The sequence below is a fragment of the Kocuria palustris genome, assembly GCF_007666205.1.
Lineage (GTDB): Bacteria > Actinomycetota > Actinomycetes > Actinomycetales > Micrococcaceae > Kocuria > Kocuria palustris_A.
The window spans coordinates 1-57537 of the sequence record NZ_VDOR01000012.1 but is presented as its reverse complement, the minus strand read 5'-3'; the positions used below and the strand labels follow the sequence as shown (position 1 = coordinate 57537).

The following is a 57537-nucleotide window of genomic DNA, read 5'->3' as shown; positions in this document are numbered from 1 at the left end:
AGCAGCTTGCCCATGGGGCTGCGGTGCCTGATCCCCACGACGATCAGGGAGGCGTCGACCGCCTCCGCGGCGTCGAGCAGATCGCCGACGGCGTCGCGGCCGCGGGCCTCCGGGGTGCGATGCGCGACCCTGACGCCCCGGAGCTCGGAGGCGCCGGCATCGCTGTCGTCCCCGCCGAGGTGGAAGATGACGGCATCCTCGTCGCGGCGGGCGGCCTCGGCCAGTCCGGCGTCCAGGGCGGCCTGGCCCTCGGCCGTGCCGGCGCGGGCGATCATGATGGTCATGGGTCCTCCTGGGGCGGGGGGGCTTTGAGGCGCGGTCGCGCCGTGCTGCGGACTATGGTACCCATCACATTCGGGCTCGTCGGGCGGGTGTCCGGGGCACGGCGTCCTGCCGGGCGCGGCCTGCCATCGGGCCGGGGCTCAGGCGAAGAGCGAGGACACCGCCCCCAGCAGGACGAAGGCGATCGGGAGGATCCAGGCGATCAGCGCTACGCCGCGACGAGCCGGCGGGCGCGCACCGGCCGGCGCGCGCAGGGGGGAGGTGACCCAGTCTCCGTCGGAGAGCTCGCGCATCTCGAGGACCGACAGCGCGCACAGGACCAGGAGGGCGCCCACGGAGACGGGCGCCGCCGGGATGCCCTGGACCACGGGAGCCAGCGGCAGCAGCCTGGCCAGGGCGCGCAGCGCACCCAGCACGAAGAGTCCTGCGAAGAAGACGATGCCGAGCCGGGCCCGGCGCAGCAGCGGCCCGAGCACGAAGGGCAGCGAGGCCACGCCGGCGGCCAGCAGGCCCAGGGAGGTCAGCTCGGCCAGGTTGTAGGACAGCGCCTCCCCACGAGCCCAGCGGGTGGTCGCGTCGCTGCCCGTGAGGAAGACGAGCAGCGCGGCCAGCGAGATCAGGGTGACGCGCACGAGGCCCTGATCCTTCGCGGGGGCATCGCCGTCGGCCATGTCCCGGGCGTACTCGCTCGGATCGCCGAAGGCCTCCCGCGGATCCGTGCCCGTCTCGATGCAGTGCGACTCGACCTCGGCCAGGTGATCGCCGATCTGCGCGCCGGGGACATCCCGCAGGCGCAGCTCGAGGATGAAGTCGTCGCACCAGCGGCGGTGCATCCGCACGAACGGGCGCTGCCAGATGTCGTGGCTCTCGGTCCGGGGCTCGGGTGCTGTGCTCATATCGGGCCTCCTCTCTGATGGGGGTGGGGTGATCTCAGGCTCGGGCGGGCGCCCGGTCGATCTCCAGGTGGGTGCCGACGGCGCGTGCGAAGGCCGCCCAGGCGGTGCGGGCATCGGCCAGCTCGGCCCTGCCGGCGTCGGTGAGGCGGAAGTACTTGCGCCCGGGTCCGCCCTCCCCGGTGCGCCATTCGACCGTCACGAGCTCGCGGGCCTCCAGGCGGGCGAGCAGGGGGTAGAGCGTCCCGCCCTTGATCTCCCCGAGCCCGGAGTCGGCCAGTCGGGCGATGATCGCGTAGCCGTAGGCGGGGCCGTCGGCCAGGCACTGCAGCACGCACGGCTGCAGCACGCCGCGCAGCCATTCGCTGCGCCGGGTGGCTGAGGAATCTGCTGGGGGAGTCATGAGTAGATAGTCACACACACTAGTTGGCGTGTCTATCTACTGCGCCGATGGGGTGCCGGCGCCCAGGCGGGCCCGAGCGCGCGGTCCTAGACTGGCCCGGTCCGTCACCGGCCCCAGGAGATCCCCGCATGAAGTCCGCCGTCATCACCCCCGCACTGCTCGCGACCACCGCAGTGATCCAGGCGCTCGGGATGCATCAGTACCACCAGGATGCGATCACCCTGACGGGCCAGCTCTTCTTCACGCTGTTCCTGGCCGGCCTCGCCGGGTTCTACGGCCTCCGCGGCCGCGCCGAGCGCTTCTCGACCGTCCGGCTGGGGCTGCTCGTGCTCTCGGTGATCGCGCTCGTGCTCACGCTCGTGGGGTGGGGCATGGCGCTGTTCTGGTTCTACCCGTCCGTGTGGATGTTCTACGGCACGTTCCTCGTGCTGCTGATCACGGCGGTGCTGGCGGTCGCCTCGACGCCCTCGGCGCGGCAGAAGGAGCGCGAGGCGCAGCGGGAGCAGGAGACCGAGCAGGAGGACGCCGAGCAGGCGACGGGGGCCGGCACCGTCGAGGCCCGGCCGGGGAGCGACGCCGCCGAGGCGCGAGGTCTCCGGGACGCGGGTGACGAGCGCATCCGGTGAGTGCTGTCCGGATGATATCTCCGGAAACTCCTTGCGCTTTCTCCTCGCGGTCGCCCACCGGGGCCCGAAAGCATTTCGAATACATCGCCGTGCTCTAATTCGATGCGATGGTGCGCGAGGTCGCCGGGATGTCTGAATCCCCGTGTTCATGCCGAACGCAGGTATGGATCCGCATTTCCTTGACGCATATCAAGTCATTTGCGGGACGAATCCTGCAATTGCGTGCAACCTCCCGGAACGATTCTTCGGGAAAGCCGGCCGCTCGTTAGCCTCGGGCCATGAGCACGAATACGAGTTCCGGGGCGCATGCCGCGTCCGCACCGGCGGGGGTCGACGGGCCCGCCTCCCAGGCGCTGCTGAAGACGGGGCGCTTCTTCACCCGCCGGGAGCAGACCCCGGACGGCCGTGCGGAGTTCCGCGAGGGCGGCCGCGCGGGCGACGCCTTCTACCGCAACCGCTGGAGCCACGACAAGGTCGTGCGCTCGACCCACGGCGTGAACTGCACCGGCTCCTGCTCGTGGAAGGTCTACGTCAAGGACGGGATCATCACCTGGGAGGCCCAGGAGACCGACTATCCGTCCGTCGGCCCGGACAGCCCGGAGTACGAGCCCCGCGGCTGCCCCCGCGGCGCGGCCTTCTCCTGGTACACGTACTCGCCCACCCGCGTGCGCTACCCCTATGTGCGCGGCGTCCTGCTCGAGATGTACCGCGAGGCGCGCGCGGCCCACGGCGGCGATGCCGTGGCGGCCTGGGCGTCGATCGTGAACGACCCGGAGAAGCGCCGCGCCTTCCAGCGCAGCCGCGGCAAGGGCGGTCTGGTGCGGGCGTCGTGGCAGGAGGCCGTCGAGATGACCGCGGCCGCGCACGTGCACACCATCGGCGCGTACGGCCCCGACCGCTGCGTCGGCTTCTCGCCGATCCCCGCGATGTCGATGGTCTCCCACGCCGCCGGCGCCCGGTTCATCAACCTCATCGGCGGCGTGATGAACAGCTTCTACGACTGGTACGCGGACCTGCCCGTGGCCTCCCCGCAGGTCTTCGGCGATCAGACCGACGTCCCGGAGTCCGGCGACTGGTGGGATGCCACCTACCTCATGATGTGGGGCTCGAACATCCCCGTGACCCGCACCCCGGACGCCCACTGGGTCGCGGAGGTCCGCTACCGCGGCACCAAGGTCGTCTCGGTGTCCCCGGACTACGCCGACAACACGAAGTTCGCCGACGAGTGGCTGCCCGCCCAGCCCGGCTCGGACGCCGCCCTGGCCATGAGCATGGGCCACGTCATCCTCACGGAGCACTTCGTCCAGAAGCGCACCCCGTTCTTCGAGGGCTACGTCAAGCAGTTCACCGACCTCCCGTTCCTGGTCACGCTCACCCGCAGCGACGACGGGCAGCTCGTGCCCGGGAAGTTCCTCACCGCGCAGGACCTCGGCTCGCAGCAGGCGGATCCCGCCTTCAAGACCGTGATGCTCGAGCGCGGAACGAGCGAGGCGTTCATCCCCAAGGGCTCCATGGGCTTCCGCTACAACGCCCAGGACGAGGGCGACTGGAACCTGGACCTCGAGGGCCACGACCCGGCGCTGTCGATCATGGACCTCGGCGACTGGGACGGGGCGGCCGCCGAGATCTCGCTGCCGGCCTTCGTCGAGGCCTCCGGCGAGGGCACCGTGGTCCGCCGCGGCGTGCCGACCCGCACGGTCGCCGGGAAGACCGTCACCACGGTCTTCGACCTGATGCTCGCCCAGTACTCGGTCGGGCGCGACGGCCTGCCGGGGCAGTGGTCCCAGGGCTACGACGACGCCGAGACCGCCTACACCCCCGCGTGGCAGGAGGCGGTGTCCTCGGTGCCGGCCGAGGCCGCCATCCGCGTGGCGCGCGAGTTCGCGGCCAATGCCGAGCGCTCCGAGGGCCGCTCGATGATCATCCTGGGCGGCGGGCTGTGCCAGTGGTACCACGGCGACGTCACGTACCGGGCGATCCTCGCGATGATCATGCTGTGCGGCTGCCAGGGCCGCAACGGCGGCGGCTGGGCGCACTACGTGGGCCAGGAGAAGGCCCGTCCCATCACCGGCTGGGCCACGATGGCCTCGGCCGGCGACTGGAGCCGCCCGCCCCGGTTCATGATCGGCACCGCGTTCTGGTACCTGCACACCGACCAGTTCCGCCAGGACGGCCACTCCTCGGCGCACCTGCAGTCGCCGCTGGCCAAGGGCCACCTCAAGGGCATGCACACGGCCGACGTCGTGGCGCAGTCCACGCGCCTGGGATGGATGCCGTTCTACCCGCAGTTCACGCAGAACCCGCTCGACGTGGCCGATGCCGCGGTCGCGGCCGTCGAGCGCGGGGAGGCCGAGTCCGAGGCGCAGTGGATCGCGGATCAGGCCAAGGCGGAGAGGCTGCAGTTCGCCGTCGAGGATCCGGACGCCCCCGAGAACTGGGCGCGCACGCTCGTGCTGTGGCGCTCCAACCTGCTGGGCTCCTCGGCCAAGGGCGAGGAGTACTTCCTCAAGCACCTGCTGGGCACGCACCACAACGTCCTGGGCTCCGATCACGTGGACCACAAGCCGCGCGACGTGAAGTGGCACGACGAGGCGCCGGAGGGGAAGCTCGACCTGCTGGTCTCGGCGGACTTCCGCATGACGTCGTCGACGCTGCTCTCCGACGTCGTCTTCCCGGCCGCCACCTGGTACGAGAAGTTCGACCTCTCCTCCACGGACATGCACCCGTACGTCCACGCCTTCAACCCGGCGATCACCCCGCCGTGGGAGGCCAAGACGGACCACGAGCTGTTCCGGCTGCTCTCCGACGAGGTCTCGCGCCTGTCCAAGGGGCGCCTGGACACCCGCCGCGACCTCGTGGCCACCGCGATCACCCACGACACCCCGGGCCAGATCAACCAGCCCGGCGGGCACGCCCCCGAGTGGCGCGGCACGGACCTGCCGGCCGTGCCCGGGAAGAACTTCCCGAACCTCAAGATCGTCGAGCGCGACTACACGGCCATCGGCGACAAGTTCGTGGCCCTCGGGCCCCTGGCCGACAAGCTCGGGCTGACCACCAAGAACGTCACGTTCGACGTCAGCCACGAGGTCGACTCGCTGGGCCGCAAGCACGGCGTCTACGACTCCGGGGCCGCGGAGGGCCGCCCGGCCCTGGACACCGACGCCCGCATGGCCGAGGCCATCCTGGCCCTGTCCGGGACCACGAACGGCGAGCTGGCGGTCCAGGGCTTCAAGACCCTCGAGAAGCGCGTGGGCAAGCAGCTGCACGACCTCGCGCTGGGCTCGGAGGAGAAGAAGATCACCTTCGCCGACACCCAGGCCGCCCCGGTGCCGGTCATCACCTCCCCGGAGTGGTCCGGCTCGGAGACCGGCGGTCGGCGCTATGCGCCCTTCACGGTGAACATCGAGCGGCTCAAGCCGTTCCACACCCTGACCGGGCGCATGCACTTCTTCCTGGACCACGACTGGATGTCGGAGATGGGCGAGAACCTCCCGACCTACCGGCCGCCGCTGAACAACGCGGCGCTGTTCGGGGAGCCCCGGCTCGGGGAGCGGGGCGAGCTGTCGGTGGCCGTGCGCTACCTGACCCCGCACAACAAGTGGTCGATCCACTCGGAGTACCAGGACAACCTGTTCATGCTCTCGCTGTCCCGCGGCGGCACCTCGGTGTGGATGTCCGATCAGGACGCCGCGCTGATCGACGTGCGGGACAACGACTGGGTCGAGTGCGTCAACAGCAACGGCGTGTTCGTGGGCCGCGCGATCGTCACCAACCGCATGCGGGCCGGGGCGGTGTTCGTCCACCACGCGCAGGAGCGCACGATCGACGTCCCCAAGTCCGAGGCCACGGGCCGCCGCGGCGGCATCCACAACTCGGTCACCCGGATCATGCTCAAGCCCACCCACATGGTCGGCGGCTACGCCCAGCAGTCCTGGGCCTTCAACTACCACGGCCCGACCGGCAACAACCGGGACGTCACATCCGTCGTCCGCAAGCGCTCGCAGGAGGTCCAGTACTGATGCGCATCATGGCTCAGACCGCGATGGTCATGACCCTCGACAAGTGCCTCGGGTGCCACACGTGCTCCGTGACCTGCAAGCAGGCGTGGACCAACCGCGCCGGCACCGAGTACGTCTGGTTCAACAACGTGGAGACCCGCCCCGGGCAGGGCTATCCGCGCCGCTACGAGGACCAGGAGAAGTGGCGCGGCGGCTGGATGCTCAACCGCCGCGGCAACCTGCAGCTCAAGTCGGGCAACCGGCTGCAGAAGCTCTTCGGGATCTTCTCCTCGCCCGTCCAGCCCCACCTGGACGACTACTACGAGCCCTGGACGTACGACTACGAGAACCTCGTCTCGGCCCCGGCCTCCGACGACTTCCCGGTGGCCAAGCCCAAGTCGCTGATCACGGGCCAGGACACCAAGGTCGAGTGGTCCGCGAACTGGGACGACTCCCTGGGCGGCGTCGAGGCCACGGAGCGCGAGGACCCCGTCCTGCAGAAGCTGCGCCGGGACTCCGAGGACCGCGTGAAGATGGACTTCGAGAAGACGTTCATGTTCCACCTGCCGCGCATCTGCGAGCACTGCCTGAACCCGTCCTGCATGGCGGCGTGCCCGTCCGGGGCGATCTACAAGCGCTCCGAGGACGGCATCGTGCTGGTGGATCAGAACCAGTGCCGCGGCTGGCGCCAGTGCATCACCGGCTGCCCGTACAAGAAGATCTACTACAACCACAAGACCGGCAAGGCCGAGAAGTGCACGTTCTGCTACCCCCGCGTGGAGGTCGGCATCCCGACGGTGTGCGCCGAGACCTGCGTGGGGCGCATGCGCTACATCGGCATCTTCCTCTACGACGCCGACCGCGTCACCGAGGCCGCCGCGACCCCCGACGAGTAGGACCTCTACGAGGCCCAGCTCGACCTCATGCTCGACCCGAACGACCCCGAGGTCCAGCGCCAGGCCCGCGCCGACGGCATCCCCGACGACTGGATGGACGCCGCCCGGAGGTCGCCGGTCTACAAGCTGGCCAAGGAGCTGCGGGTCGCGCTGCCCCTGCACCCCGAGTACCGCACCATGCCCATGGTCTGGTACGTCCCGCCGCTGTCGCCGATCGTGGACCTGCTCTCCTCGCAGGGCCACGACGGCCAGGACATCGACGTGCTCTTCGGCGCGATCGACTCGCTGCGCATCCCCGTCGAGTACCTCGCGGAGCTGTTCACGGCAGGCGACACCGGGATCATCACGGACGTGCTGCGCAAGCTCGCGGCCATGCGCTCGTACATGCGCGACATCACGCTCGGCGACCAGGCCGACGAGTCGATCGCGCGGGCCGTGGGCATGACGGGCTCGCAGATGTACGAGATGTACCGGCTCATGGCGATCGCCAAGTACTCGGAGCGCTACGTCATCCCCACCGCCCACACCGAGGACGCCCACAACCTCGAGGAGATGGGCTGCTCCCTGGACGGCGACGGCGGCCCGGGCATGGGCCAGATGGGCGGGCTGGGCGAGGCCTCCGGCAAGCCCATGCCGGTGGCCGTCGAGAACTTCGCGGCGCTCAAGGCGCGGCAGACCGCCGACGCCCCCGCCGATGCCTCCGAGATGGCCGGCCGGGTCAACCTCCTGAACTGGGACGGCAACGGCACGCCGTACGGCCTGTTCCCCGACCGCGCCGACACCCCGGCCGGCGGGTCGAAGGGAGGGGCCTCGTGAGCCTGCTGGCCAGGATCTTCGGCCTCGGCGGCAAGGGGACGGTCGAGACGAAGCCGTGGAAGGACCGCGACCCCCAGCGCTCCGCCGTGGTGCGCCAGTCGGCCGCGCTGCTGCTGGGCTACCCGGACCGCGAGCTGCTCGAGCGGATCCCCCAGATCCGCGCCGCGCTCGCGGAGGTCGGGGCGGACACCGCGCCGGTCGATCGGATCGAGCGGTGGATGCTCTCCAAGCCGCTGTCCGAGATCCAGGGCGACTGGGTGCAGGAGTACGACCTCTCCCGCCGGCACAGCTTCCACCTGACGTACTGGACCGACGGCGACACCCGCCGCCGGGGCGAGTCGCTGCTGTCGTTCAAGGCCCTCTACGCGGAGCACGGCTACCGCCTGGACGACGCGGAGCTGCCGGATCATCTGCCGGTGGTGCTCGAGTTCGCCGCCCTGGTGGCCCCCGACGACGGCGCCGAGCTGCTCCAGCGCTACCGGCCCTCGCTCGAGCTGCTGCGCCTGGCGCTGCAGGACGACGACCTGCCGCATCTGGGGATCGTCGAGCTCGTGTGCACCACGCTTCCCGGAGCCTCCCCCGAGGACCGCGACGCCGTCATGAGGATGGCCGGCTACGGGCCGCCCACCGAGACCGTCGGCCTGCAGCCCTTCGATCCGAGGCTGCTCCCGCTGTCCGACGCCTCGGCCTCCGGGATGACCGGCGGACGGGCGGGCGCCGTCCCCGTGGATCCCGCCTCACACCCCACGGCCGCGCACACCGCGGCCGGCTGTGCCCCCTCCCACCGCCGCGAGGCCGCCGCCTCCTCGACCTCCAGGGACTGACGCCGCCATGAACCTCATCGACATCCTCCTCTGGGGAGTGCTGCCCTACGTGGTGCTGCTGATCTTCATCGGCGGCACGATCTGGCGCTACAAGTACGACCAGTTCGGGTGGACCACCCGCTCGTCGTCGCTCTACGAGGGCAAGCTGCTGCGGATCGCCTCGCCGCTGTTCCACTTCGGGATCCTGGCGGTGCTGATCGGGCACATCGTCGGCCTGGTCATCCCCAAGTCCTGGACCGACGCCGCCGGCGTGACCGAGCACATGTACCACATCATGGCGCTGACGATCGGGCTGTTCGCGGGCTTCGGCACCCTCGTGGGGATCGCTCTGCTGATCTACCGCCGTCGCACCACCGGCCCGGTGTTCATGGCCACGACCGCCAACGACAAGCTCATGTACGTGCTGCTGGTCCTGGCCCTGCTGGCCGGCCTGGCCACGACCCTGATCTCGGTCTTCGACCACACGGTGGTCAACTACCGCGAGACCGTCTCCCCGTGGTTCCGCTCGATCTGGATCCTGCAGCCGGACATCGGGGCCATGGCCGCGTCGTCGCCGTCGTTCAAGGTCCACGTGCTCTTCGCCTTCGCGCTGTTCATCGCCTGGCCCTTCACCCGGCTGATCCACGCGTTCACCGCGCCCGTGCACTACCTGTTCCGCCCGTACATCGTGTACCGCTCCCGCGACCGGGGCCGCACCACGGGCCACGCGCCGGTCCGCCGCGGCTGGGACCCGATCGGCACGCAGGACCGCGCGCCCTCCGGCGCCCAGCGGCCCAAGCGGCAGCCCCGCCAGCCGAGCTCCGCCGGGCGGCGCTGACCCGGGCGCGCGGGGCAGCCCCGCGCGCCCGGGCCCTTCCCGAAGAACGCCTCACCACCATCCTCCGCCGCGGCGAGCGCGGCATGATCATCAGGAGATCACCCATGTCCTCTCCGGACACCCGGGCGTCCGTCGACGCCGAGATGAAGGCCGGCCAGACCCGCAACCTCATCATCGCCACCCTGGCCTCGGTCATGGGCTTCTGGGCCTGGACCATCATCGGGCCGCTGTCCTCGCGGTACTCCGAGGCCATGGACCTGAGCGCGGGGCAGACCTCGATCCTCGTGGCCATGCCGATCCTGGTGGGATCGGTGGCCCGCGTCCCGGTCGGCGCCCTGACCGACCGCTACGGCGGGCGCGTCATGTTCACCGCGATCCTGGGCATCACCGCCCCGCTCGTGCTGCTCACGGCGCTCGTGGGCCGGATGAACAGCTTCGGCCTGCTCGTCCTCGTCTCGTTCTTCCTGGGCATCGCGGGCACCGTCTTCGCGATCGGCATCCCGTTCTGCTCCGCCTGGTACGAGGCCAACCGCAAGGGATTCGCGACCGGCGTGTTCGGCGCCGGCATGGCCGGAACGGCCGTCTCGGCCTTCGTGACCCCGCGCATCGTCAGCGGCATGGGCTACATGGGCGCCCACGTGCTGATCGCCGTGCTCGTCGCGGCGACGGCCGCGATCTGCTGGCTGCTGCTGCGCGAGTCGCCCACGCGCCGCGGGCTCGAGCCCACGCCGATGATGCCCAAGCTCAAGGCCGCCTTCGCGCTGAAGGAGACCTGGATGCTGTGCTTCATGTACGCGATCGTCTTCGGCGCGTTCGTGGCCTTCTCCAACTACCTGCCGACCTACCTCGGCAACGTCTACGGCTACGCGGCCACCGAGGCCGGGACCCGCACCGCCGGCTTCGCGCTGGCGGCCGTGATCGCCCGCCCGATCGGCGGCACCCTGGCCGACAAGCTCGGGCCCAGGGTCGTCTCGATCACCGCCTACGTCGGCGGTGCCGTCCTTGCGACGATCATCGCCTTCCAGCCCTCGCACGAGTTCGTCTACGGCCCGCTGTTCCTGATCATGGCCGTGTTCCTGGGCCTGGGCACCGGCGGCGTGTTCGCCTGGGTCTCCCGGGCCTCGGACTCGCGGACCGTCGGCACCGTCTCGGGCGTGATCGCGGCCGCCGGCGGCCTGGGCGGCTACTTCCCGCCGCTGGTCATGGGAGCGACCTACAGCCCGGAGCACAACTCCTACTTCATCGGGCTGATGCTGCTGGCCCTGTTCTGCGTCCTGGGGCTGCTCGTGGCCCTCGTGCTGCGCAACGGCGGCCGGATCGACGAGCGCCGGGTCGCGGCCGCCTGAGCCCGGCGGCCGTCGTCCCCGGCCCCTTCCGCGGCCCCGGGACGACGGCCGCGAGCAGCCCGGACACGGAACCGGCCGGCCCGGCGGCCGATGCGACGGCAGCGCCTGCGACGAGCCCCTACGGTGGAGGCTGCCGCAGGCAGAGCAGAGGCAGGAGAGCGCACCACGCATGAGCGATGAGCAGCATCACCCGGAGGAGACCGGGCCGGCAGGGGGACTGACCCACGTGCGGGCCGATGGATCGGCGCACATGGTCGACGTCTCCGCGAAGGCCGAGACCTCGAGGGAAGCCGCCGCCGAGGCGCGGCTGAGCACGCGCCCCGATGTGATCGCCATGATCTTCGCGGCCGATCTGCCCAAGGGCGATGCGCTGCCCGTCGCGCGCGTGGCCGGCATCATGGCGGCCAAGCGCACCCCGGACCTGGTCCCGCTGTGCCACCCGCTGCCGATCTCCCAGGTCGCCGTCGACTTCGAGCGGGGCGAGACCGAGGTGCGGCTGCGGGCGAGCGTGCGGACCCGCGGCGTGACCGGAGTGGAGATGGAGGCCCTGACCGCGGTCTCCGTGGCCGTGCTGACGCTGTACGACATGATCAAGGCGGTGGACCGGCATGCCGAGATCGGCGGCATCCGCGTGACGGCCAAGTCCGGCGGCAAGTCGGGCGACTGGAGACGAGAGGAGCCGCAGCCATGAGCCCGACGTCCGAGCGCACGAGGCCCTGGGGGCAGCGGGATCCCGAGCTGCCGCCGCGCCGAGCGGTGGTCGTCGTCTCCTCGACCCGGGCGGCCGCGGGCACCTATCAGGACACCGCGGGGCCGGCCGGCGTGGAGCTGCTGCGCGCAGCCGGCCTGGACTGTCCGGACCCGATCGTGGTGGCCGACGGCGAGCCCCTGCGCCGGGAGCTGCACCGCCGGCTGCGGGAGCTGCCGGCGGACGAGCGCCCCGACCTGCTCGTGACCTCGGGCGGCACGGGGGTGATGCCCGATGACCGCACCCCCGAGATCACGGCCGAGCTGCTCGATCTGCAGCTGCCCGGGATCGTGCATGCGCTGTGGGCCGAGGGGCTGCGCAGCGTGCGCACCGCGGTGCTCTCCCGCGGTCTGGCCGGCGTCTCCGGGCGCACGCTCGTGGTGAACCTCCCGGGCTCGCGCGGCGGGGTGAAGGACGGGATGGCCGTGATCCTCCCGCTGCTCGAGCACATCCTGCATCAGCTCGAGGGCGATCGGAACGCGGGGCACTCGAAGCCCGAGGCATCCCGGGCGCCGGCCGTCCCTGCCGGCGCGCAGACGCCGGGCACGATCCCGTCGAGCGGGTCCCCGTCGGACGCGGCGGCGGTCGTCCCCGCCGACGGCGGGTTCCAGCCCTCGGGCCGGCAGGGCGATCACCCCGCCGATCTGGCGCCCTCCGCGGTCGTCGACTCCTGGGTCACGGACCAGCCCCTGGACCCCGTCGGCGTCCGCGCGCTCGCGGCGGCGCGGACCGTGGGCGCGGTCGTCGGGTTCAGCGGCATCGTGCGCGACCACGACGGCGGACGCGAGGTCGCCTCCCTCGACTACACCGCGCACCCGCAGGCCGCCGACGCGCTGCGAGCCGCCTGCCAGGAGATCGCCGACGCCCGCCCCGGCCTGCGGATCGCGGCGGCGCACCGCATCGGTCACCTGTCCGTCGGCGACTCCGCCATGGAGGTGGCCGTGGGCGCCTCGCACCGCAAGGCGGCGTTCGAGGCCTGCGACGAGCTCGTGGACCGGATCAAGGCGGCCGTCCCGATCTGGAAGGAGCAGCATCTGGGCGACGGCGGCAGCCAGTGGGTGAATCTGTGAGCGCCGAGGGCCTCCCGCCCCTGGTCGAGCCCGGCCCGGAGCTCAGTGCGGACGAGCTGCGCCGCTACGCCCGCAATCTGCGCGTGCCCCAGATCGGCGAGCTCGGGCAGCGGCGCCTGCGCGCCGCCCGGGTGCTGTGCATCGGGGCCGGCGCCCTCGGCTCCCCGGCCCTGCTCTACCTCGCGGCCGCCGGGGTGGGGACCGTGGGGATCGTGGACGACGACGCCGTCGAGCTGTCGAATCTGCAGCGCCAGGTCATCCATGCCGCGGGCGGCATAGGCAGGGCCAAGACCGCCTCGGCCGCCGCCCGGATCCGGGAGCTGAACCCCGACGTCCGCGTGATCGAGCACCGGGAGCGGATCGAGGCCGGCAGCGCTCTGGAGCTCGTGGGCGGCTGCGATGTGGTGATCGACGGGTCGGACAACTTCGCGACCCGCTACGTCGTCTCCGATGCCTGCGAGATCGCGGGCCTGCCGCACGTGTGGGGCTCGATCCTGCGCTTCGACGGGCAGGCCTCGGTGTTCTGGGCGCAGCACGGCCCCACCTACCGCGACCTGCACCCGGTGCCGCCGCAGCCCGGATCGGTGCCGAGCTGCGCGGAAGCAGGGGTGCTCGGAGCGCTGCCCGGCATGCTGGGCTCGGCCCTGGCGATGGAGACCATGAAGCTGATCATGGGGGTCGGGACGCCGCTGCTGGGCCGGGTCTCGATCTGCGACGGGCTCGACGGCACATGGACCCAGATCCCGCTGCGACGATCGCTGGATGCGGCGCCCGTGACGCGCATGTCGCCGTTCGCGGACCCCCTCCGCGACGGCTACCCCGCAGCGCCCGCCGCCCCGGGGCCGCCGCCCGTCGCTCGAGCGTCGAGCGGTGCGCCGGGTGACGAGACGGCGGAAGCCGCTGCCGCCGACCCCGACCTGGTGAGCCCCCGGCAGCTCGACGCGCTGCTGCGCGAGCGCCGGGCGGGCCGCGCGGCCTTCGAGCTCGTGGACGTGCGCGAGCCCTGGGAGCACCGGCTCGAGCGCATCGACGGCGCCCGGTCGATGCCGCTGGGGGAGTTCACTGCCGGGCAGGCCGCTGACGCGCTGGCGGGGTGCGGGGACCTCGTCCTGCACTGCCAGGCGGGGATCCGCTCCGCCGAGGCGCTGAGCCTGCTGCGCGCCGCCGACGAGTCGGCGGGCATCTCGCGCCGGATCCGGCATCTCGACGGCGGGCTGTCGTCGTGGAGCGGGGCCGGGCTGCCCACGCTCGGGGACTGACGGGGCCGCCGCCGCGGCCTCGGACACGATCGGCCGTCGGCCCGCGTCCACCCGGAATTCACCCGCCGGTGGCAGGATCGGCCCCGCGACGGCGCCCGGATCAGCGCGGCCTCCGCGCAGGCGCCGTCTCCGAGCAGCCATGGGGGAGCCAGTGCCGACCACCTCGATGTCCCGTCCCGACGATCAGCGGCCCGCGCCCGGGCAGGTGCGGGAGGTGAGGCTGGGCCGCACCGCGCTGCGCCCGGACTCCGAGCTCTTCGACCTCGACCCGGCCTCCGAGCGGCAGGCCGGGGCCGTCGAGGTCCAGCGCGCCGACGGCATCCTGCTCGACACGGGCCCCTGCCACGACCTGCCGTACGTGCGCGCGAGCGTGCGCCTCGCGCCGGGGCGCGGCGCGGAGGCCGTCTGGTCGGGGACGGCGCCGGAGGGCCGCAGCGTGTCCCTGTGGGCGCAGCAGACCGGTGACGCCGGATCCTGGCGGATGCTCGCGCGGGCCGAGGGCCGCGGCGGGCGGCGCATCGAGCTGCGCGCGCAGCTGCCCCCCGAGCTGCTCCACCGCGGGGCCGAGGGCGATCGCGGCGCCGAGCGTGCTGACGGCCCCGCCGGTGCCGCAGGCGCTGCCGGCCGCGCCGACGTCGGCCCCGGTGCTGACGGTCCCGCCGAGGTGCGGCTGCTCGTGCTCGGGGAGGACGACTTCGCTGCTCCCGTGCGCGAGGCGGAGGCGGGCTTCGCGGATCCGGAGGACTACGACTTCGCGATCGTGCACCTCACCGATACCCAGTACCTCGCCGAGGGGGCCGCGCAGACGCGCGATCCGCAGAAGCGGGAGCGCTTCCAGGCCGCCATCGACGCGATCACGGACTGGATCGAGGACAGCGCGGGGACTCGCAGGATCGTCTACCTCGCGCACACCGGCGACGTCGTGCAGAACTGGTGCTGGTGGTGGGATCGCCGCGCCGTCGCCGAGCGCGAGTTCGCCGCGGCCTCGGAGATGTTCGAGCGGTTCGAGCGGATCGGGCTGCCCTGGGGCGTGCTCCCGGGCAATCACGACAACCGCTGGGGCTCGGATGACCAGGATGGCGGCGCGGCGCCCGAGCTGAGCCTGTACAACAGGTTCTTCGGGCCGCAGCGGCTGCGCGACGCCGCCGGGACGTGGGCCCCGTCGGCGGGCGACGCCGCTGCCGGGGCGCCGCGCGTCACCGCGCAGCGCGGCCGGCCCTGGCGCCCCGAGGACGCGAGCTGCCACTACGACCTGCTCACGATCGGCAGCGTGCGCCTGCTCATGCTCCACCTGGGCTACGGGGTCGACGACGAGCAGATCGCGTGGGCCAACGACGTCCTCCAGGAGCACTCCGACCGGGACGCGATCCTGTGCACCCATCACTTCCTGGATCGGGGCACGCGCCCCGACGGCTCCGGCGCGCCCTGGGGCGGCCCCCGCAGCTTCGGGCCCGACGACGGCCTGCGGATCCAGGAGGGGATCGTGGCCCGCAACGCGAACGTGGTCCTGGTGCTCAGCGGCCACATCTCCGGCACCGGCTGGCGCGTCGAGCGCAGCGATCCCGTCCACCCCACGACGGCCGTGCTCGCCGACTACCAGTCGCACCGGCTGCCCGAGCCGGCAGAGGAGATCGAGAAGGCCGCCGACGGGCACGAGGGCGAGGTGAGCGCCGCCTCGGGTGCGGACGGCGGAGCGGAGGCCGACCCGGTCGCGGCCGCGGGGGAGCGGCGCACCGGCTTCCTGCGCCTGCTGCAGTTCCGCGCCGAGGCCGGCGAGGTGCGGATCACCACCTACTCGCCGCTGCTCGACAGCTTCGACCCCGACGCCCACGCCCCTGCCGAGCAGCTCGAGCAGCGGCGCTCCGGAGCCCGGGAGGAGCCGGAGCCCCCGGGCGGCTGGGCCGACCCGCATCAGCTCGTGCTGCCGGTGTCCCTGCGCTCCCGGACCACCTGGCTGCAGACCGACCGGCTGGGCGCCGATGCGGCGATCGCAGCCCCGGCCCCGGCGGCCGCGCCGGCGCCGGGGGAGGCCGGCGGCGGCGAGTCGGGCGCGGCCCAGAGCACCGGGCTGGGCCCCTCCGAGGACGCCCACGGCGTCGTGCGACCCGATCGCTGGGGCGCGGTGCTGACGGCCGCCGGCGCGCTGGCGGTGAGGGCGATGATGCGGGGTCTGCGACGGCGCTGAGGCCGGTCGTCGGAAGTGCGAGGACCGGGGCCGCTACCCTGGTCGCGGCCCTGCCCGGGCCGCAGTCCCCTCCAGGAGGTCCGGTTGTCTTCATCCGCCCGTTCCAGCGCCGTCGCGCCCCAGGCCGCGGACCGCGCAGCCCCCGCCCCCGCGGCGGGCCATGGCCCCGCCTGGGCCAAGGCGCTCGCCTGGATCGCCCTGGCCGCCGTGCTGGCCTGGTCCATCCGGCTCGTGATGGAGGGCTCGCTGGACCTGATGGTCTACAACATGGGCGCTCAGTGGGTCGCTCATCCCGAGACCCGCGCCCAGCCGCTCTACGACCTCGAGTTCCCCGTCCCGTGGGGCGGGCCCGACACGCTGCCCTTCACGTATCCGCCGTTCGCGGCCCTGCTGTTCGGGCTGCTGGCCTGGATCCCGTTCGACGTCACGCGCTTCCTGCTCCTGCTGCTGGACATCGTCTGCGCCGTCGTGCTCGGCCGTGCGCTGCTGGCCGTCGCCGAGCGGCGCGGCCGCCCGCTGCCGGGCAGCCGCGCGCTGGGCACCGCGGCCTCGGTCGCGCTGATCACCGCCGTGATCCTCTTCTGCGGACCGTGGATCCGCACGATCTCGCTGGGACAGGTCAACATCCTGCTCTTCGCGCTGATCTTCCTGGACCTCGTGCGCCGCACCGACGGCACCGGCTCCGGCATCGAGCGGGCCGTCGCCTTCATCCCGCGCGGCGTGCTGATCGGCATCGCGGCCGGCATCAAGCTGACGCCGCTGGCCTTCGGCCTGATCTTCCTGATGGGGCGCAACGTCCGGGCGATCGTGGCCATGGGCGTGACCTTCGCGGCCACCGTCGGACTGGGCTTCCTGATCCTGTTCCAGGACTCGATCCAGTTCTGGACCGATGCCGTGTCCTCGTCGGACCGCGTGGGCTCGATCAAGTACATCGACAACACGGCCCTGACCGGCGTGGTGATCAAGCTCGGCTTCCCCGACGAGCTCGTGGATCCCATCCGCTACCCGCTCGTGCTGATCATGCTGGTGGCCGTGGCGATCGCGCTGCCGTCGCTGCTGCGCCGCGGCATGACCCTCTCGGCGATCTCCATGAACGCGCTCGTGATGCTGTTCATGTCGCCGATCTCCTGGTCGCACCACCAGGTCTACTTCCCGGTCATCGCGGTGGCCCTGTGGACCGAGGCCTTCCCGCACGTCCTGCGCGGGCGGTTCCGACGGCCGGCGCAGATCATGGCGTGGATCTGGCTGATCGGCGCCTACATCGGGCCCATGCGCGGGCTCTGGATCGTCGACAAGTTCGGCGTCCACATGCACGCCGCCGAGACCATCTGGATCATCCCCTACCTGGTCCTGTTCATCCTGCTGCTGACCTGGGTCGCGGCGGTCAAGGTCGCCGATCGGCGGCAGCCCCTCGAACAGCAGGCCGTCGCCTCCTGACGCCCGCCCGACGGCGGCCGTCGCGCCAGCCGGGGCGGGGCCGGGGACGACGAGACCCGCGCAGCCAGGTCGGCTGCGCGGGTCTCGTGCTGCGGGCTCCGTGCGAGGGAGCGGTCGGGTCAGCCGGCGTCGAGGTCCTGCTCGATCAGGCCGGCGATCTTCTCGACGGCCTCGGCGCTGTCGGAGGAGACCTCGACCTCGGTGCCCTTCTCGGCGCCGAGCGCCATGATCAGCAGCGAGGACGAGGCATCGGCGGGCTCCTCGTCGGGATCGGCGACGAGGCCGATCAGGATCTCCTCGTCGTACTCCCCGGCGGCCTCGGAGATGATCGCAGCGGGACGGGCGTGCAGGCCGACGGCCGAGCCGACGATGACCTTCTTGCTGGGCATGCTTCCTCCTGTCGGGTGCGTCGTCGCACCGCTGGTCGTGGTGCTGTCCAGTTTAGGCGGTTCAGACCGCGGCTGTCTGTGCCGTGGGGGCATCGGCATGCTCCGCCTCGGCCTTCGCCCGGGCCATGAGCGAGCGCTGGCGCTGGGCCTTGAGCAGCGTGATGATCGCCGCGGAGACGAGGACGCCGGCCACCAGCGCGATCAGGAAGCCCAGGGGGTTCCCCACCGTGCCGAGCACGAAGAGACCGCCGTGGGGGGCGTTCTGCGTGACGCCCAGGGCTGCGATCAGGCCTCCGGTCACGGCGCCGCCGGCCATCATCGAGGGGATGACGCGCAGCGGATCGGCCGCGGCGAACGGGATCGCGCCCTCGGAGATGAAGGCCGCGCCGAGCAGCCACGCGGAGCGGCCGTTCTCGCGCTCGGCCTCGCTGTAGAGGCGGCCGCGGATGGTCGTGGACAGCGCCAGCGCCAGCGGCGGGACCATGCCGGAGGCCATGACGGCGGCCATGATCATCTGATTCGCCTCGCCGCCGGCGGAGAGGCCCGCGGTGCCGAAGAGGTAGGCCGCCTTGTTGACGGGCCCGCCCAGGTCGAAGCACATCATCAGGCCGAGGATCACGCCGAGCAGCACTGCGGAGGACCCGGACATCGACGACAGCCCGTTCTGCAGCGCGGTCATCAGCGCGGCCAGCGGAGCGCCGAGCAGCAGGTACATCAGCAGGCCCACGATCAGCGTGGTGGCCAGCGGGATGATGACGACGGGCATGAGCCCGGCCAGCCAGCGCGGGGCGCGCAGGGAGCCGATCCACATGGCGATCAGGCCGGCGATGAGGCCGGTGACGAGGCCGCCGATGAAGCCGGCGTTCAGCGCGACGGCGATCGCCCCGCCCACGAAGCCCGGGGCGATGCCGGGGCGGCCCGCCAGGGCGTAGGCGATGTAGCCCGACAGCGCCGGGACCAGGAACCCCATGGCCAGGCCGCCGACGACGTTGAGCACGGCGGCCAGGTAGAGCCACGCGCCGTCGCCGCGCAGCAGGTCGACGTCGGGGAAGTCCCCGGCGCTCGGCGGGTTCGCGAGGCTGTTCGCGGCCACGATGTCCGGGGCGATGTTCGCGATGCCCGCATCGCCCATCAGGAAGCTGATCGCGATCAGCAGACCGCCCGCCGAGACGAACGGGATCATGTAGGACACGCCGGTCATCAGCGCCTGCTGGATGCGCCGCGGCCAGCTCGTGGCCCCCTGGCCCGCGCCGGAGGACTCCGCCGCCGAGCCGCCGCCCCCGGCGATCCGGTGCCCGTTCGGGTCGTCGGCCGCTGCCAGGGCCTTGGTGATCAGGCCCTCGGGGTCGGAGACGCCGACGTTGACTCCGGCCTCGACCCCCGGCTTGCCGCCGAAGCGCTCGCGGTCGCGCACGCCCACGCCCACCGCGAAGACGACGGCGTCCGCCGCGTCGATCTGCTCCTGGGTCAGCGGCGTGCCGCCGGAGGAGCCCTGGGTCTCGACCACGAGCTCGTGGCCCATCTCGGCGGCCTTCTGCTCGAGCGCCTCGGCCGCCATGTAGGTGTGGGCGATGCCCGTGGGGCACGACGTCACGGCCACGAGGCGGCGCCCGGGGGCGCCGGATGCCCCGGCCGCGCCGTCGGCGTCCGTCCCGGCTGCCCCGCCCGAGGGCTCCGCCGCCGAGGCGGCCGTCGAGCCGCCCGGTGCGGCAGCGCCTCCGTACTGGGGGCCCGAGGGCGATGCGGCGGCCGCTGCGCCTGCGCCTGCGCCTGCGCCTGCCGCCGTTGCCCCGGCGCCCGTCGTCGGAGCGGCGTCGAGCTGATCCGTGGCCGGCTTGGGCCGCGGGGCCAGGACCTCCTCGACGATCGCCACGACCTCCTCGGCGGAGCCGGCCTCCCGCAGGGCGCTGAGGAACGACTTCCGGGCCATGGCGCGCGCCAGCTTGGACAGCAGCTTGAGGTGGGCCTGGCCCTCGCCGTCGGCCGCGGCGATCAGGAAGATGAGGTCGGCCGGGCCGTCCTTGGCCCCGAAGTCCACCGGCTCGGGCAGGCGGGCGAAGGCCAGGGAGGTGGTCTGCACGTGCGCGGAGCGGCAGTGCGGGATGCCGATGCCGCCGGGCTGCCCGGTGGCGGACTGCTCCTCGCGGGCCAGGGCGTCGGCGGCCAGCCCCTTGGCCGAGTCGGCGCGCCCGGTGGCGGCGACGATCCCGGCCAGGCGCGTGATGACCTTGGTCTTGGCGGAGCCGAGGTCCTGGTCCAGGCAGACCAGGTCGGCGGTGATCAGCGGTGGGTTCTCAGACATGTCCAGTCCTTCGGTGCGGCGGCCGACGGCCGCTCGGTGGGGCCAGCCTCCGGGGATCGGGCGCCCGGGCAGGGTCCGGAGGGGTTCTGCGCCTGCCGGGCAGGGGAGTCGAGGGGCGGGGATGCGGTGGGCGCTCAGCCGATCGCCAGCGGCGTGACGGCCGTGCGCTCCAGGTCGATCTGCTCGGGGGAGGGGACGCCGGTGCCCGGAAGAGCCGTGGCCGCCGAGCCGAAGGCCACGGCCCGGCGCAGGCGCTCGGCGGGCTCGAGTCCCTCCGCGTGCGCCAGGAGCAGCCCGGACAGCGACGAGTCGCCGGCGCCCACGGTGGACACCGGGGTGATGGGCGGGGGCGCGGCGACCCAGGCGCCCTCGGCGGTCGCGAGCACGGCGCCGGCCCCGCCGAGCGTGGCCAGGACCTCCGCCACCCCGCGGCGCACGAGCTCGCGGGCGGCCCGCGCCGCGGGCAGGAAGTCCCCGGCATCCGCGGCGGCCTCGATCGCGGGACCGTCGGCGCCCACGAGCTGGCCGAGCTCGAGGCCGTTGGGCTTGAGGATCTCGGGCGCGGCGGTCTCGAGCTGCTCGGACAGCGCGACCAGGGGGGCGTCCGAGGTGTCCACGGCGATGCGGGCCCCGCTGCCGCGCAGCTCGCGGACCAGGCGGGCGTACCAGTCGCTCGACGGGCCCGGGGGCAGCGAGCCGCACAGCGCGACCCAGTCGCCGTCGGACGCGGCATCGCGCAGCGCGGCACGGCACGCCTGCTGCGCCGCGTCGTCGAGCCGGGCGCCGGGCTCGTTGAGCTTGGTGGTCGTGCCGTCGGGCTCGCTCAGGGTGAGGTTGGTGCGCACCCGCCCCGGCAGCTCGACGGCCCGGTGCGCCACGCCCGCCTCGTCCAGGGCGGCCAGGAGGGGGTCGCCGCTCGCAGCGGGCAGCACGGCCAGGGTGGGCGCCCCGGCGAGGGTCAGGGCTCGGGAGACGTTGATCCCCTTGCCGCCCGGGCCGTCCTGGACGGAGGAGATGCGGTTGACCCCGCCGCGCTCGAGCGGGGCGCTCAGAGCGGCCGTGCGGTCGATGCTGGGGCTGGCGGTGAAGGTGACGATCATGCGATCACGACCTCGATCTCTGCTCGGTCCATGGCCTCGGCCAGGGGTGGTGGGGGGGCTGCATCGGTGATGAGGACGTCGACCCAGGCGAGCTCGGCGAACGTGCACAGGTGCTCGAGGCCGAACTTGGACGAGTCGGTCAGGGCGATCACCCGCTGGGACCGAGCGGCGATCAGGCGCTTGGCGGCGGCCTCCTCCGCATCCGGGGTGGTCAGCCCGAGGGCCGCGGAGATGCCGTTGGCGCCCAGGAACGCGACGTCCGCCGAGATGGACCCGAGCGCGGCATTGGTCTGCGCGCCCACGACGGTCTCGGTGACGCGGCGCAGGCGCCCTCCCAGCAGGAGGACGTCCGCGGCCTCGGCCTGCGAGAGCTCGACCCCGGCGGCCGGGAAGTTGGTCACGACCGTCACGGGGTCCAGGGCGTCCTCCCGCGCGGCGGCGGCCATGGCGGCCGCGAGCTGCCCGGTGGTGCTGCCGCCGTCGAGCAGGATCGAGCCGTGCGCCGGCGGCAGATGGGACATCGCGGCGCGGGCGATCGCGGTCTTGGCCTCGATCCGGGTGGCCCGGCGGTCGTCGACGGCCGCCTCCCTGCCGCTGCGCCCGATGGGCGGGATCGCTCCGCCGTGCACGCGCTGGATGCGCCCCTGGCGCTCCAGGACGTCGAGATCCCGTCGGATGGTCTCCGGGGCCACCGCGAACCGGGCGGCCAGCTCGGCGACGGAGACCCGCCCCTGGATCACGGCCTGCTGCGAGATCGCGAGGCGGCGCTCGGGCGCGAACAGCGACTGGCCGGCCTCGGGGTCGGGGCCGCCCGCCGCGCTTCCGTCCTCCGCCGAGGGAGGACGTCCTGTGACATTCGTTACGCCCATATGAGCATGATCATGCCCGGGTGAGTGGATTGTCAATCTGTGGCGCACTTCACTAGACTGCGGGCAGGCCCTGCTGTGACGCGCATCGCCATGCGTCGCAGCGACTCGATGATGAGGAGCGCTCTTCATGTCCGAAGATGCCCGTTTCGCCCCTGCTGATGTCGCAGCCTCTGCCGGCTCGGGAGATCCCGCAGCCCGGGCCGACGATCTGAAGGGCATCGGCGTCGTCGCCGGCGTCGCCGCCCGTCCGGCCATGTGGGTCCGGCCGCGCCCGGCCCTGCCCGCGGACGGCCCGGAGGTCCCGGAGGCGGACCGCGAGGCGCAGAAGGAGCGCTTCGACGTCGCGGCCGCCACCGTCGCCGGGCGGCTGGACGGCCGCGCCCAGCACGCGGAGGGCCACGCGGCAGAGGTCCTCGCCGCGACCGCCGCGCTCGTGACCGACAAGGGCTGGCGCCGCGCCGTCGGCAAGCACATCGACGGCGGCGCGTCGGCCGAGCTCGCCGCGGCGCGCGCCACCGACGCGTTCGTCGCCAAGTTCGAGAAGCTCGGCGGCGTCATGGCCGAGCGCACGACCGACCTCAAGGACATCCGCGACCGCGTGATCGCCGAGCTGCGCGACGAGCCCGAGCCCGGCGTGCCGAGCCCCGCGGAGCCCATCGTCCTGCTGGCCGACGACCTCGCTCCGGCCGACACCGCCGGGCTGGACCCCGAGCTCGTGCAGGGCATCGTGACCGAGTTGGGCGGCAAGACCAGCCACACCGCGATCATCGCCCGCCAGTTCGGCATCCCCTGCGTCGTCGGCGCCGGCTCCGGGCTGCGCGGGGTCCAGGACGGCCAGCTGATCCTGGTCGACGGCGAGTCCGGCGTGATCGAGCTCGAGCCGGAGGCCGATTCCGCTGCCGCCCGCGCCGCCGAGTCGGCCGAGACCCTGGCCAGGATCCGCACCTGGACCGGCCCGGCCGTCTCCGCCGACGGCACCCGCATCCAGCTGCTGGCCAATGTCCAGGACGGCGCCGGCGCCCGCACGGCCGTGGCCACCGGCCTGCCGGAGGGGGTCGGCCTGTTCCGCACCGAGCTGTCGTTCCTCAAGGCGCACTCCGAGCCCACGGTCGAGGACCAGGCGGCGCTCTACCGCGAGGTCTTCGACGCGTTCGAGGGCTCGAAGGTCGTCGTGCGCACCCTCGACGCCGGCTCGGACAAGCCGCTGGCCTTCGCGACCATGCCGGACGAGCCGAACCCGTCCCTCGGCGTGCGCGGCGTGCGCATCGCCTTCCAGGACGACGGCGTCCTGACCCGCCAGCTCGATGCCATCGCCCGGGCCGCGGAGGGATCGGGCGCCGAGCCCTGGGTCATGGCCCCCATGATCGCGACCGTCGACGAGGCCCGCTGGTTCGGAGACCTGTGCCGCGAGCGCGGCCTCAAGCCCGGGGTGATGATCGAGGTGCCGTCGGCGGCGCTGCTGAGCGATCAGCTGCTCGAGCACGTGGACTTCTTCTCGATCGGCACGAACGACCTCACCCAGTACGCCATGGCGGCCGACCGCATGGCCTCCGGGCTGGCCCAGCTGACGGATCCGTGGCAGCCCGCCGTGCTCAGGCTCGTGCAGATGGCCGCCCGAGCGGGGCAGCGCGTTGGCAAGCCCGTGGGGGTGTGCGGCGAGGCCGCCGCCGACCCGCTGCTGGCCTGCGTGCTGATCGGGCTCGGCATCACGTCGCTGTCGGCGGCGGCCCCGGCGCTGGCCGCCGTCGGCGTGAAGCTCGGCGAGGCCACGGACGATCAGATGAAGCGCGCCGCCGAGGCCGCCGTCCGGGCCGGCTCCCCCGAGGCCGCCCGGGATGCGGCGACGGCCGTGCTCGCGGGCGCGGCTGCCTGAGGAGCACGGGGATGAAGCCCTTCCTCCTGATCTCCACCCGCCCCGAGGACGTCATCTCGGCGGAGGAGTACGAGACCTTCCGCCGGTTCACGGGGCTCGACGAGCAGCGGCTGCGGCAGATCCGCCTCGAGCAGGGGCCGGAGGCCTCCCGCGAGCTCGCGCAGACGGATCTGGACGAGATCTCCGGGATCTTCGTCGGCGGCTCCCCGTTCACCACGTCCACGCCCGCCGACCGGAAGTCCGCGGTGCAGGTCCGCGTCGAGAAGGACCTGCGCGCACTGCTCGACCGCGTGATGCGGCACGGCACCCCGTTCTTCGGCGCGTGCTACGGGGTCGGCACCCTGGGTGTGCATCAGGGCGGCGTCGTGGACGGGACCTACGCCGAGGAGGTGGGCCCGATCCGCATCACGGTGACCGAGGAGGGGGCCCGCGACGTCCTGCTGGAGGGGATGCCCGAGCAGTTCTGGGGATACGTGGGGCATCAGGAGGCCATCCGCGATCTCCCGGAGGGCGCGGTCCTGCTGGCCACGGGAGAGGACTGCCCCGTGCAGATGTTCCGGGTGGGCGAGCGGGCCTGGGCCACGCAGTTCCATCCCGAGCTCGACGACGTCGCCCTGCTCAGCCGGATCGAGGCCTACAAGCACCACGGGTACTTCCGGCCCGAGGACGCCGCGGAGGTCCGGTCCCGGGTCATCGACGGCCCGCAGGCCGATCAGCCGAGACGGCTGCTCGCTCGGTTCGCCGAGGTCTTCGCCCGCTGAGCGGCGCGGCGGCGTCGTGCCTCCGAAAGGAGGAGGCCGCCCCGGAGCGGCCCCTCCTCGCGGGGGAGGGCGTCGTCGTCCGCGTTGGATACCGTGGAGGCCATGAGCACAGCGATCGCGGGGCGGCCCTCCCCGCCGGCCCCCGTCCCGTCGGCAGCGCCCTGGGACGTCGCCCCGCCGGACTCCCGGGGCCCTGCGGGCCCGACCGCCGGCCCGCAGCGGCGCCTCCCGCTGGGGGCCGAGGTGCGGGCCCTGCCGTATCACCGGCTCGCGCTCGCGGATCATCGGCATCGGCCGTGGAGCCCGATCGTGGAGGGCGTCCTGAGCGGGGTGCTCTACCTCGGGGCGAGCATCGTGTTCGTGCTCTTCCTGATGCTGGGGATCCTGGCGTTCGACCCCGAGGCAGCCGACTCCTTCCTCGTCGGCGATCCCAACCAGATGAACATGGCGGATCCGTGGCTGCTGGTCCTGCTGTTCGGATCGGTCGCCATCTGGCTGCCCATCGCGCTGTTCGCACGCTGGGTCATGCGTCCCCGCCCGCTGGCGCTGATCTGGTCGGTGACCGGTCGGATCCGGTGGAAGTACCTGCTGCTGACCGCGGGCGTCGCGATCGCGATCTACGCCGTCGTTCAGTTCGGCCTCGGCGCGCTGCTGGCCGTGCTGGCCCCCGCCGAGGAGACGCCCCCCTTCGAGCCGCAGCCCTGGTGGTGGCTCTCGCTGATCCTGATCCTGCTCATCGTCCCGATCCAGTGCACGGCCGAGGAGGTCGTGTTCCGCGGCTACCTGGCGCAGATGCTGGGGCGGTGGCTGCGGCACCCGCTCTTCGCGATCCTGCTGCCGGCGCCGCTGTTCATGCTCGGTCACATCTACGACATCTGGGGCCAGCTCTCGGTGGGCATGATGGCCGTCGTGGCCGGATGGGTGACCTGGCGCACCGGCGGGCTCGAGGCCGCGATCTCGCTGCACGTGGTCAACAACCTCTTCGCCACGGTGATCATGCTGTTCGTCCCCTACGACCCTGCGGCGCAGTCCGAGTCCGTGGGCTGGTTCGGCTTCACCTCGAGCGCAGTGATGCAGATCGCCTTCGCGCTGATCGCGATCCGGATCGCCAAGCGCTCCGGGCTGGCGGTGACCCGGCGCAGCCCGGTGTGGCCGAGCGGCGCGCGCCGGGACTGGGAGCGCTTCACCGGCCTGCGGGCCTCGGAGGTCCGGGAGCTGCCGGCGGCCGCCGAGATCGCGGACATGCTGGCCGCGTGGCGCTCGGGTGCAGGCAGGATGCCGCAGGGCGCCGGTCCCCGGGCCGGTCTCCCGCTCGGGCAGCAGGTCGGGCCTCCGGCTGCACCTCCGCTCGGCGCCCAGGCCGGCCCGGCACCTCGGTCCGGGGCAGACGATCTCGTCCCGCCGCAGGGACGGGGGATGTCCGGGCCGGGCGCGCGCCGCTGAGCGCCGGATCGGCTCCGGGTGCCGGAGGCCTCAGGCCGCGACCTCGGAGGCCACGCCCCAGGTGGCCCAGGCGACCAGGGGGCCGAGCGAGGCCACGACGATCGCCGAGCGCGCCGCGCCGCGGCCCTGCCCGCGCAGGAACGCGATCACTCCCAGCACCAGGCCCCCCAGGCCCAGGAGGCCGCACGCCACCTGCGAGGAGAGCAGCACCCATGCCCTGGCCCGGGCATCGGGGGACATCCCGGTCCAGGTGCCGTCGCTGAGCTGCTGCGCCTCGATCAGCACGACGCCCACGAGGGCCGCGCAGAGGGTCGACAGGACCAGCGCGACCAGGGCGATGCCCAGGGCGGCGTGGCCCAGGGCGGGGCCGCGGCGCGTCCCGGGCTCGGGGAGCTCCGGAGGCGCCGTGCCGGGCTGCGCTTCCGATGCGATGGGGGTCATGGCATGAACCTACCGCGCACGCCGATGCGAGCAGACCACATCTCGAAGTGAGGCGCCCGACGGAGGAGGCACGCCCCGTCCCTAGACTGGGTCGCATGGCTGAACCGCTGGCAGAGCTGACCCCCTCCGTCCCCGCCGATCCGGACTGGCCGCAGACGCCGGCGGGACGCACCGCCGAGGATCTCGGCCGCTGCGTCATGGCGTCGCCGAGCTCGTTCCACGCGGCGGCAGAGGGCGCTCGCAGGCTCGAGGCCGCAGGCTTCCAGCGGCTCGACGAGCGGCGCCGGTGGACGGGCGACGACGTCCGGCAGCCGTCGTACGTCCTCCGCGACGGGGCGCTCATCGCCTGGGCGGTCCCGGAGCGGCTGGACGAGCGGACGGGCTTCCGCGTCCTGGGCGCGCACACCGATTCGCCGTCGTTCAAGCTCAAGCCGCGCCCGAGCACGGGGCACTCCGGATGGCGGCAGATCGGCGTCGAGGTCTACGGGGGGCCGCTGCTGAACTCCTGGCTGGACCGCGAGCTGCGGCTGGCCGGGCGGGTCGCCGTGCAGACCGACGACGGCGTCGCCACCCGCCTGGTGGCCACGGAGCCCGTGGCCCGCATCCCGCAGCTGGCGATCCACCTGGACCGCACCGCCAACAAGGGACTCGCCCTGGACCCCCAGCAGCACATGCAGCCTGTCTGGGGCTGCGGGGACGAGCCCGGCGACATCCTCGACCTGCTGGCCCGCAGTGCGAGCGGAGCGTCGGGGACCGCGCTGAGGGGCGAGGACCTGCTGGGCTGGGACGTGGTCCTGGCGGACACGCAGCCTCCGCGGCTGTTCGGCACCGACCGGGAGCTGCTGGCCTCGGGCCGCCTCGACAACCTCACCTCGGTGCATGCGGGTCTCACCGCGCTGACCCAGCGGCTCGAGGAGCTGCGCGGGGCCGAGCACATCGCGATGCTCGCCGCCTTCGATCACGAGGAGGTCGGCTCGCGCACCCGCTCCGGCGCCGCCGGTCCGTTCCTCGAGGACGTGCTGGTGCGCGTGGGGGCCGCTCTCGGCTGGGACGAGGACCGCCGCCGTGCCGTCCTCGCGTCGTCGTCGTGCCTGTCCGCGGATGCCGGGCATCTGGTGCACCCCAATCACCCCGGCCACCACGATCCCGCGAACCGCCCCCGCCCCGGCGGCGGTCCGCTGCTGAAGATCAACGCGGACCAGCACTACACGACCGACGCCGACGGCGCCGCGCAGTGGCGGCTCGCGTGCCGGCGGGCGGGCGTGCCCACGCAGGAGTTCGTCTCCCACAACGCGGTGCCGTGCGGATCCACGATCGGGCCCATCACGGCCGGGCGGCTGGGCATGCGGACCCTCGACGTGGGCGTCGGGCTGCTCTCGATGCACTCCGCCCGCGAGATGGTGCATGTCGACGACCTGCATGCCCTGGGCCTGGCGGTGCAGGAGTGGCTGCTCGGCTGAGCTCCCGCCCTGCGGCCGCATCCCGCTGCCCCGCGAGCGGCCGCTTCCTCACCCCTCCCCACGCGAGTGGCCGATTCCTCACCCTTCCCCACGCGAGTGGCCGATTCCTCACCGTTTCAGCCGCGAAACGGTGAGGAATCGGCCGGTCGCGGTCGTTGGGGTGAGAAAACGGCCGCTCGCGTGAACGCTCCCCCGACGACGAGGGCGGGGGCTCACCCGCAGCGCGAGTGAGCCCCCGCCCGCAGCGGTGGTGCGGTCGGCGTCAGTTCGACGGCAGCGCGCTCGCGTGCGTCCAGTCCGACGGGAACGACGGCTGCTTGATGTTCGCCATCTTGGCGGCCACGCGGACCACCTGCGAGGAGTAGCCGAACTCGTTGTCGTACCAGACGTAGACCACGACGGTCTTGCGGTTCACGACGGTCGCGAGCCCGTCGACGATCGAGGCGTAGCGCGAGCCGATCAGGTCGGAGGACACGGTCTCGGGCGAATCCGTGTAGTCGATCTGGCGGCTGAGCGGCGAGTCCAGGGAGATGCCGCGCAGGAAGCCGTTCAGCTCGTCCTTGTCCGCCGGCGCGCGGTCGAGCTGCAGCGTCAGCACGGCCATGGAGACGTCGGGGACGGGGACGCGGATGGCGTTGCCGGTCAGCCGGCCCTCGAGCCGGGGCAGCGCCTTGGAGACGGCCTTGGCGGCGCCCGTCTCGGTGAGCACCATGTTGAGCCCGGCGGCGCGGCCGCGACGGGGGCCGTTGTGGTAGTTGTCCGTGAGGTTCTGGTCGTTGGTGAACGCGTGCACGGTCTCGACATGGCCCTGCTCGATGCCGTACTCGTCGTCGAGGACCTTCACCACGGGGGTGATCGCGTTGGTGGTGCAGGAGGCCGCGGAGATGATCGTGTCCTCGGGGAGGATGTCGGAGTCGTTGACGCCGCAGACGATGTTCTTCATCTCGCCCTTGCCCGGAGCGGTCAGCAGGACCTTGGCGATGCCCTTGGCCTGCAGGTGACGGGACAGGCCGTCGACGTCGCGCCAGACGCCGGTGTTGTCGATCAGGATCGCGTCGTCGATCCCGTAGGCGGTGTAGTCGACCTCGGCGGGGCTGTCGGCGTAGATCACCTGGATGTCGACGCCGTTGGCCGAGATGACGCTGCGCTGCTCGTCCACCACGATCGAGCCGTTGAACTTGCCGTGGATCGAGTCGCGGCGCAGCAGGGAGGCGCGCTTGACCAGGTCGTTGCCGGGCTTGCGGCGCACCACGACGGCGCGCAGGTTCAGGCCCGTGCCGTCGTTGCGCTCCACCAGGATGCGGGTCAGCAGACGGCCGATGCGGCCGAAGCCGTAGAGCACCACGTCCTGCGACGGGGGGATGTTCTGTCCCTTGCGGTCGATGACGGCGGCCAGCTGCTCGCGCACGAACAGCTGGACGTCCTCGCGCTGGGAGTCCTCGAGCAGGGCGGCGAGCCGGCCGAGGTCGATCCGGCAGGCGCCGAGCTCGAGGGTGTCGATGATGCCGATCAGCTGCTCGGTGACGGACGTGGACAGCTCGTGGCCCACGATGCGGCGGGCGAAGCGATGGGCCTTGAGGATCTCCAGCACGGACTTGTGGACCAGGGAGCGTCCGTGGATGCTCAGGACGACCTTGTTCTCGCGGTGGAGACGGCCGATCACGGGGATCATGGCTTCGACGCGGGCCTCGCGCTCGTTCCAGGGCTCGACAGGGTTCACGGGTGACCTGCTTCCTCGGTGCGGACGACTCTGTCCGGACCGCTGCTGCGTGCGTCGCGGCACGGCTCGCACCATCGCATCCCGCGGCGCGGGACCGGTGCTCGTGAGGACGGGGGCGGCGGGGGCTCGGGACCCCGCTCCGCGCATGATCCTAGCCGGATCCGGCCCCGGGGGCGCCATGGCCCACTGCTACTGTGGCGCCATGCTGACAGTCATCGGCGAGGCGCTCGTGGACGTGGTCTCCCGCCCGGGGGGACAGGCGGTGCGCCACCCCGGCGGGAGCCCGTTCAACGTGGCCGTCGGGCTGGCGCGCCTCGAGCACCCGGTGACATTCCTGGGCACCTGGGGGGACGACGACGACGGCCGCCTCCTCGAGCAGAGCCTCGAGGCCGAGGGCGTCGAGATCCCGCTGCCGCGGCAGGTCGATCCCACCTCGACCGCCGAAGCCGTCCTGGGGGAGGACGGCTCTGCGGACTACGACTTCTCGCTGAGCTGGGACCCCCGGCTCTCCGACGAGGACCTGCAGCGCATCGCGGGCTCCTCCGACGCCGTGCACACCGGGTCGATCGCCGCGGCCCTGGAGCCGGGCGCCGACACCGTCCTGCGGCTCGTCGAGGCCGCCCGGGGACGGGCGCTGATCTCGCTGGATCCCAACTGCCGGCCCACGATCACCCAGGACGTCGAGCGCGTCCGCGCGCGCATCGAGGAGCTCGCGGCCCGGGCCGATCTCATCAAGGCCTCGGACGAGGACCTGCTGTGGCTCTATCCGGGCTCGACCCTGCAGGAGTCGGCCCGGTCCTGGCAGCGGATGGGCGCGGGCATGGTCGTCGTGACCCGCGGCGAGCTGGGCCCGTGGGCGGTCACCGACGCCACCGGCCCCGTGGGAGCGCAGGTCCCGGCCACGAGCACGGACGTGGTCGACACCGTGGGCGCCGGCGACACCTTCATGGCCGCGCTGATCTCGCAGGCCGTCGACCTCGGCATCACGGGGCCGGGCGCCGCCCAGAAGCTCGCCGCCCTGGACGAGGCGCAGGTCTGCGCGATCCTGGCCCGCGCCTCGGATGCCGCCGCCGTGACCGTCTCGCGCGCCGGCGCGGATCTGCCCCGCCGCGCGGAGCTTGAGGACCTGGCGCGGATGCGGCCCCGGGGCGGCGCCGATCAGGACGCCCCGGGTTGCCGGGACGATGCGCGGCCCCCGGTCCAGCAGGCAGAATGAGAGGTCCCGGCGACGCCCGTCGCGGCGGGTCGTCGGCGGGGACCGGAACCGACCGCAACGACGAATCGACGGATCAGGAGGATCCCATGCTCGATCGCGACCCCTATGCAGGACTCCCCGAGCTGCCCACGTTCGAGCTGCGCTCGGAGGACGTCGTCGACGGCCAGCCGCTGGCGGCCGCCCAGGTGAGCGGCCAGGACGTCTCCCCCCAGCTGTCGTGGTCCGGAGCCCCGGAGGGCACCAGGTCCTACGTCGTCACGGCATTCGATCCGGACGCCCCCACCCCGTCGGGCTACTGGCACTGGGCCCTGTCCAACATCCCCGCCGACGTCACCTCGCTGGACTCCGGCGCCGCCGCGAATCCGCCGCAGGGCGCCACCCGCCATCAGACCGACGGCGGCTCCGATGCCTTCGAGGGAGCGGCTCCGCCCCCCGGCCACGGTCCCCACCGCTACATCTTCTGCGTCACCGCCGTGGACACCGAGAAGCTGGACGTCGAGGGCGCCACCCCTGCCGTGCTGAACTTCAACCTGTTCTCCCACGGCATCGCCCGGGCCTTCATCACGGGCACGCACGAGGAGAAGTGAGCTCGGTTGGCCTCCTGGGTCCGGACCCGCAGCGGATGGCCCGAGAGGTCCGGCTCGTCGCCAGCGACCTCGACGGCACCCTGATCGGGCCGGACTTCCGCTTCCGCCCGCGGACCCAGGAGGCCCTGACCTCCCTCGAGCAGGCCGGCATCCCGATCGTGTTCGTGACCGGCCGGCCCTCGCGCTGGCTGCACCCGCTGCGGGATCTGCATCGGCTGCGCGAGTCGGTCGCGCCGCGCGCGGGGGGCCGGGAGCAGACGCCGATCGGGGCCGTCATCTGCTCCAACGGCGCGCTCGTGTACGACCTGGCCGGCGACACCGTGCTCTCGAGCTCCACGCTCGGCGCCCCGGCGGCGCTCGAGGCGGTCGCACGGCTGCGCGCTCGCTTCCCGGGGGCGCTGTTCAGCGCGGAGACGCTGCGCGGCGTGGCCGCGGAGCCGCGGTGGCTCACCCGTGACCGCACCCGGATCCGCGATGCCCGCATCGGGCCCCTCGAGCAGATCCTCGAGCCCGACGACCGGATCGTGAAGCTGCTCTCCCGACTGGACGGCGCGGTGCCGGAGGAGTTCGTGGAGGGCGTCCGGGCGGAGGTCTCCGACCTGGTCTCGGTGACGCACTCCGTGCCCCGCGAGCCGCTGGCGGAGCTCGCGCTGCCCGGGCTGTCCAAGGCCGAGGCCCTGGCCGAGCACTGCGCGCAGCGCGGCATCTCCGCCCACGAGGTGCTGGCCTTCGGCGACATGCAGAACGACCTGCGCATGCTGCAGTGGGCCGGCTACGGCTACGCGCTGCGCTCGGGGGATCCGGCGGTGGTCGCGGCGGTCGAGCGCACGGCCCCCGGATTCGACGACGACGGCGTGGCCCAGGTCCTCGAGCAGCTCTTGGCGCAGCGCGCCGCCCTGTGACCCGGCCGCGTCGTCCGCGCCCGCCGGGCGCCTCCGCTCGCCCAGGCCCTCGGTGACTCGCGGGTAACCGAGCACGTAGCATCGCGGCCATGGATTCCCCCGCCGGAGGGCCGCATCATGCGCCGACCCTCGACACCAACCGGGACGGCTCGGTCCCGTCGATCATGGCCCACCGCGGCTTCTCGCGCGACGGCGCCGAGAACACCCTGCGCGCCTTCCGCGCGGCCTGGGACCTCGGTTGCCGGTGGCTCGAGCTCGACGTCCACACCACGCGCGACGGCATCGTCCTGGTGTTCCACGACGGCAGCCTGGACCGCGTGACGGAGGGCTCGGGGCCGGTCGGGGAGCACACGCTCGCGCAGATCATGGAGCTGAGCATCGCCGGGGCCGAGCTCCCGCTGACCTTCGCGGATCTCCTCGAGGAGCTGCCGGAGGCCCGCTTCAACGTCGACGTGAAGGACGCGGCCTCCGTCGAGCCGCTGGCCGAGCTGCTCGAGCGCTCGAGCGCGGCGGACCGGGTGCGGATCGCGTCGTTCTCGGAGCGCCGCCGTCGCGGCACCCTGCGGCAGCTCGACGCCCGCGGGCTGGCCCGGCCGTCGTCCTCCGCCGGGACGACCGGCTCGGCGCTGTTCATCGGGTGCATGCTCGCGGCGCCGCGGGCCTGGCCGCTCGTGCGCGCGGCGACCCGGCGCTGGGTGGCTCCCTTCGACGTCGTCCAGCTTCCCCTGTACGTGCGGTGGGCCGTCCCCGGGCTGCGCCGGCTGCCGTGGCTCGGCCAGCGGCTGCGGGAGGCCCGGCTGGTGACCCGCCGCCTCATCGAGCGGGCGCATGCCGCGGGCGTCCAGGTGCATGCCTGGACGGTCGACGAGCCCTCGGACATGCAGGACCTGATCGACGACGGCGTCGCCTCGATCGTGACCGATCGGGCCGATCTCGGCCTGCGCGCGGTGCGGCGGCGCACGGCCGCCGCCTGAGGCCGCCGCGCCCGTGCACCTCGGGCGGCCCGGGTCGCGGCGCGACATGCGACTGGCCGCGGGCCGGGACTGGGCCTACTGTGTGAGGTGCGACTCAGGAGGCGGCGCTCGTCGGCTCCGCGGCGAGGTGCCGCTCCCGGTGCCCGCGGTCGCGGGCATCGAGGACGCCGCAGACACCGAGGACGGAGGGCAGGACCATGACGGCAGCGACCGCACGGGACCTGCTCGCCCGCCGCCGCGGCTGGCGCTTCCACGAGCGCAGCGCCGGCAGCATCCCGTAGCTGGGGCAGCCACTGCCCTCGACCCGGTCAGGTCCCCGTGATCGTCCGGGCGCAGCACTCCCGCACCACCGGGCCGACCGTCGGATGCCTCCATGCCCTCGGACCTCGCACCTTCCCTGTCCCATCGCACTCCCCGCCGCCCCCGAGCGGCTCAGCTCACGCGCCGCGGCCTGCTCGGCGCGGCGGTCGCCGGCGGCGCCGGGCTCGCCCTGAGCGGCTGCGGCGGCACGCAGGCCGCCGTCATCGAGGCCGGCGACACGCCCGTCCGGGGCGGCTCGCTGCGCGTCGGGATCACCGGCGGCGGCGCCTCGGACACCGTCGACGCCCACGTCCCGCTGGGCACCGGCGATGCCGCGCGCATGTTCAACCTCTACGACACGCTGTTCGCCTACGACGGCGAGTACCGCGTGGTGCCCTCGCTCGCAGCGTCGGGCGAGCCGAACGAGACCGGCGACGTGTGGACGGTCCGGCTGCGCGAGGGCGTGACCTTCCACGACGGCCGTCCCCTCACCTCGGCGGACGTGCGCGCGACCTTCGAGCGGATCCTGAATCCCGAGGACCCCAAGGACGGGGCGAGCAAGCTCGGGGCCCTCGAGCGCGTCGAGGAAGTCGACGAGCTCACGGCCAGGTTCGTCCTGGGCGCCCCCGATGCCGTGCTGCCCGACGCCCTGGCGCAGTACGTCATGGGCATCGTCCCGCAGGACTACGACCCCGAGGCCCCGGTGGGCACCGGCCCGTTCTCGCTGGCCGACTTCGAGCCCGGCGGCACGACCCATCTCCGTGCCTTCGACGACTACTGGCAGGGCCGTCCGCACGTCGACGACGTGCTCCTCATCAACTTCGACGACGAGGACGCCCTGATGAACTCCCTGCTGTCCTCGCAGGTGGACGTCATCGCGCAGGTGCCGCTGCCGCTGGTCCACGTGATCTCGGAGGATCCCCGCATCCGCGTGGTCACCTCCGAGACCGGCAACTGGATCCCCTTCACCATGCGCACGGACACGGCGCCGTTCGACGATCCCCGCGTCCGGGAGGCCTTCAAGCTCGTCATCGATCGGGAGCAGATGATCGAGGTCGCCTTCGCGGGCCAGGGCCGCCCGGGCAACGACATGTACTCGCCGTTCGACGCGGGCTACCCGGAGGACCTGCCGCAGCGCGAGCGCGACGTCGAGGGCGCCAAGCGGCTGCTCGCCGAGGCCGGGCACCCCGACGGCCTGAGCGTCGAGCTCGTCACCGCGCCCATCCAGGCCGGGGCCGTCGAGGCCGCCACGGTGTTCGCCGAGCAGGCCGCCGACGCCGGCATCGACGTCTCCCTGCGCCGGGTCGACGCCACGACCTTCTTCGGCTCCGGGTACCTCGAGTTCCCGTTCGCGCAGTCCTTCTACTACACGCGCAACTTCCTGACGCAGGCCGCCGACACCTCGCTGCCCGACTCGCCGTACAACGAGACGCACTGGGACGAGCCCGAGTTCACGCGGCTGGTGGCCCAGGCCCGCGAGACCCTGGACGACGCCGAGCGCGACGAGCTGATCCGCCGGGCGATGCGGCTGCACCGCGACGAGGGCGGCAACATCGTCTTCGGCTTCTTCGACGTCGCCGACGCCTACCAGCGCTACGTGGGCGGCGGCGTCTCCGACCGCTCCGGCATGCCGGTGGCCTCGTTCCGCTTCCGCGACCTGTGGATCGACACCGGGGACGGTGCGGGGGCCCCGGCGGCCTCCGATGCCTCCGACGACGCCGACGGGGAGGGCTGAGCCGTGGTGAGCCTGATCCTCAAGCGCCTGGCGGTCTCCGCCCTGGTCCTGCTCGCGGTGTCCTTCGTCGTCTTCGTCTTCACCCTGCTGCTGCCCGGCGACCCCGCCCAGGCGATCCTGGGCCAGCAGGCCACCCCGGAGCGCCTCGAGGCGCTGCGCAGCGAGCTCGAGCTCGACCGGCCCTGGTGGGAGCGCTACCTGGGCTGGCTCGGCGGCATCCTGTCCGGCGACCTGGGCGTCTCCGCGGCCACGGGCGGCCCGATCAGCGAGCTGCTCGGCGAGCGGATCGTGAACTCGCTCGTGCTCATGGCCATCGCCGCGGTGATCGCGGTGCCGCTGGGCCTCGCACTGGGCACCTGGGCCGCGCTGCGCCGCGGGCGGGCCTCCGACACCGCGCTGAACACCGGGGCCATGGTCCTGGCTTCGCTGCCCGAGTTCGTGATCGGCATCGTGCTCGTGGCCCTGTTCTCCACGACCGTGCTGCAGATCCTGCCTTCGGTGACCATGGCCGCGCCGGGCACGCGGGTGTGGGAGTTCCCGCTGCAGCTCGTGCTCCCGGTGGCCACGCTCGTGCTCGTCGTCGTGCCGTACATGGTGCGCATGATGCGCCAGACCATGACCGAGGTCCTCTCGAGCGGCTACGTCGAGATGGCGCGGCTCAAGGGCGTGCCCGAGCGGCGGGTCATCGTGCGCCACGCGCTGCCCCACGCGATCGGGCCGGTGGCCCAGGTCGTGGCCATGCAGCTCGCCTGGCTGGCCGGCGGCATCGTGGTCGTCGAGGTCCTGTTCCGCTACCCCGGGGTCGGGCAGGCCATGGTCGATGCGGTGAGCAACCGCGACGTCCAGGTCGTGCAGACGATCTCGCTGCTGATCGCGGCGTTCTACGTCGTGGTGAACCTGCTGGCCGACGTCGTCGGCATCCTGGCCGACCCCAAGCTGCGGACGGAGTCCGGACGATGAGCACCTCCACCGGGCGAAGCCCTTCCACCGGCGCGATCGGGCCCGCGCCAGCCCGCGACAGCCTGCTGCGCCGCTTCCTGGCCCGCCCCGAGTCGCGGATCGGGCTGATCCTCACGGCCGTCGTGCTGCTCATCGCGGTCCTGGGGCCGTTCCTGGCCGCGCCGCTGACCGGGCACACCACGACCGAGTTCGTGGGCCGGCCCCTGGTGTTCGGCGACGCCGCCGCGGGCACCGACAACCTCGGCCGCGACGTCCTCTCCCGCTGGCTGGCCGGCGGCTGGCGCCTGCTGCTGTGGTCCGCGGCGGCCACCGCCCTGGGCGTGGGCCTGGGGGCCGTCCTGGGCATGATCGCGGCGATGCGCGGCGGCTGGCTCGACGCGCTGATCATGCGCCTGGGGGACATCGGCCTGGCCCTGCCGCAGCTCGTGTTCGCGATGCTCGCGGTGACGGTGCTGGGGCCCCAGGGCTGGGTGCTGATCCTGGTGGTCGGTCTGACCCACGCCCCGCGCACGGCGCGCGTGATGCGCTCGGCCGCCGTGAGCGTGGTGGGCGAGGACTACGTGCTGGCCTCGCACATGTACGCGGTGCCGCAGCGGCGGATCCTGGCCCAGGACATCCTGCCGAACGTCACCGGCCCGCTCATGGTCGAGCTCGGCCTGCGCATGACGTACTCGATCGGCGCCCTCGCCTCGCTGTCCTTCCTGGGACTGGGCATGCAGCCGCCCACCGCGGACTGGGGCCTGATGATCAACGAGAACCGCATCGCGCTCGCGGTCCAGCCCTGGGGCGTGATCCTGCCGGTCCTGGCGATCGCGGTGCTCACGGTCGGGACCAATCTGATCGCCGACGGCGTCGCGGCCGCCTCCGCCGGGGGCAGCTCCGTGGTCGAGGAGGACCTCGAGGGGGTCCGCGCCGGGGCGCAGGGCAGCGACGCCGCCGCCGCGCCGATCCCGGAGGCCGAGGCCTCGTCCGGGTCCGCCTCGGCGGCCGAGGGGCGCTCGTCCGGAAGCGCCCCCGACCGCAGCGCCTCGACCGGCACCGACACGACCCCCGGGGAGGGACGGCGATGAGCCCGAGCACAGCACCGCGCACCGAGGGCCGGCGGGGCCCGGACCCTGCCTCGGCCGCCGCCGTCGAGACCGCGCTGAGCGTCTCGGGGCTGGGTCTCGGCGTGATCGGCGGACGGCAGATCCTGCACGACCTGTCCTTCGAGCTGCGCCCCGGGCGCATCCTGGCGCTCGTGGGGGAGTCCGGCTCGGGCAAGACCACGGCGGCCCTGGCCTGCATGGCGCACCTGCGCCCGGGGCTCGAGCTGCGCGGGGGCTCGATCGTGCTGCACGAGGGGGCCTCCCGGTTCGTGCCCGAGCGCACCGAGCTGACCACCCTGGACGCGGGGCGGGTGCGGCGTCTGCGCGGCTCCACGATCGCCTACGTGCCGCAGGACCCGGCGCTGTCGCTCAACGGCTCCATGCGCGTGGGCGAGCAGATCGCCGAGGTGCTGCGCATCCACGACTACGGCGACGGCGAGGCCTCCCGGGCGGCGCGCGCGGCCGAGGTGCTCGAGGAGGTCGGCCTGCCGTCCGACCGCGCCGCGCAGCGCCGCTACCCGCATCAGCTCTCGGGCGGCCAGCAGCAGCGCATCGGCATCGCCATGGCCTTCGCGACCCGCCCGGCCGTGATCATCCTGGACGAGCCCACGACCGGGCTGGACGTGGCCACGCAGGACCTGGTGCTCGACACCGTCACGGATCTGACCCGCCGCCACGATGCCGCCGGGCTCTACATCACCCACGACATCGCGGTGGTCGCCCAGATCGCCGACGAGGTCGCGGTCATGCTCAAGGGCCGCATCGTGGAGGCGGGGGAGACCGAGCAGGTGCTGCGCGCGCCGCGCCACGACTACACCCGGCGCCTCGTCGCGGCCGTGCCCGACCTGGAGGGGCGCAAGCGCATCGGCGGGGGCCTGCCGGTCTCCCGGCGCGGCGCGGGCGCCCCGGCCGAGGAGCGCAGCGCGGCCTCGCCGCAGCAGGGGGCATCGCCGGACGGAGACCGCGTCGCCGGCGCCTCCGCCGCGGATCGGCGCAGCCTGCCGTGGGCCCGCGGCGACGAGGGGACGGGGCCTGCGGCCGGGCCCGAGCCCGGGCGCGGGTCCGCGTCCGTGCCGGAGCCCGGATCCGCGACCGCGACCGGCGCTGCGGCGGGCACGTCGTCGCGGCCGCTGCTGGCGGTCGAGGATCTGAGCCTGTCCTACGGCTCCACGACGGTGCTCGACGACCTGCGCCTCGAGCTGCACGCCGGGCGGACCACGATGCTGCTGGGCGAGTCCGGCTCCGGCAAGACGACGCTGGCGCGGGCGATCGCGGGGCTGTCGGCGGCGTCGTGGACCGGGCAGGTGCTGCTGGACGGCCGGCCGCTGGCGGAGACCACCCGCCGGCGCACGGCCGAGCAGCGGCAGCGGGTCCAGTACATCTTCCAGTCGCCGTTCTCCTCGCTGAACCCGCGGCGGAGCATCGGGGACTCCCTCGCCGTCCCGCTGCGGATGACGGGCGGGATGTCGTCCGCCCAGCGTCGCGAAGCGGTGTCCACGGCGCTGGATCGGGTCCGGCTGGGCCGGTCGTACATCGACCGCCGCCCGGGCGATCTCTCGGGCGGCGAGCGCCAGCGCGCCGCGATCGCCCGGGCCCTGGTCAGCGCCCCGTCGGTGCTCGTGTGCGATGAGGTGACCTCCGCGCTCGACGTCTCCGTGCAGGCCGCCGTGATCGAGCTGCTGCGCGAGATCCAGGACGAGACGGGCATGGCCATGCTGTTCGTGACGCACAACATCACGCTCTCCCGGCACATCGCCCACCGTCTGGCGGTGCTGCAGAAGGGGCGGATCGTGGATCACGGACCCACCGAGGACGTCCTGGCCCGTCCCGGCAGCGCGTACACGCGGGATCTGCTCGAGCACGTGCTGACCCTGTGAGTCCCTCCGGCCGAGCGCGCGGCACCGGGCCGGCAGCGCTCGGCCGTCGCAGCGGCTCCGCAGGGCCGCCGCGACATCGGGCGGCCGCCGCGCCGCGTCGGCATCCCGCCCGGGCCCCCGCCGATCCCCCTTCCGCACCCCACCGAACCGCGCCCGGGACGCTTGCGTCCGCGGGCCCGCACGAGAGCCGAGAGATGAGCACACAGAGCATCACCGCCCCCACCCGCACCGAGCGGCTCGACGAGCTGCCGTTCAACGGGCGCCACCGGCGGCTGCTCGGCGCCTCCGGCATCGGGTGGGCGCTGGATGCCATGGACGTCGGGCTGATCTCCTTCGTCATCGCGGCCCTGGGCCAGCAGTGGGGCCTGGACGGGCAGACGAAGTCGTGGATCATCTCGGCGGGCTTCCTGGGCATGGCGCTGGGCGCGAGCCTGGGCGGGCTGCTGGCCGATCGCATCGGACGCCGCGCCGTGTTCAGCCTGACCCTGCTCGTGTACGGGCTGGCCACGGGGGCCAGCGCGCTCGTGGCCTCCGTGGGCGCGCTGCTGGTCCTGCGCTTCATCGTGGGGCTCGGCCTCGGCTCGGAGCTGCCGGTGGCCTCCACCCTGGTCTCGGAGTTCGCGCCGCGGCGCATCCGCGGGCGCGTGGTCGTGTGGCTCGAGGCCTTCTGGGCCCTGGGCTGGATCGCCGCCGCAGTGATCGGCTACTTCGTCGTCGCGGCCTCGGACTCCGGCTGGCGCTGGGCGCTCGCCCTCGGCGCGGTGCCCGCCCTCTACGCCCTCGTGGTCCGGTTCGGGCTGCCCGAGTCGGTGCGCTTCCTGGAGTCCAGGGGGCGCCACGACGAGGCCGAGCGGGTCGTGCGCGACTTCGAGACCGACGGCGGGCGGCGCTGCGCCCCTGAGCCCGGCGAGTCCGGCCCCCGCGCGGCGGAGGCCCGGGCCGCTGGGAGCCGGGCCGCCGAGGCGCAGGACCCCGCCGCCGAGGGGCAGCCGACGTCGATCTTCGCCCCCGGGCTGCGGCGGCGCACGCTCGCCCTGTGGACGGTGTGGTTCTGCATCAACCTCGCGTACTACGGGGCGTTCACGTGGATCCCGTCGCTGCTCGTGGAGCAGGGCTACAGCCTGGTGCGCTCGTTCGGCTTCACCCTCATCATCACCCTGGCCCAGCTGCCCGGCTATGCGATGGCGGCCTGGCTGATCGAGGTGCTGGGCCGGCGCGTGACCCTGGTGATCTTCCTGGCGGGCTCGGCCGCCTCGGCCATCGGCTTCGGTCTGGCCGGCTCCGAGGCCGCGGTCATCGCGGCCGGGTGCTGCCTGTCCTTCTTCAACCTCGGCGCGTGGGGCACGCTCTACGCGATCGGGCCCGAGCTGTACCCCACCTCCGTGCGCGGGACGGGGACCGGGCTGGCCGCGGGGGTGGGGCGCATCGCTTCGATCCTGGCTCCCCTGACCGTGCCCGTGATGTTCGCGGCAGGCGGCATGCCGGTGGTCTTCGGGGTGTTCTCCGCGGCCTTCGCCGTCGCGGCGATCGCGGGGCTGCTGCTGCCGGAGATGAAGGGCCGGCTGATCGGCTGAGGACCGCGGCGCGGGCCCCGCGGCCGGGCCGGCGGACGGTGCCGGCAGAAGGAGGCGGGGCCGGCGCCGATGACAGGGGCGGCAACCGCGGGGCGGAGTCTCCTGCGCGAGCCGGGCCGCTCCTACAGTGGGGACCATGACGCAGACCCCCGCGACCGAACCCGCACCCGACCCCGAGCAGCACGTCCGCACCGAGGTGCGCGGCGGCACCGGCGTGATCACGCTGGACCGCCCCAAGGCCCTCAACGCTCTGACCGCGCGCATGTACCGGGACCTCTTGGAGACCCTGTGGGCCTGGCAGGACGACGACGCCGTCACCCAGGTGCTGATCACGTCCTCGTCCCCGCGCGCGTTCTGCGCCGGCGGCGACATCCGCCAGATCCGCGAGGCCGTGCTCGACGACCGGCACGGGGACGCGGTGAGCGCCTTCGCCGACGAGTACACGGTCGACGCGCTCATCGCCCGGTACCCCAAGCCGTTCGTCGCGATCATGCAGGGGATCACGATGGGCGGCGGCATGGGCCTGTCGGTCCACGGCTCGCACCGCATCGTCACGGACGACACCGTGATGGCCATGCCGGAGGCGGCGATCGGCTTCTTCCCGGACATCGGCGCCTCGTGGTTCCTGCCGCGGGTCTCCCTGCTGGGCCGCGGGCCCTCGCTGGCCGTCGGACGCTGGCTGGGGCTGACCGGGGCACGCCTCTCGGGCGCCGACGCCCTGGCCGTCGGCCTGGCGGACAACTTCGTCCCGAGCTCGCGGCTGGAGGCCTTCACGGAGGCCGTGATCAGCGACGGGGTCGCCGCGGCCGTCGCCGAGCACTGCGCGGGGCCGGGCGAGAACGACGGCATCCCCGAGGCCGAGCTGCCCGAGCGCTGGGACGAGATCGAGGACGTCTACGGCGCCGACACCCTGGGCGAGGTGCTCGTCAGGGCGCCGGCGGAGGACCTGGAGGGGGCGTCGCCCACGTCGCTCGTGCGCACGTGGGAGCTGCTCGAGCGCGGGGCCGAGGCCGAGTCGCTGACCGAGTGCCTCGAGCGTGAGCTGGCCCTGGCCGCCGACACGGTCGCCTCCCCGGACTTCGCCGAGGGCGTGCGCTGCGCGATGGTCGACAAGGAGGACGACCCGCAGTGGACCCCGCCCACGGTGGCCGAGGTCGACGTCGTGGCCGTGCGCCGCGTGCTGGATCAGCGCGGGCAGCTGCGCACCCGCGGCTGAGCCGCCTCGCCGCGGCCCCGGGACTCAGCCCAGGCCCGAGACCTGCTCGTGCGGACCCGCCGCGGCGTCCGGGGTCAGCGGGTCGCCGCCGGCGGTCCCGCGCCGCAGGGCGATGCCGCGCATCCCGTGGAAGACGATCAGCGTCGCCGCGGTGCCCAGGGCGATGCCCGCGAACTGGATGCCGAACGCATCCCAGGTGTAGTCGGCGATGCCGATGATCATGGCCACGGCGGCCGTCGTGAGGTTCACGGGGTGGGAGAAGTCCACGCGGTTCTGCACCCAGATGCGCACGCCGAGCATGCCGATCATGCCGTAGAGGACCGTGGCCGCCCCGCCCAGCACGCCCGCGGGCACGGTCGCGATCGCGGCGCCGAAGACGGGGAGGAACGACAGCAGCAGGGCCACGATCGCGGCCACCCAGTACGCCGCCGTCGAGTAGACCTTGGTGGCCGCCATGACGCCGATGTTCTCGGCATAGGTCGTGGTGCCGGAGCCGCCGCCGGAGCCGGCGAGCACCGTGGCCAGCCCGTCGGACATGATCGTGCGCCCGAGCAGCGGGTCGAGGTCCTGCTGGGTCATCAGCCCGACGGACTTCACATGCCCGATGTTCTCGGCCACGAGCACCAGGATGACCGGCACGAACAGCCCGATCAGCGAGACATGGAACTCCGGGGCGTGGAACTGCGGCAGCCCCACCAGCCCCTCGGCCTCCCACGCGGCGCCGATCGCCGAGAAGTCGACCTCGCCGCGCAGGACGGCGGTGAGGTAGCCGATCACGACACCCACCAGGATCGACAGGCGACCCAGGATGCCGCGGAAGAGCACCGAGGTCAGGACGATGGCCAGCAGGGTCACCAGCGCCGTGGTGGGCGCGCGCATGAAGTTGTCCTTGGCCGCCGGGGCCAGGTTGAAGCCGATCAGCGCCACGATCGTGCCGGTGACCAGCGGCGGCATGAGCGCCGAGAGCCAGCGCGCGCCCAGCAGCTGCACGAGCACGCCGATCAGGAGCAGCGCGGCGCCGGCCATGACGACGCCGCCCAGGGCGCCGCCGGGCCCGTACTGGCCGATGGCCGCGGAGATCGGGGCGATGAACGCGAACGAGGAGCCCAGGTACGACGGCACCAGTCCCCGGGTGATCACGAGGAAGAGGATCGTGCCGATGCCGGAGAAGAACAGCGTGGTCGACGGCGGGAACCCGGTGATCAGCGGCACCAGGAAGGTCGCGCCGAACATCGCCACGACGTGCTGGGCGCCGATGCCGATAGTCCGCGGCCACGACAGCCGCTCCTGCGGATGGACCACGGCCCCGGGCGCGACGCCGCGGCCGTCGCCGTGCAGCGACCAGGCCAGCCCGGCGCGGGCCAGGAGGCCGCGATCGGCGGAGCCGCCCGCCGAGGGGGCCTCGGCCGTTCCGGTCCCGGCCGCCGCGGTCTCGGCGCCGTGCCGATCAGGGTGCCGATCAGGGCGGGGAGCGGAGCTGCTCATGGGGCGATCTCCTGGTGGGGGAGCGGGGCGCGGCCGCGGCTGGCCGGGCGATGATCGCCGACCAGAGTAGCCCCGCTGCGAGACCGGGTGCTCGGCCGGCCTGCGCCGCGGGTGCGCTGCGACCGGAGGGCGGCGGCCTCAGCCGAGCAGATGCACGAGCGCGGTGAGCACGAACCCCAGGCCGACCGCGACGAAGAAGCAGCTCGCCACGACGTCGAAGCCCGAGCGGAAGCGGTCGATCACCGGGGCGAAGCGCGGCGCCGAGGCCGTGATGGCCACCAGGCAGAACCATCCGGCGGTCAGCAGGATCAGGACCGCCACGACGATCGCGGTCTCGAGGCTGAGGATCCGGCCGGTGAGGAACGGGGTGAAGATCGCCCCGAAGAACACGAGGGCCTTCGGGTTGGACAGGTTGGTGGCCAGTCCGCGCAGGAACGCGCGGGAGGACGAGGCCGTCGGAGCCGGCGCCGGGGCGGCATCCGTGACATCCCGGACCGCGCGCTCCCGCCGCGCGGCCCGCCAGGAGCGCAGGCCGGTGGCTCCGATCACGACGAGAAGGAGGCCGCCGAGCAGCTCGAGCCACGCCATGAGCCACGGCAGCGCCTGCAGCAGCGCCGAGAGCCCGAACAGGGCGCCCATCAGCCAGACGGTCGCCCCGGTGGTGACGCCCGCCGCCGCGAGCAGCCCCGCCCGGCGCGAGCGGGCGATGGACTGCTGGAGCACCAGGACCATGTCCGGCCCGGGAGCGGACACGGCCACGCACCAGATCAGGGCGAGCCCGGGCAGCTGCGCGAGGTCCACGGGCTCAGCCCCGCGAGCGGTCGCGCAGGATCCACTGGGCCAGTGAGTCCAGGGCGATGCCGATGAGCCCGATGACCAGGATGACGACGAGCATCTCGTCGTAGGCGAGGCGGTCGCGGGCGTTGAGGATCTCGTAGCCCAGTCCCGAGGAGACGCCGAGCATCTCGGCGGGGACGATGACCACCCACGCGATGCCCAGGGCCAGCCGCACGCCCGTCATCGTGAACGGGCGGATGCTCGGCAGCACGACGGTGCGCAGGATCTCGGGGCGGGTGGCCCCCAGGGTGCGGGCCACCTGGAGGTGCAGCGGATCCAGGGCGGCCACGCCGGAGGCCGTGTTCATGGCGACCGGCCAGATCGCCGCGATCGCGACAAGGAAGATCACGGGCGCGTGCCCCACGCCGAACAGGGCCACCGCGACAGGCGCCCAGGACAGCGGCGAGACCATGCGCAGGAACTGGACGGGAGGCGTCGACGACCACCGGAACCGGGCGGAGGAGCCGATCAGCAGCCCCAGCGGGAAGCCGACGGCCGCTGCGATCGCCATCCCGCAGATCAGCCGCCACAGGCTCGTGGCGGTGTCCTGCAGGATCACGCCGCGCTCCCACAGCGAGCCGATCGCGCCGGGCAGGCGCTCGGGCTGGAAGGCCGCGATCATGGAGTTCGCACCGGCCGCCGCATGGGTGAACGCCCACCACACCGCGATCGTGACGATGAGCCCGAACAGCCCCCAGCCCCAGCGCACGGCCCGGGACGGGCCCTGCGGGGCGCGGCGGCGGCGCACCGGGCCGCGGCGGCCCTGGGCATCGAGGTCCGCGGCGGAGGCGTCCTCGCCCGTGCCTGCGCTCCGCCCGCGGGAGGCGGAGGCGGAGGCGGGGCGGTCGTCGTCGAGGTCCGTGCTCCTGCCGGGGCCGGGTGCCGTGCTGCTCATGCGCTGAACTCCTCGGTGCGCTCGGTCGAGGACAGGCCGAAGGCCTCGAGCCCCCCGGCTCGTCGGATGCTCTCACGGACCAGCCGGTCGTCGACCAGCTCCTCGTGGGCCCGGGCCGGATCCAGTCCCTGCAGGAAGTCGGACGGCGCGTCGACCACGGTCTCCTGCATGGAGCGCACCAGCAGCTCGGTCGTCGAGGCGAAGGGCCAGGGGCGGAAGTCGATGCGCTCGCCGTGCCAGGGCGGGTGGACCGTGACCTCGGCGTGGGCCTGGTCGTGGGTCAGGGCCGTGAGGATCACCGGCCGCGGCTGCGGGAGGTAGCGCTCGGCCAGGATCGCGGCGGCCTCCGGGCGGTTGCCGCGCGACCAGGCCTGGGCGCGGACCAGCCCGTCCATGAACCCGGCGGCCTGCTCGGGGCGCCGGCGCAGCAGGTCCCCGCGCATCATGGTCACGCAGCACACGTGATCGCGCCACGAGTCGCCCAGGAAGCGCCGGATCCCGCCCACGGACTGCGCCTCGGCGGCCGCGTTGAAGGGATCGGCGACCGTGTAGCCGCCGATCACCCCGTTGTTCAGCGCCGGGAGCATGTCCGCCGGGGCCATGGGCAGCAGCTGCACGGTCCCCTCGCCGGCCGAGGGGGTGCGGCGCATGATCGGGGTGAGCCCGGCACCGCGCAGCATCTTCTGCACGACCACGTTGTGCACGGACCACCAGGCCGGGATCGCGATCGACTCGCCGGCCAGGCCCTGCAGGTCCGGGACGTCGGGGCGCACGGTCAGCGCCGAGCCGTTGGTGTGGTTCCAGGCGGTGATCCGCACGTCGGCCTCCAGGCCGTAGCGCATGTAGAGGGCCATGGGCATCAGGAGGTGGATGACGTCGACCTGACCCGCCAGGAAGGCCTCGGCCAGCGACGACCAGCTGCGGAAGAGCACCGGCGCCTCGACCGGGACCCCGGCCTGCTCGTAGTAGCCGTTGGCGTGCCCGATCAGCAGCGGGGTCGCATCGGTGATCGGCAGGTACCCCACCCGCACGGGCGTGGACGGATCCGCCGAGGCCAGGGTCTGCTCGCGCGCGGAGGTGTAGGCCGAGCCGGCGCCCCAGGCCAGCCCCGTCAGCCCCAGCCCGGCCGCGCCCGCGCCGAGCAGGCGGCGGCGGGTCAGATCCCGGCCCGTCATCAGATGACCCACGATCCGGGCGCGTCGGCGCCGCCGCGGTAGTGGGCGATGATCTCGGCGGCTGTGGTGCCGTCGCGGGCGGGGACCCATTCGCGGCTGAAGCCGGCCGGCCCGCCGAAGAAGCCGATCCGGTCGCCGAGGGCCATCGCCTCGTCCACGTCGTGGGTGACCAGGAAGATCGTCAGCTCGAGCTGCGTGGCCAGGTCCCGCAGCCAGACCTGCAGGTCCTGGCGGGTCGCCGGGTCGAGCGCGGAGAAGGGCTCGTCCAGCAGCAGCAGGTCCGGCTGGATGGCCAGGGTGCGCCCGACGGCCACGCGCTGGGCCTGCCCGCCGGAGAGCTCGGTGACCGCGGCGCCGGCCAGCTCGGCCAGGCCCAGGACCTCGAGCAGCCGATCCACCTCGGCGGGGTCGAAGCGATCGCGGTTGGCGCGGTAGCGCCCGCCGAGGGCGATGTTCTCCCGGACCGACAGCCAGGGGAACAGTCCGGCGGACTGGAACACGACCGCGATCCGGTCGTCGGGGCTGCCCGCCTCGACGGTCCCGGAGTCGATCGTGTCCAGGCCGGCGATCGCGCGCAGCAGCGTGGACTTGCCGGAGCCCGACGGGCCCAGCACGGCGAGCACCTCGCCCTTGCGCAGGGTCATCGAGACGTCGTCGAGGGCGGGGGCATCGGCGCCCGGGTAGGTCTTGGAGACGCCCCGGATGCTCAGGGCGGGGCGCGGCGTCCGGGGTCCGGTGGGCTGGCTCATCCGAGCTTCTGCAGCTCCCAGCGCAGGTGCGACTCCGTGGGCGACTGCACCGGCAGGAACGCCGCCTCCCGGGCGCGGCGGGCCGTCGGCGAGCCCATCGCGTAGCCCTTGCCGCCGACGGTCTTGCCCTCCAGGCGGGTCGCGGCCCCGGTCAGCAGGGCGGCGTCCAGCCGGACCTGCAGCAGGTCCCTGGCCTCCTGCTCCCGCGGCGCGGCGGCCATCTCGAGCACAGCGGCGCGGACGCGCTCGTACTCGGCGACGATCTCGTCGCGCTCCGGGCGGAAGACCTCGGCCACTCCCGTCATGGCGGCGTCCGCGGAGGCCAGCGCCGCTCCGGAGAGACCCAGGCAGAACGAGGACTGCAGCAGCAGGAACGGCCCGCGCACCGCGGCCAGGAAGCCGGGGACGTCGTCGGTCAGGACGTCCTCGGGACGGATCGGGGAGGACTCGAACCGGAGGATCCCGGAGGCGGTCGCATCCAGGGCCATCAGGTCCTGCAGCGGATGCACGCTCACGCCCTCGGCCTGATCGCGCGTGAGCACGATGACGGGGGTCTCGGCGCCGTCGTCGTCCCGGCGGATCGCGGGCAGCACGATCCAGCCCTGGGGGTAGAGGTTGGAGGCCCACGGGATCGTTCCGTCGAGCACGAGCGATCCGTCCTGCTCCGTGAGGGTCACGGTGATCTCGCCGATGCCCGCCGCGGCCTTGAAGGCCGGGGCCATCGCGGAGCTGGCGGGCTCGGTGCCCTCGCGCATGCCTCGGGGGATCTCCCGCCCGGTGGCCGAGAGGTACTCGATCGAGGAGCGGTGGGCCCACAGGGAGAAGGCCGTGGCCGTGCACTCCGTGGCCAGATCGTGCACGACGGCGGCCTGCTCCACGAGCGGCCCCTCGAGTCCGAGGTCCAGCAGGCCCATCCCGCCGAGCTCCCGGAGGGTGTCGAACGGGGAGCGCTCGTTCTCGTCCACCGCGCGGGCGCGCCGCGCGGCGGCCTCGAGCACGGTCTCGCGCTGGGCGTAGTCCGCCAGCGGGCGCAGCTCGAACGGCTCGCCGGGAGCGGGGATCTCAGGGGCGGAGGCGGACATGGGTTCCTTCCGGGACGGGGCGGATGACGACGCGGCGGGTGCCGGGCGGCGAACGGCCCCAGGCCGATGCTGACCTGGGGCCGTCCGCGATCGCCGAGCGGGTCAGCTGCCGAGCTTGTGCACGCGGTCGATCGGGGTGTCCACGGCCTTGCGGGCGCGGGTGACGGTCTCCTCGTCGGGAGCGTCGTAGAAGCACAGGCACTTGACCGTGTCCTCGCGCACGTAGGTGCGCAGGAACTGGACCTCCGGGACCTCGGCGTACTTGGGGGCGTTGGCCTTCTTGCGCGCCAGGTACTGGTCCATGGTGATCTCGGCGGGGATGTCCCACTCGACCAGGTAGTCCGCGGAGTTCTTGGCCTTGAGGTTCTTGATGTCCTCGAGCTCCGCGCCCACGAGGCGGACCTCGTGCGGGCCGTCGACCTCGACGGCGGCGTCGCCCGCGGCCGACGTGACGGCATCGGCCAGTCCGTCGGCGGAGCCGGCCTCGATGATCGTGAAGATGCGCTCGGCGCCGGCGGTCACCTGGGACTCGATGAGCTCGGCACCGGAGTCCGGCAGGGCCTTGCCCACGGTCTCGACGAGTCCGTTGACGGCGTCCTTGTCCTTGTCGGCGGGGACGGTCTCGATGAGGAACAGCGACATGTTCGTGCCTCCTGTGTGGTCTGCGTGGCGGGAGCGCCGGCGTCATCCCGAGGCCGTCGCGCCTCCCGCGGGTCCGAGCGGCATAACCGCGCGCCCGGACCGGGTATTCCACGCTACTCAGGCGCGCCTCTGCGGGGTCATCGCACGTCACGCGGCGTCACACGGGGTCGCACGGCCTCGTCCGACGATGCGCGGAGGGCATTCGGCGGCCGCAGGCCCGGGCGCGGCGCAGGTCCGCGCCGGCCGGCGTCGCCCGGCGGACGGCTGTGCGCAGATCCCCGCCTCATCAGCGCCGATGGCGCGAAGAGCCGCGGCCGAGGCCGCTCGGAGCCCCCCCCCGGGGCAACAAGCGGCCTCGATTTCCCCGCCCAGGACGATGCTGAGAGGATGCCCAGAATATCCCGGCAACGGCGCCTGGGGAATGAGTCCGCGATCTCCGTCCGAGCGCACCTCGTCTCCGCCGCGCCCGCCCCTCCCCGGCAGACGAGGTGCATGATGCGCGCACAACTGTCCAGATCGCCGTTCCTGGCGATGACCGCGGCGGCCGCCCTGGCCCTGACCGCCTGCACCGGGGGTGGAGCCATCGAGCAGGCCGAGACCAGGACGCTGGTGCTGTCGCTGAACCAGACCGAGGAGCACCCCTCCTACATCGCCCTCGAGCAGTTCGGCGACGACCTGCACGAGGCCACCGACGGGCGCCTCGACGTCGAGGTCTACCCCAACGAGACGCTCGGCGCCCAGCAGGAGGTCGTCCAGCTGGTCGGCGACGGCGCGGTCGACATGGCCGTCGTCTCCGGGACCCAGATGGAGAACATCAGCGAGGGGTTCCAGGTCCTCAACCTCCCGACCGCCTTCGAGGACATCGATCACCAGCTGCGCGTGGTCAACGACGAGGCCATCGTGGGCGAGCTGTTCACCTCGGTCGAGGACTCCAACAACCTCACGGTGCTCGGCGGCCTGACCCAGGGCTCGCGCCACCTCTACACGGCGCAGGGCCCGATCGAGGAGCCGGCGGACCTGCGCGGCATGAAGGTCCGCGTGCAGGAGTCGGACATCCACATCGACATGATCAACGCCATGGGCGCCTCGGCCACCCCGATGGCCTACGGCGAGGTCTACACCGCCATGCAGTCCGGCGTGCTCGACGGCGCCGAGAACAACGAGATCTCGTACATGTCCCAGAACCACAACGAGGTCGCGCCCCACGTGGCGCAGACCAACCACCTCGTCGGGCTGGACTACGTGGTCATGAACACCGACCTGCTCGAGTCGCTGCCGGCGGAGGATCGCGAGATCTTCGAGCAGGAGTGGCAGCGCGCCTCGGAGAACCACGCGTCCCTGTGGGAGTCCGAGACCGAGGCCGTCATCGCCGAGGCCGAGGAGTCCGGCACCGAGTTCAACGACGTCGACGAGGCTGCCTTCCGCGACGCCCTGCGCCCGGTCGTCGAGAAGTACCTCGACAGCCCCGAGGACCAGGAGCTGTTCGACGCGATCCGCAGGGAGGCGCAGCCGTGAGCCCGCTCAAGCGCGTGATCGACGCGATCCTGGCGACGCTGTGCGTCGTGCTGTTCGCCCTGCTGGTGATCGTGGTGAGCTGGCAGGTCTTCACCCGGCAGGTCCTGGACTCGCCCAGCACGTGGACCTCCGTGGCCGCGCAGTACCTCTTCGTGTGGCTGGCGCTGTTCGGCTCGGCCTACGTGTTCTCCGACCGCGGCCACATCGCGGTCGACTTCCTGGCCCGCAAGGCCGGCGCCGGGGGCCAGCGGGTCATCGGCGTCCTGACGCTGGCCGTCGTGGCCGCGTTCGCGATCCTGGTCCTGATCTGGGGCGGGATCCGGGCCACGGAGATCTCGTGGACCCAGCAGGTCTCCGGCATCCCCGTGACCGTGGGGCAGATGTACCTGGCGCTGCCGATCTCCGGAGCGCTGATCGTCTTCTACGCGGTGTTCCACATCGTGAAGATCCTGGCCGGCCGCGAGGCCGGGCTGCCCATCGCCGAGGACGACGAGATCGGCCGGCAGACCACGGCGAACCCGCAGATCGCCTCGGCCCCCTGGCAGACCCGGGGCATGGAGGTCGTGGAGCCCGTCATCCCGCCGGGCACGACCCTCCCGGGCGGCTCGAGCGCCGTCTCCCCGGGCTCCGCCGCCCCGGCCGACGGCACCGACACCACGAAGGGGCGGTGACGATCATGGATCCCGTCATCATCGCAGGGCTCATCCTGCTCATCGGCATCGTCGTCCTGCTGTTCGTCGGCGTCCCCGTGGCCGTGGCCGTGGGCACGTCCTCCTTCGTGGCGCTGGCCTACGTGATCGGCCCCGAGACCGCGTCGTTCGTGGGCGCCCAGCGCCTGTTCACCGGCATCAACTCGTTCACGCTGCTGGCCATCCCGTTCTTCGTGCTGGCGGGCGAGCTGATGAACACGGGAGGCATCGCCGCCCGGCTCGTCGACGCCGCCAAGGTGCTCGTGGGGCGCATGCCTGCGTCCCTGGCGCAGACCAACGTGGTCGCCAACGCCCTGTTCGGCTCGGTCTCCGGCGCCGCCGTGGCCTCGGCCGCGGCGGTCGGCACCGTCATGGGCCCCCGCCAGCGCGCCGAGGGCTACGACCGCGCCTTCTCGACCGCGGTCAACGCGGCCTCGGCCCCGGCGGGCATGCTCCTGCCGCCGTCGAACACGCTGATCGTCTACTCGCTCGTGTCCTCGACGTCGATCGCCACGCTGTTCATGGCCGGCTACGGCCCCGGCCTGCTCTGGGCGCTGCTCTGCATGGTCGTCGTGTTCCTGTACTCGCGGAAGCACCGGATCGGCGGCGGGGAGGGCGTGCCCCTGAAGGTCGTGGGCGTCACGCTGCTGCGCGCGCTGCTGCCGCTGCTGATGATCGTCATCGTGATCGGCGGCATCCTCACCGGCATCTTCACCCCCACCGAGTCCGCCGTGATCGCGGTGCTCTACAGCCTGGTGCTGGGGATGGCCTACCGGCAGATCTCCGTGCGCCAGCTGCCGGAGATCCTGCTCTCGGCCACCAGGACGACGTCGATCGTCATGCTCCTGGTGGGCGTGGCGACGATCATGTCCTGGGTGATGTCGTACTCGCGCATCCCGCAGCTGATCGCCGAGGCCATGCTGGGGCTCACGGAGTCGCCCGTGCTGATCCTGCTGCTCATCCTGGTGCTGCTCGTGGCCGTCGGCACGTTCCTGGATCCCACCCCGGCGATCCTGATCTTCACGCCGATCTTCCTGCCGATCGTCGTCGAGTTCGGCGTGGACCCGATCCACTTCGGCCTCATCGTGGTGTTCGCGCTGTCGCTGGGCACCATCACCCCGCCGGTCGGCAACGTCCTGTTCGTCTCCGCCAAGGTCGCGAACATGCGCATCGAGCCGGTGATCAAGGCCCTGCTGCCGTTCTTCGCCGCGCTGCTGATCGGGCTGCTGATCGTGACGTTCGTCCCGGCGCTGAGCCTGTGGCTGCCGGACGTCCTCGGCCTGCTGGAGCAGTGACGGTCCGCTGACGGCCCGCGGGCCCGGACAGGAGAAGAGCGCCCTCCCGCCGCGAGGGCGGGAGGGCGCTTCCGCCGCGACAGGCCGGCTCGGCTCGTCGCAGCCCCCGGGCGCCTCAGCCGATGACGCCGTCGACCAGCGCCTTGGCCTCCTGCTGCACCTGCCGGAGGTGATCGGCGTCCGCGAACGACTCGGCGTAGATCTTGTAGACGTCCTCGGTGCCCGACGGGCGGGCGGCGAACCAGGCGCGGTCCGTGGTGACCTTGAGCCCGCCGACGGCCGCGCCGTTGCCCGGGGCCTCGGTGAGCTTGGCGGTGATCGGGTCGCCGGCCAGCGAGTCCGCGGTGACCTGCTCGGGCGACAGCTTCTTCAGCGCGGCCTTCTGCTCGCGATCGGCGGGGGCGTCGATGCGCTCGTAGACCGGGGCGCCGAACTGCTCGGTCAGCTCGGCGTAGCGCTGCGACGGCGTCTTCCCCGTGACCGCGATGATCTCCGCGGCCAGCAGCGCCAGGATGATGCCGTCCTTGTCGGTGGTCCACACGGAGCCGTCCTTGCGCAGGAACGAGGCGCCGGCGGACTCCTCGCCGCCGAAGCCCAGGGAGCCGTCGAGCAGGCCCGGCACGAACCACTTGAAGCCCACGGGGACCTCCACGAGCGGGCGGTCCAGCGACTCGGCCACGCGGTCGATGATCGACGACGACACGAGCGTCTTGCCGATGCCCGCGTCCTTGCGCCAGCCGTCGCGGTGGGCGAAGAGGAAGTCGATCGCCACCGCGAGGTAGTGATTGGGGTTCATCAGCCCGGCGTCGGGGGTGACGATGCCGTGGCGGTCGGAGTCGGCGTCGTTGCCGGTCGCGATGTCGAACCTGTCCCGCTGCTGGATGAGCGAGGCCATGGCGCTCGGGGAGGAGCAGTCCATGCGGATCTTTTCGTCCCAGTCCAGCGTCATGAACGCCCACTGCGGGTCGACCTCGGGATTGACGACGGTGAGGTCGAGGTCGAAGCGCTTCCCGATCTCCTTCCAGTACTCGACCGAGGCCGAGCCCATGGGATCGGCGCCGATGCGCACGCCGGCGCGCTTGATGGCCTCGAGGTCGATGATCTCCGGCAGCGCGGAGACGTAGCTGTCCAGGAAGTCGAAGGACTGCGTGGTGTCGGCGACCCTGGCGTCCTCGAGCGGCATGCGCCGGACGTCGGCATTGCCGGCCTCGAGCAGCTCGTTGGCGCGATCGGCGATCCAGCCGGTGGCGTCGGTGTCGGCGGGGCCGCCGTGCGTGGGGTTGTACTTGAAGCCGCCGTCGGAGGGCGGGTTGTGCGACGGGGTGATCACGATGCCGTCGGCGAGGTCCTGCTCGCGGTCCCGGTTGTACGTGAGGATCGCGTGGGACAGCGCCGGGGTGGGGGTGAAGCCGTCGCGCGAGTCGAGCAGCACGGTCACGCCGTTGGCGGCCAGGACCTGCAGGGCGGTGTCCTGGGCGACGGCGGACAGCGCGTGCGTGTCCTGGCCCATGAACAGCGGTCCGGTGGTGCCCTGCTGGGCCCGGTACTCCACGATGGCCTGCGTGATCGCCGCGATGTGGGCGTCGTTGAACGACGAGCTCAGCGATGAGCCCCGGTGCCCGGAGGTCCCGAAGGACACCCGCTGCCCGGGATCCGAGAGGTCCGGGGTGCGCGAGGCATAGGCCTCGAGCAGCTCGGAGAGGTCGACGAGGTCTTCGGGGAGGGCGACGGTGCCCGCTCGATCAGTCATGCCCCACACGTTAGTCAGCCCTGGTGGGCCGGGTCACGCCCCATCCCGAGCCGCCGTCACATCACCGGTTCGGCGCGGCCAGGGACTCCAGATCCTCGCGGGAGGGGTACGACGGCTGCGCGCCCTCGCTCTGCGTGGCGATCGCACCCACCCGCATGGCCAGGGCGGTGGCCTCCGGGAGATCGGTGCCGGCGGCCAGCGCGGCGGCCAGGGTCCCCGTCACGGCATCGCCGGCGCCGGTCGTGTCCAGGGCGCGCACGGCATAGCCGGAGAGCCACTCCTGGCGGGTCCGGTCCTCGCGCGTGCGCAGGAGCACCGCGCCCCCGGCTCCCAGGGTCACGACGGCGTCCGCGACGCCGGTGGCCCGGAAGAGGCGGTGGCCCTCGACATCCCAGTCCGCGGCGGGGACCGTCCCGAAGTCGGTGGTCTCGTCGCCGATCAGCTGGCCCATCTCGTGCGCGTTGACCACGAGCAGGTCGGTGCAGGCCAGCAGCTCGGGCTCGGGCAGGCGGAAGGGGGACGGGTTGAGCACCACGGTCACGCCGGCGGCGCGGGCCGCCCGGGCGGCTGCGAGGACGGTGGGGGCGGGGATCTCGAAGGTCAGCGTGAGCGTCCCGACGCCGTCGAACAGCTCCGGGGTGACCTGCTCGGCGGTGACCTCTCCGTTGGCGCCGGGGGAGATCACGATCGAGTTCTCGCCGTCGGCCGAGACGATGATGACGGCGGTGCCCGTGGCCGTGGTCGTCAGCGTGCGCACGCGGGTGGTGTCCACGCCCTGGGCGTCCAGGGATCGCAGCAGCAGCGTGCCGTGGGGGTCCTCGCCCACGGCGCCGACCATCCGCACGCGGGCGCCCAGGCGGGCGGCGGCCACGGCCTGGTTGGCCGACTTGCCGCCGGGGGTCGTCCGGAGAGGGCCGCCCTGGACGGTCTCGCCCGGCTTGGGGTGGCGCTGCGTGCGCACCACGAGGTCGGCGTTGAGCGAGCCGATGATGCAGACGTCGCCGTCGGTGGCGGGGAAGCGGTCGGTCATCGCGGGGTCTCCTCGTGGTCGTGCGCGGCCTGATCGCCCGCGTCCTCGGTGGTCTCGACCATCTCCGGGATGCGCTGCTCGGCGGCCTGCAGGGCGCCGGCCCGGACGTCGATCCTCGCGGTGGCCTGCACGACGAGGTCCCAGAAGCCCTCGACGTCCAGCCCGGTGGCCGCCGCCGTGGGCAGGTCCGGGTCCTCGGGGCCGCGCAGGTCGACGACGGTCATGCCGGTGGTCAGCTCCCCCGAGCATTCGATGCCGATGGGCGCGCGGCGGACCGTGACGAGCTCGGGACGGATGACGCGCGCCACCGCGACGGGGTCGTGGCAGGGCGGGTCCGAGAAGTCCTGGTTGTCCTGGTAGGAGGCCCGATAGCTGGCGATGAGGTCGACGGCGATCTGACCGGCGTCGGTGCCCAGGTGCGCGAACGAGCGTTCGACATCCAGGGTCGCGACCGCCCGGTGCGTGACGTCGAGCCCGATCATGGTCACGGGCCAGCCGGCCCCGAAGACGATGCGGGCGGCTTCGGGGTCCACGGCGACGTTGAACTCGGCGACGGGGGTGATGTTGCCGTCGGCGATCGCCCCGCCCATGAGCACGATCTCGTGGACGCGCTCGACGATCTCCGGGGCCTTCTGCGCGGCCAGCGCCAGATTGGTCAGCGGGCCGAGGGCGATGATCGTCAGCGAGTCCGGCTCCGAGTCGAGGAGCTCGCGGGTGATCAGATCCACGGCGTGCTCCTCGGACAGCCGGGTCTGCGGCTCGGCGAGCACGAGCTGCCCCAGGCCCGAGTCCCCGTGGACGTGGCCGGCGGTCTGCGGGGCGCGCTCGAGCGGGTTCGCCGCCCCCGCCGCCACGGGCGCCTCCAGGCCGATGGCCTCGGTGAGCGCGAGGGCATTGCGGGTGACCTTCTCGAGGGTCTGATTGCCGCCCACCACGGTCACCGCCGCCACGTCGAGCTCGGGGCTGCCGTGGGCGAGCATGAGGGCCAGGGCGTCGTCGACACCGGGGTCGCAGTCGATGATCACGCGTCGAGTCATGGCCCCAGTATCCCGTGTCGGCCTCTCGCCCGTGCCACAGGCCGCCCCCGGAGCGTCGACCGGCCGATTCCTCACTCGTACGACTGCGAGCGGCCGATTGCTCACCGTTTCAGCGCTGAAACGGTGAGCAATCGGCCGCTCGCGGGGTGGGAGGGGCATCAGCGGCCACTCGCGGGGAAACGGAGGGGGTGAGGAGGGCGTGGTGGTGCCCCCCCCCCCCCCCCGCGACGCAGCGGTCAGTCCCGGCGCTCGGGGCTGCGCGTCGAGGTCACTGCGGAGGGGGGTCCGAGCCGTCCGAAGGGACTGCCCTGCGGAAGGCGGCCGCCGCGACCGTCGTGACGACGAGGGCCACAGCCCCGATCACGAGTCCGTCGACGGCCCATTCGACCCAGGAGGAGTTCACGACGACGGCGCGCGGCAGCAGGAGCCCGGCCGTCGCGAGGGCGGCGGCCGAGGCCAGGGCGCGAGGTCGGGCGAGAACTGCCGCGAGCCATCGCCCGAGCGGGTGCCCCGCCATCGTGAAGCCGGCGACCGCACGCAGGACGAACCACAGCAGCACCGACACCGGGGCGCAGAGGACGAACAGCGTCATGGCGACGCCTTCATGGGCGGCGTCGTCGAGCATGAGTTGGACCGCAACGGCGCCGAGCCCGGCGGAGAGCCACATCAGCGCGAAGAGGATCCAGCAGGCTCTGGCGAACGGCACCTTTTCGCGAGGATGTTCGTGCGACATCGAGAGCGCTCCTGAGGCCGAGGGTGAGGTGCAGGATCCGCCGATCGTCGCCGTCCACCGGCGGCTTCCTCTGTCGGTCGCACCGTATCGCGCCCTGGCCCCGTCGTCCTGGGCCCTGTCCGCTGACGGCGGGAGTCCGTCGTCGGCGGGCCCGCCATCCCTGCCACGAGTGACCGATTCCTCACTCGTACGACTGCGAGCGGCCGATTGCTCACCGTTTCAGCGCTGAAACGGTG

Annotated in this window: 47 protein-coding genes and 1 pseudogene (1 of these 48 only partly in view); 28 read left to right on the top strand and 20 right to left on the bottom strand. The window is 73.0% G+C overall.

The annotated features are described in order from the left end of the window. From FSY66_RS10615 to FSY66_RS10605, 3 genes are all read right to left on the bottom strand, one after another. Window positions 1-284: the 5' portion of a universal stress protein gene (locus FSY66_RS10615; protein ID WP_144794726.1), read on the bottom strand. Its footprint begins 76 nt before the window's first position; the window shows 284 of its 360 coding nt (coding positions 1-284); it begins with the start codon at window positions 282-284; the stop codon falls past the left edge of the window. Window positions 285-422: 138 nt separating this feature from the next. After that, entirely contained in the window at window positions 423-1178 is a 756-nt protein-coding gene (locus FSY66_RS10610) for an HAAS signaling domain-containing protein (protein ID WP_144794723.1), read from the bottom strand. 34 nt (window positions 1179-1212) lie between these two features. Continuing rightward, window positions 1213-1578, bottom strand: coding sequence for a PadR family transcriptional regulator (locus FSY66_RS10605; RefSeq protein ID WP_144794721.1), 366 nt, complete (start codon window positions 1576-1578; stop codon window positions 1213-1215). Between the two features lie 128 nt (window positions 1579-1706). On the opposite strand from FSY66_RS10605, the gene FSY66_RS12690 reads away from it, so the two are divergent. The 11 genes and pseudogenes from FSY66_RS12690 to FSY66_RS10550 all read left to right on the top strand — a co-directional run bounded on the left by FSY66_RS12690 (window position 1707) and on the right by FSY66_RS10550 (window position 17600). Continuing rightward, entirely contained in the window at window positions 1707-2204 is a 498-nt protein-coding gene (locus FSY66_RS12690) for a hypothetical protein (RefSeq protein ID WP_222115533.1), read from the top strand. A gap of 278 nt (window positions 2205-2482) precedes the next feature. Then, entirely contained in the window at window positions 2483-6223 is a 3741-nt protein-coding gene (locus tag FSY66_RS10595; RefSeq protein ID WP_144794719.1) for a nitrate reductase subunit alpha, read from the top strand. Next, a pseudogene (gene narH, locus FSY66_RS10590) lies at window positions 6223-7914 on the top strand (nitrate reductase subunit beta). The gene FSY66_RS10595 and the pseudogene narH overlap by 1 nt, the downstream one beginning before the upstream one ends. After that, a complete protein-coding gene (narJ, locus tag FSY66_RS10585) occupies window positions 7911-8738 on the top strand; it encodes a nitrate reductase molybdenum cofactor assembly chaperone (protein ID WP_144794717.1) in 828 nt (275 codons plus the stop codon). The pseudogene narH and the gene narJ overlap by 4 nt, the downstream one beginning before the upstream one ends. 7 nt (window positions 8739-8745) lie before the next feature. After that, complete coding sequence (narI, locus tag FSY66_RS10580) at window positions 8746-9555, top strand: respiratory nitrate reductase subunit gamma (protein WP_144794715.1); 810 nt, start codon at window positions 8746-8748, stop codon at window positions 9553-9555. Window positions 9556-9659: 104 nt separating this feature from the next. After that, entirely contained in the window at window positions 9660-10901 is a 1242-nt protein-coding gene (locus FSY66_RS10575) for a nitrate/nitrite transporter (RefSeq protein ID WP_144794713.1), read from the top strand. Between the two features lie 169 nt (window positions 10902-11070). Next, window positions 11071-11592, top strand: a complete 522-nt coding sequence (gene moaC / locus FSY66_RS10570; RefSeq protein WP_144794711.1) for a cyclic pyranopterin monophosphate synthase MoaC — start codon at window positions 11071-11073, stop codon at window positions 11590-11592. Continuing rightward, window positions 11589-12719 carry a molybdenum cofactor biosynthesis protein MoaE gene (locus tag FSY66_RS10565; RefSeq protein ID WP_144794709.1) on the top strand — a complete coding sequence of 377 codons (1131 nt, stop codon included), beginning with the start codon at window positions 11589-11591 and terminating at the stop codon, window positions 12717-12719. Before moaC ends, FSY66_RS10565 begins: the two co-directional genes overlap by 4 nt. Further along, window positions 12704-13978, top strand: coding sequence for a ThiF family adenylyltransferase (locus FSY66_RS10560; RefSeq protein WP_144794707.1), 1275 nt, complete (start codon window positions 12704-12706; stop codon window positions 13976-13978). Before FSY66_RS10565 ends, FSY66_RS10560 begins: the two co-directional genes overlap by 16 nt. A 151-nt stretch (window positions 13979-14129) precedes the next feature. Next, entirely contained in the window at window positions 14130-16163 is a 2034-nt protein-coding gene (locus tag FSY66_RS10555) for a metallophosphoesterase (RefSeq protein WP_144794705.1), read from the top strand. Window positions 16164-16247: 84 nt separating this feature from the next. Further along, a complete protein-coding gene (locus tag FSY66_RS10550) occupies window positions 16248-17600 on the top strand; it encodes a glycosyltransferase 87 family protein (protein WP_144794703.1) in 1353 nt (450 codons plus the stop codon). A gap of 119 nt (window positions 17601-17719) precedes the next feature. Here the strand turns inward: FSY66_RS10550 and FSY66_RS10545 are convergent, their stop codons facing one another. From FSY66_RS10545 to FSY66_RS10530, 4 genes are all read right to left on the bottom strand, one after another. After that, the gene (locus tag FSY66_RS10545; protein ID WP_144794701.1) at window positions 17720-17989 is read right to left on the bottom strand and encodes an HPr family phosphocarrier protein; all 270 of its coding nucleotides are present in this window, start codon (window positions 17987-17989) and stop codon (window positions 17720-17722) included. Between the two features lie 61 nt (window positions 17990-18050). Next, window positions 18051-20291, bottom strand: a complete 2241-nt coding sequence (locus FSY66_RS10540) for a PTS fructose transporter subunit IIABC (protein WP_144794699.1) — start codon at window positions 20289-20291, stop codon at window positions 18051-18053. 134 nt (window positions 20292-20425) lie between these two features. Continuing rightward, complete coding sequence (locus FSY66_RS10535) at window positions 20426-21391, bottom strand: 1-phosphofructokinase family hexose kinase (protein WP_144794696.1); 966 nt, start codon at window positions 21389-21391, stop codon at window positions 20426-20428. Further along, window positions 21388-22260 (bottom strand): DeoR/GlpR family DNA-binding transcription regulator, encoded by an 873-nt coding sequence (locus FSY66_RS10530; protein ID WP_222115532.1) that lies wholly within the window; start codon window positions 22258-22260, stop codon window positions 21388-21390. Before FSY66_RS10530 ends, FSY66_RS10535 begins: the two co-directional genes overlap by 4 nt. A 127-nt stretch (window positions 22261-22387) precedes the next feature. Here FSY66_RS10530 and ptsP point away from each other — a divergent pair, with 127 nt between their 5' ends. From ptsP to FSY66_RS10515, 3 genes are all read left to right on the top strand, one after another. Further along, window positions 22388-24133 carry a phosphoenolpyruvate--protein phosphotransferase gene (gene ptsP / locus FSY66_RS10525; protein ID WP_260853650.1) on the top strand — a complete coding sequence of 582 codons (1746 nt, stop codon included), beginning with the start codon at window positions 22388-22390 and terminating at the stop codon, window positions 24131-24133. An 11-nt stretch (window positions 24134-24144) separates the two neighbouring features. Then, window positions 24145-24894 carry a glutamine amidotransferase gene (locus tag FSY66_RS10520; RefSeq protein ID WP_144794694.1) on the top strand — a complete coding sequence of 250 codons (750 nt, stop codon included), beginning with the start codon at window positions 24145-24147 and terminating at the stop codon, window positions 24892-24894. A gap of 102 nt (window positions 24895-24996) precedes the next feature. Continuing rightward, window positions 24997-26337 carry a CPBP family intramembrane glutamic endopeptidase gene (locus tag FSY66_RS10515; protein ID WP_144794692.1) on the top strand — a complete coding sequence of 447 codons (1341 nt, stop codon included), beginning with the start codon at window positions 24997-24999 and terminating at the stop codon, window positions 26335-26337. Window positions 26338-26367: 30 nt separating this feature from the next. On the opposite strand, the gene FSY66_RS10510 is transcribed toward FSY66_RS10515, so the two are convergent. Further along, window positions 26368-26778, bottom strand: a complete 411-nt coding sequence (locus tag FSY66_RS10510; protein ID WP_144794690.1) for a hypothetical protein — start codon at window positions 26776-26778, stop codon at window positions 26368-26370. A 95-nt stretch (window positions 26779-26873) separates the two neighbouring features. On the opposite strand from FSY66_RS10510, the gene FSY66_RS10505 reads away from it, so the two are divergent. Further along, a complete protein-coding gene (locus FSY66_RS10505) occupies window positions 26874-28238 on the top strand; it encodes a M18 family aminopeptidase (RefSeq protein WP_144794688.1) in 1365 nt (454 codons plus the stop codon). Window positions 28239-28500: 262 nt separating this feature from the next. On the opposite strand, the gene FSY66_RS10500 is transcribed toward FSY66_RS10505, so the two are convergent. Beyond that, the gene (locus FSY66_RS10500) at window positions 28501-29958 is read right to left on the bottom strand and encodes a glyceraldehyde-3-phosphate dehydrogenase (protein WP_260853649.1); all 1458 of its coding nucleotides are present in this window, start codon (window positions 29956-29958) and stop codon (window positions 28501-28503) included. Window positions 29959-30160: 202 nt separating this feature from the next. Between FSY66_RS10500 and FSY66_RS10495 the strand changes: the two genes are divergently transcribed. The 10 genes from FSY66_RS10495 (at window position 30161) to FSY66_RS10450 (ending at window position 42387) form a co-directional block, all read left to right on the top strand. After that, the gene (locus FSY66_RS10495) at window positions 30161-31174 is read left to right on the top strand and encodes a carbohydrate kinase family protein (RefSeq protein ID WP_144794683.1); all 1014 of its coding nucleotides are present in this window, start codon (window positions 30161-30163) and stop codon (window positions 31172-31174) included. 86 nt (window positions 31175-31260) lie between these two features. Then, window positions 31261-31761, top strand: coding sequence for a YbhB/YbcL family Raf kinase inhibitor-like protein (locus tag FSY66_RS10490; RefSeq protein ID WP_144794681.1), 501 nt, complete (start codon window positions 31261-31263; stop codon window positions 31759-31761). Next, on the top strand, window positions 31758-32663 hold the full coding sequence (locus tag FSY66_RS10485; protein ID WP_144794679.1) for an HAD family hydrolase: 906 nt from the start codon (window positions 31758-31760) through the stop codon (window positions 32661-32663). The genes FSY66_RS10490 and FSY66_RS10485 overlap by 4 nt, the downstream gene beginning before the upstream one ends. An 89-nt stretch (window positions 32664-32752) precedes the next feature. Next, window positions 32753-33637: a glycerophosphodiester phosphodiesterase family protein gene (locus FSY66_RS10480; protein WP_144794677.1), complete on the top strand. Its 885-nt coding sequence runs from the start codon at window positions 32753-32755 to the stop codon at window positions 33635-33637. A gap of 373 nt (window positions 33638-34010) precedes the next feature. Next, window positions 34011-35672 (top strand): ABC transporter substrate-binding protein, encoded by a 1662-nt coding sequence (locus tag FSY66_RS10475; protein ID WP_144794675.1) that lies wholly within the window; start codon window positions 34011-34013, stop codon window positions 35670-35672. 3 nt (window positions 35673-35675) lie between these two features. Continuing rightward, window positions 35676-36632: an ABC transporter permease gene (locus FSY66_RS10470; RefSeq protein ID WP_144794672.1), complete on the top strand. Its 957-nt coding sequence runs from the start codon at window positions 35676-35678 to the stop codon at window positions 36630-36632. Further along, the gene (locus FSY66_RS10465) at window positions 36629-37702 is read left to right on the top strand and encodes an ABC transporter permease (RefSeq protein WP_144794670.1); all 1074 of its coding nucleotides are present in this window, start codon (window positions 36629-36631) and stop codon (window positions 37700-37702) included. The genes FSY66_RS10470 and FSY66_RS10465 overlap by 4 nt, the downstream gene beginning before the upstream one ends. Continuing rightward, the gene (locus FSY66_RS10460) at window positions 37699-39597 is read left to right on the top strand and encodes an ABC transporter ATP-binding protein (RefSeq protein ID WP_144794668.1); all 1899 of its coding nucleotides are present in this window, start codon (window positions 37699-37701) and stop codon (window positions 39595-39597) included. Before FSY66_RS10465 ends, FSY66_RS10460 begins: the two co-directional genes overlap by 4 nt. A gap of 194 nt (window positions 39598-39791) precedes the next feature. Beyond that, a complete protein-coding gene (locus FSY66_RS10455) occupies window positions 39792-41171 on the top strand; it encodes an MFS transporter (protein WP_144794666.1) in 1380 nt (459 codons plus the stop codon). 136 nt (window positions 41172-41307) lie between these two features. Further along, window positions 41308-42387: an enoyl-CoA hydratase/isomerase family protein gene (locus tag FSY66_RS10450; protein ID WP_144794664.1), complete on the top strand. Its 1080-nt coding sequence runs from the start codon at window positions 41308-41310 to the stop codon at window positions 42385-42387. A gap of 24 nt (window positions 42388-42411) precedes the next feature. Here the strand turns inward: FSY66_RS10450 and FSY66_RS10445 are convergent, their stop codons facing one another. The 7 genes from FSY66_RS10445 to FSY66_RS10415 form a co-directional block, all read right to left on the bottom strand. Then, on the bottom strand, window positions 42412-43752 hold the full coding sequence (locus FSY66_RS10445; RefSeq protein WP_260853651.1) for a uracil-xanthine permease family protein: 1341 nt from the start codon (window positions 43750-43752) through the stop codon (window positions 42412-42414). Between the two features lie 258 nt (window positions 43753-44010). Continuing rightward, window positions 44011-44673 carry a LysE family translocator gene (locus FSY66_RS10440; protein WP_144794660.1) on the bottom strand — a complete coding sequence of 221 codons (663 nt, stop codon included), beginning with the start codon at window positions 44671-44673 and terminating at the stop codon, window positions 44011-44013. A 4-nt stretch (window positions 44674-44677) separates the two neighbouring features. After that, the gene (locus tag FSY66_RS10435; RefSeq protein WP_260853648.1) at window positions 44678-45604 is read right to left on the bottom strand and encodes an ABC transporter permease; all 927 of its coding nucleotides are present in this window, start codon (window positions 45602-45604) and stop codon (window positions 44678-44680) included. Next, the gene (locus tag FSY66_RS10430; protein WP_144794658.1) at window positions 45601-46779 is read right to left on the bottom strand and encodes an ABC transporter substrate-binding protein; all 1179 of its coding nucleotides are present in this window, start codon (window positions 46777-46779) and stop codon (window positions 45601-45603) included. The genes FSY66_RS10435 and FSY66_RS10430 overlap by 4 nt, the downstream gene beginning before the upstream one ends. Then, window positions 46779-47528 carry an ABC transporter ATP-binding protein gene (locus FSY66_RS10425; RefSeq protein WP_144794656.1) on the bottom strand — a complete coding sequence of 250 codons (750 nt, stop codon included), beginning with the start codon at window positions 47526-47528 and terminating at the stop codon, window positions 46779-46781. Before FSY66_RS10425 ends, FSY66_RS10430 begins: the two co-directional genes overlap by 1 nt. Further along, window positions 47525-48610 carry an acyl-CoA dehydrogenase family protein gene (locus FSY66_RS10420; protein ID WP_144794654.1) on the bottom strand — a complete coding sequence of 362 codons (1086 nt, stop codon included), beginning with the start codon at window positions 48608-48610 and terminating at the stop codon, window positions 47525-47527. Before FSY66_RS10420 ends, FSY66_RS10425 begins: the two co-directional genes overlap by 4 nt. A 102-nt stretch (window positions 48611-48712) precedes the next feature. Then, a complete protein-coding gene (locus tag FSY66_RS10415) occupies window positions 48713-49252 on the bottom strand; it encodes a DUF4242 domain-containing protein (RefSeq protein WP_144794652.1) in 540 nt (179 codons plus the stop codon). Window positions 49253-49744: 492 nt separating this feature from the next. On the opposite strand from FSY66_RS10415, the gene FSY66_RS10410 reads away from it, so the two are divergent. The 3 genes from FSY66_RS10410 to FSY66_RS10400 are packed head-to-tail and all read left to right on the top strand — an operon-like array spanning window position 49745 to window position 52751. Beyond that, window positions 49745-50767: a TRAP transporter substrate-binding protein gene (locus tag FSY66_RS10410; RefSeq protein WP_144794650.1), complete on the top strand. Its 1023-nt coding sequence runs from the start codon at window positions 49745-49747 to the stop codon at window positions 50765-50767. Beyond that, window positions 50764-51438, top strand: a complete 675-nt coding sequence (locus tag FSY66_RS10405) for a TRAP transporter small permease (RefSeq protein WP_144794648.1) — start codon at window positions 50764-50766, stop codon at window positions 51436-51438. Before FSY66_RS10410 ends, FSY66_RS10405 begins: the two co-directional genes overlap by 4 nt. A 5-nt stretch (window positions 51439-51443) precedes the next feature. Further along, window positions 51444-52751 carry a TRAP transporter large permease gene (locus FSY66_RS10400; protein WP_144794646.1) on the top strand — a complete coding sequence of 436 codons (1308 nt, stop codon included), beginning with the start codon at window positions 51444-51446 and terminating at the stop codon, window positions 52749-52751. Window positions 52752-52866: 115 nt separating this feature from the next. Here the strand turns inward: FSY66_RS10400 and pgm are convergent, their stop codons facing one another. From pgm to FSY66_RS10380, 4 genes are all read right to left on the bottom strand, one after another. Beyond that, entirely contained in the window at window positions 52867-54501 is a 1635-nt protein-coding gene (gene pgm / locus FSY66_RS10395) for a phosphoglucomutase (alpha-D-glucose-1,6-bisphosphate-dependent) (protein WP_144794644.1), read from the bottom strand. A 61-nt stretch (window positions 54502-54562) separates the two neighbouring features. Then, window positions 54563-55531, bottom strand: a complete 969-nt coding sequence (locus tag FSY66_RS10390; RefSeq protein ID WP_144794641.1) for a ribokinase — start codon at window positions 55529-55531, stop codon at window positions 54563-54565. Further along, the gene (locus FSY66_RS10385) at window positions 55528-56568 is read right to left on the bottom strand and encodes a nucleoside hydrolase (RefSeq protein WP_144794639.1); all 1041 of its coding nucleotides are present in this window, start codon (window positions 56566-56568) and stop codon (window positions 55528-55530) included. Before FSY66_RS10385 ends, FSY66_RS10390 begins: the two co-directional genes overlap by 4 nt. 268 nt (window positions 56569-56836) lie before the next feature. Continuing rightward, window positions 56837-57274 (bottom strand): hypothetical protein, encoded by a 438-nt coding sequence (locus FSY66_RS10380; RefSeq protein ID WP_144794637.1) that lies wholly within the window; start codon window positions 57272-57274, stop codon window positions 56837-56839. Window positions 57275-57537: the final 263 nt, after the last annotated feature.

Coding starts and splice junctions, on each gene's coding strand:
- FSY66_RS10610 (WP_144794723.1), bottom strand. CDS start 1,178: ATGAGCACAGCACCCGAGCCCCGGACCGAGAGCCACGACATCTGGCAG.
- FSY66_RS10605 (WP_144794721.1), bottom strand. CDS start 1,578: ATGACTCCCCCAGCAGATTCCTCAGCCACCCGGCGCAGCGAATGGCTG.
- FSY66_RS12690 (WP_222115533.1), top strand. CDS start 1,707: ATGAAGTCCGCCGTCATCACCCCCGCACTGCTCGCGACCACCGCAGTG.
- FSY66_RS10595 (WP_144794719.1), top strand. CDS start 2,483: ATGAGCACGAATACGAGTTCCGGGGCGCATGCCGCGTCCGCACCGGCG.
- narI (WP_144794715.1), top strand. CDS start 8,746: ATGAACCTCATCGACATCCTCCTCTGGGGAGTGCTGCCCTACGTGGTG.
- FSY66_RS10575 (WP_144794713.1), top strand. CDS start 9,660: ATGTCCTCTCCGGACACCCGGGCGTCCGTCGACGCCGAGATGAAGGCC.
- moaC (WP_144794711.1), top strand. CDS start 11,071: ATGAGCGATGAGCAGCATCACCCGGAGGAGACCGGGCCGGCAGGGGGA.
- FSY66_RS10565 (WP_144794709.1), top strand. CDS start 11,589: ATGAGCCCGACGTCCGAGCGCACGAGGCCCTGGGGGCAGCGGGATCCC.
- FSY66_RS10545 (WP_144794701.1), bottom strand. CDS start 17,989: ATGCCCAGCAAGAAGGTCATCGTCGGCTCGGCCGTCGGCCTGCACGCC.
- FSY66_RS10540 (WP_144794699.1), bottom strand. CDS start 20,291: ATGTCTGAGAACCCACCGCTGATCACCGCCGACCTGGTCTGCCTGGAC.
- FSY66_RS10535 (WP_144794696.1), bottom strand. CDS start 21,391: ATGATCGTCACCTTCACCGCCAGCCCCAGCATCGACCGCACGGCCGCT.
- FSY66_RS10530 (WP_222115532.1), bottom strand. CDS start 22,260: ATGGGCGTAACGAATGTCACAGGACGTCCTCCCTCGGCGGAGGACGGA.
- ptsP (WP_260853650.1), top strand. CDS start 22,388: ATGTCCGAAGATGCCCGTTTCGCCCCTGCTGATGTCGCAGCCTCTGCC.
- FSY66_RS10520 (WP_144794694.1), top strand. CDS start 24,145: ATGAAGCCCTTCCTCCTGATCTCCACCCGCCCCGAGGACGTCATCTCG.
- FSY66_RS10515 (WP_144794692.1), top strand. CDS start 24,997: ATGAGCACAGCGATCGCGGGGCGGCCCTCCCCGCCGGCCCCCGTCCCG.
- FSY66_RS10510 (WP_144794690.1), bottom strand. CDS start 26,778: ATGACCCCCATCGCATCGGAAGCGCAGCCCGGCACGGCGCCTCCGGAG.
- FSY66_RS10505 (WP_144794688.1), top strand. CDS start 26,874: ATGGCTGAACCGCTGGCAGAGCTGACCCCCTCCGTCCCCGCCGATCCG.
- FSY66_RS10495 (WP_144794683.1), top strand. CDS start 30,161: ATGCTGACAGTCATCGGCGAGGCGCTCGTGGACGTGGTCTCCCGCCCG.
- FSY66_RS10490 (WP_144794681.1), top strand. CDS start 31,261: ATGCTCGATCGCGACCCCTATGCAGGACTCCCCGAGCTGCCCACGTTC.
- FSY66_RS10480 (WP_144794677.1), top strand. CDS start 32,753: ATGGATTCCCCCGCCGGAGGGCCGCATCATGCGCCGACCCTCGACACC.
- FSY66_RS10475 (WP_144794675.1), top strand. CDS start 34,011: ATGCCCTCGGACCTCGCACCTTCCCTGTCCCATCGCACTCCCCGCCGC.
- FSY66_RS10465 (WP_144794670.1), top strand. CDS start 36,629: ATGAGCACCTCCACCGGGCGAAGCCCTTCCACCGGCGCGATCGGGCCC.
- FSY66_RS10460 (WP_144794668.1), top strand. CDS start 37,699: ATGAGCCCGAGCACAGCACCGCGCACCGAGGGCCGGCGGGGCCCGGAC.
- FSY66_RS10455 (WP_144794666.1), top strand. CDS start 39,792: ATGAGCACACAGAGCATCACCGCCCCCACCCGCACCGAGCGGCTCGAC.
- FSY66_RS10450 (WP_144794664.1), top strand. CDS start 41,308: ATGACGCAGACCCCCGCGACCGAACCCGCACCCGACCCCGAGCAGCAC.
- FSY66_RS10435 (WP_260853648.1), bottom strand. CDS start 45,604: ATGAGCAGCACGGCACCCGGCCCCGGCAGGAGCACGGACCTCGACGAC.
- FSY66_RS10430 (WP_144794658.1), bottom strand. CDS start 46,779: ATGACGGGCCGGGATCTGACCCGCCGCCGCCTGCTCGGCGCGGGCGCG.
- FSY66_RS10425 (WP_144794656.1), bottom strand. CDS start 47,528: ATGAGCCAGCCCACCGGACCCCGGACGCCGCGCCCCGCCCTGAGCATC.
- FSY66_RS10420 (WP_144794654.1), bottom strand. CDS start 48,610: ATGTCCGCCTCCGCCCCTGAGATCCCCGCTCCCGGCGAGCCGTTCGAG.
- FSY66_RS10415 (WP_144794652.1), bottom strand. CDS start 49,252: ATGTCGCTGTTCCTCATCGAGACCGTCCCCGCCGACAAGGACAAGGAC.
- FSY66_RS10410 (WP_144794650.1), top strand. CDS start 49,745: ATGATGCGCGCACAACTGTCCAGATCGCCGTTCCTGGCGATGACCGCG.
- FSY66_RS10400 (WP_144794646.1), top strand. CDS start 51,444: ATGGATCCCGTCATCATCGCAGGGCTCATCCTGCTCATCGGCATCGTC.
- pgm (WP_144794644.1), bottom strand. CDS start 54,501: ATGACTGATCGAGCGGGCACCGTCGCCCTCCCCGAAGACCTCGTCGAC.
- FSY66_RS10390 (WP_144794641.1), bottom strand. CDS start 55,531: ATGACCGACCGCTTCCCCGCCACCGACGGCGACGTCTGCATCATCGGC.
- FSY66_RS10385 (WP_144794639.1), bottom strand. CDS start 56,568: ATGACTCGACGCGTGATCATCGACTGCGACCCCGGTGTCGACGACGCC.